This window comes from Streptomyces sp. NBC_00249, assembly GCF_026342355.1.
In the GTDB taxonomy this organism is placed as follows: domain Bacteria; phylum Actinomycetota; class Actinomycetes; order Streptomycetales; family Streptomycetaceae; genus Streptomyces.
On sequence record NZ_JAPEMV010000006.1, the window covers coordinates 1 to 56248 of the forward strand.

The 56248-nt window shown below is 73.1% G+C and carries 49 protein-coding genes and 4 pseudogenes (1 of these 53 cut by a window edge); 23 read left to right on the forward strand and 30 right to left on the reverse strand.

What is annotated here, in order from left to right; genetic code table 11:
- Window positions 1-104 precede the first annotated feature (104 nt).
- On the reverse strand, window positions 105-1565 hold the full coding sequence (locus OOK31_RS24715; protein ID WP_267089535.1) for a radical SAM protein: 1461 nt from the start codon (window positions 1563-1565) through the stop codon (window positions 105-107).
- A gap of 795 nt (window positions 1566-2360) precedes the next feature.
- Here OOK31_RS24715 and OOK31_RS24720 point away from each other — a divergent pair.
- On the forward strand, window positions 2361-2753 hold the full coding sequence (locus OOK31_RS24720) for a hypothetical protein (protein WP_267089536.1): 393 nt from the start codon (window positions 2361-2363) through the stop codon (window positions 2751-2753).
- A gap of 60 nt (window positions 2754-2813) precedes the next feature.
- On the opposite strand, the gene OOK31_RS24725 is transcribed toward OOK31_RS24720, so the two are convergent.
- A complete protein-coding gene (locus OOK31_RS24725) occupies window positions 2814-3281 on the reverse strand; it encodes a transposase (protein WP_267089537.1) in 468 nt (155 codons plus the stop codon).
- On the opposite strand from OOK31_RS24725, the gene OOK31_RS24730 reads away from it, so the two are divergent.
- The 3 genes from OOK31_RS24730 to OOK31_RS24740 all read left to right on the forward strand — a co-directional run bounded on the left by OOK31_RS24730 (window position 3270) and on the right by OOK31_RS24740 (window position 5382).
- Window positions 3270-3569, forward strand: a complete 300-nt coding sequence (locus OOK31_RS24730) for a hypothetical protein (RefSeq protein ID WP_267089538.1) — start codon at window positions 3270-3272, stop codon at window positions 3567-3569. The two genes, OOK31_RS24725 and OOK31_RS24730, sit on opposite strands and share 12 nt — an antisense overlap.
- Window positions 3569-4045, forward strand: coding sequence for a hypothetical protein (locus tag OOK31_RS24735; RefSeq protein WP_267089539.1), 477 nt, complete (start codon window positions 3569-3571; stop codon window positions 4043-4045). Before OOK31_RS24730 ends, OOK31_RS24735 begins: the two co-directional genes overlap by 1 nt.
- Window positions 4046-4263: 218 nt before the next feature.
- Window positions 4264-5382, forward strand: coding sequence for a DUF6183 family protein (locus OOK31_RS24740; RefSeq protein WP_267089540.1), 1119 nt, complete (start codon window positions 4264-4266; stop codon window positions 5380-5382).
- On the opposite strand, the gene OOK31_RS24745 is transcribed toward OOK31_RS24740, so the two are convergent.
- The 11 genes and pseudogenes from OOK31_RS24745 to OOK31_RS24790 form a co-directional block, all read right to left on the reverse strand.
- Complete coding sequence (locus OOK31_RS24745) at window positions 5379-7118, reverse strand: PAS domain S-box protein (protein ID WP_323188251.1); 1740 nt, start codon at window positions 7116-7118, stop codon at window positions 5379-5381. The genes OOK31_RS24740 and OOK31_RS24745 overlap by 4 nt on opposite strands.
- Window positions 7115-7519: a hypothetical protein gene (locus OOK31_RS24750; protein WP_323188252.1), complete on the reverse strand. Its 405-nt coding sequence runs from the start codon at window positions 7517-7519 to the stop codon at window positions 7115-7117. Before OOK31_RS24750 ends, OOK31_RS24745 begins: the two co-directional genes overlap by 4 nt.
- A gap of 373 nt (window positions 7520-7892) precedes the next feature.
- Window positions 7893-8033 (reverse strand): annotated as a pseudogene (locus OOK31_RS39560) (hypothetical protein); the annotation flags it as partial.
- Window positions 8034-8131: 98 nt separating this feature from the next.
- Window positions 8132-8866 (reverse strand): dienelactone hydrolase family protein, encoded by a 735-nt coding sequence (locus OOK31_RS24755; protein WP_267089541.1) that lies wholly within the window; start codon window positions 8864-8866, stop codon window positions 8132-8134.
- 397 nt (window positions 8867-9263) lie between these two features.
- The gene (locus tag OOK31_RS24760; protein ID WP_267089542.1) at window positions 9264-10454 is read right to left on the reverse strand and encodes an acyl-CoA dehydrogenase family protein; all 1191 of its coding nucleotides are present in this window, start codon (window positions 10452-10454) and stop codon (window positions 9264-9266) included.
- A 137-nt stretch (window positions 10455-10591) separates the two neighbouring features.
- Window positions 10592-12310 carry an Ig-like domain-containing protein gene (locus OOK31_RS24765; protein ID WP_267090004.1) on the reverse strand — a complete coding sequence of 573 codons (1719 nt, stop codon included), beginning with the start codon at window positions 12308-12310 and terminating at the stop codon, window positions 10592-10594.
- A gap of 43 nt (window positions 12311-12353) precedes the next feature.
- Window positions 12354-13433 (reverse strand): hypothetical protein, encoded by a 1080-nt coding sequence (locus tag OOK31_RS24770; RefSeq protein WP_267089543.1) that lies wholly within the window; start codon window positions 13431-13433, stop codon window positions 12354-12356.
- 402 nt (window positions 13434-13835) lie between these two features.
- The gene (locus OOK31_RS24775; RefSeq protein WP_267089544.1) at window positions 13836-14177 is read right to left on the reverse strand and encodes a hypothetical protein; all 342 of its coding nucleotides are present in this window, start codon (window positions 14175-14177) and stop codon (window positions 13836-13838) included.
- Window positions 14178-14227: 50 nt separating this feature from the next.
- Window positions 14228-14773 (reverse strand): hypothetical protein, encoded by a 546-nt coding sequence (locus OOK31_RS24780; protein ID WP_267089545.1) that lies wholly within the window; start codon window positions 14771-14773, stop codon window positions 14228-14230.
- Between the two features lie 65 nt (window positions 14774-14838).
- Complete coding sequence (locus tag OOK31_RS24785) at window positions 14839-15675, reverse strand: class II fructose-bisphosphate aldolase (RefSeq protein ID WP_267089546.1); 837 nt, start codon at window positions 15673-15675, stop codon at window positions 14839-14841.
- Entirely contained in the window at window positions 15672-16574 is a 903-nt protein-coding gene (locus OOK31_RS24790; protein ID WP_267089547.1) for an SIS domain-containing protein, read from the reverse strand. Before OOK31_RS24790 ends, OOK31_RS24785 begins: the two co-directional genes overlap by 4 nt.
- 153 nt (window positions 16575-16727) lie before the next feature.
- On the opposite strand from OOK31_RS24790, the gene OOK31_RS24795 reads away from it, so the two are divergent.
- A complete protein-coding gene (locus tag OOK31_RS24795) occupies window positions 16728-17507 on the forward strand; it encodes a DeoR/GlpR family DNA-binding transcription regulator (RefSeq protein ID WP_267089548.1) in 780 nt (259 codons plus the stop codon).
- 153 nt (window positions 17508-17660) lie between these two features.
- Entirely contained in the window at window positions 17661-18761 is a 1101-nt protein-coding gene (locus tag OOK31_RS24800; protein WP_267089549.1) for an LAETG motif-containing sortase-dependent surface protein, read from the forward strand.
- A gap of 34 nt (window positions 18762-18795) precedes the next feature.
- On the opposite strand, the gene OOK31_RS24805 is transcribed toward OOK31_RS24800, so the two are convergent.
- The 3 genes from OOK31_RS24805 to tdh all read right to left on the reverse strand — a co-directional run bounded on the left by OOK31_RS24805 (window position 18796) and on the right by tdh (window position 22098).
- Window positions 18796-19710 carry a LysR family transcriptional regulator gene (locus tag OOK31_RS24805; RefSeq protein ID WP_267089550.1) on the reverse strand — a complete coding sequence of 305 codons (915 nt, stop codon included), beginning with the start codon at window positions 19708-19710 and terminating at the stop codon, window positions 18796-18798.
- A gap of 12 nt (window positions 19711-19722) precedes the next feature.
- Window positions 19723-20931 carry a glycine C-acetyltransferase gene (locus OOK31_RS24810; RefSeq protein WP_267089551.1) on the reverse strand — a complete coding sequence of 403 codons (1209 nt, stop codon included), beginning with the start codon at window positions 20929-20931 and terminating at the stop codon, window positions 19723-19725.
- 138 nt (window positions 20932-21069) lie between these two features.
- Window positions 21070-22098, reverse strand: a complete 1029-nt coding sequence (gene tdh, locus OOK31_RS24815; RefSeq protein ID WP_267089552.1) for an L-threonine 3-dehydrogenase — start codon at window positions 22096-22098, stop codon at window positions 21070-21072.
- 214 nt (window positions 22099-22312) lie between these two features.
- Here tdh and OOK31_RS24820 point away from each other — a divergent pair, with 214 nt between their 5' ends.
- Entirely contained in the window at window positions 22313-23224 is a 912-nt protein-coding gene (locus OOK31_RS24820) for an alpha/beta hydrolase fold domain-containing protein (protein ID WP_267089553.1), read from the forward strand.
- A gap of 21 nt (window positions 23225-23245) precedes the next feature.
- Here OOK31_RS24820 and OOK31_RS24825 read toward each other — a convergent pair whose 3' ends face one another.
- A complete protein-coding gene (locus tag OOK31_RS24825) occupies window positions 23246-23968 on the reverse strand; it encodes a class I SAM-dependent methyltransferase (protein ID WP_267089554.1) in 723 nt (240 codons plus the stop codon).
- Window positions 23969-24046: 78 nt separating this feature from the next.
- A complete protein-coding gene (locus OOK31_RS24830; RefSeq protein WP_267089555.1) occupies window positions 24047-25045 on the reverse strand; it encodes a LysR family transcriptional regulator in 999 nt (332 codons plus the stop codon).
- A 212-nt stretch (window positions 25046-25257) separates the two neighbouring features.
- Here OOK31_RS24830 and OOK31_RS24835 point away from each other — a divergent pair, with 212 nt between their 5' ends.
- Together OOK31_RS24835 and OOK31_RS24840 are read left to right on the forward strand one after the other, a co-directional pair.
- Window positions 25258-26646 carry an MFS transporter gene (locus OOK31_RS24835; protein ID WP_267090005.1) on the forward strand — a complete coding sequence of 463 codons (1389 nt, stop codon included), beginning with the start codon at window positions 25258-25260 and terminating at the stop codon, window positions 26644-26646.
- Between the two features lie 94 nt (window positions 26647-26740).
- A complete protein-coding gene (locus OOK31_RS24840; protein ID WP_267089556.1) occupies window positions 26741-28915 on the forward strand; it encodes a PP2C family protein-serine/threonine phosphatase in 2175 nt (724 codons plus the stop codon).
- Here the strand turns inward: OOK31_RS24840 and OOK31_RS24845 are convergent.
- Window positions 28912-29202 (reverse strand): iron-containing alcohol dehydrogenase, encoded by a 291-nt coding sequence (locus tag OOK31_RS24845; protein ID WP_267089557.1) that lies wholly within the window; start codon window positions 29200-29202, stop codon window positions 28912-28914. The two genes, OOK31_RS24840 and OOK31_RS24845, sit on opposite strands and share 4 nt — an antisense overlap.
- 196 nt (window positions 29203-29398) lie before the next feature.
- Between OOK31_RS24845 and OOK31_RS24850 the strand changes: the two are divergent.
- The 3 genes and pseudogenes from OOK31_RS24850 (at window position 29399) to OOK31_RS24860 (ending at window position 32518) form a co-directional block, all read left to right on the forward strand.
- A pseudogene (locus OOK31_RS24850) lies at window positions 29399-29901 on the forward strand (dihydroxyacetone kinase subunit DhaK).
- A gap of 39 nt (window positions 29902-29940) precedes the next feature.
- A complete protein-coding gene (locus OOK31_RS24855) occupies window positions 29941-30840 on the forward strand; it encodes a DAK2 domain-containing protein (protein WP_267089558.1) in 900 nt (299 codons plus the stop codon).
- Window positions 30841-31117: 277 nt separating this feature from the next.
- Window positions 31118-32518: an APC family permease gene (locus tag OOK31_RS24860; protein WP_267089559.1), complete on the forward strand. Its 1401-nt coding sequence runs from the start codon at window positions 31118-31120 to the stop codon at window positions 32516-32518.
- Between the two features lie 62 nt (window positions 32519-32580).
- Here OOK31_RS24860 and OOK31_RS24865 read toward each other — a convergent pair whose 3' ends face one another.
- Entirely contained in the window at window positions 32581-34383 is a 1803-nt protein-coding gene (locus tag OOK31_RS24865) for a glycoside hydrolase family 15 protein (RefSeq protein ID WP_267089560.1), read from the reverse strand.
- A 53-nt stretch (window positions 34384-34436) separates the two neighbouring features.
- Window positions 34437-35003, reverse strand: coding sequence for a DoxX family protein (locus OOK31_RS24870; protein ID WP_267089561.1), 567 nt, complete (start codon window positions 35001-35003; stop codon window positions 34437-34439).
- A gap of 108 nt (window positions 35004-35111) precedes the next feature.
- On the opposite strand from OOK31_RS24870, the gene OOK31_RS24875 reads away from it, so the two are divergent.
- Window positions 35112-35576, forward strand: coding sequence for a MarR family winged helix-turn-helix transcriptional regulator (locus OOK31_RS24875; protein ID WP_267089562.1), 465 nt, complete (start codon window positions 35112-35114; stop codon window positions 35574-35576).
- Window positions 35577-35594: 18 nt separating this feature from the next.
- Window positions 35595-35891, forward strand: coding sequence for a DUF1232 domain-containing protein (locus tag OOK31_RS24880; RefSeq protein WP_267089563.1), 297 nt, complete (start codon window positions 35595-35597; stop codon window positions 35889-35891).
- Window positions 35892-35977: 86 nt separating this feature from the next.
- Here the strand turns inward: OOK31_RS24880 and OOK31_RS24885 are convergent, their stop codons facing one another.
- A complete protein-coding gene (locus OOK31_RS24885; protein ID WP_267089564.1) occupies window positions 35978-36622 on the reverse strand; it encodes a fasciclin domain-containing protein in 645 nt (214 codons plus the stop codon).
- Between the two features lie 113 nt (window positions 36623-36735).
- Window positions 36736-38376 (reverse strand): molybdopterin-dependent oxidoreductase, encoded by a 1641-nt coding sequence (locus OOK31_RS24890; protein ID WP_267089565.1) that lies wholly within the window; start codon window positions 38374-38376, stop codon window positions 36736-36738.
- 222 nt (window positions 38377-38598) lie between these two features.
- Between OOK31_RS24890 and OOK31_RS24895 the strand changes: the two genes are divergently transcribed.
- Complete coding sequence (locus OOK31_RS24895) at window positions 38599-39867, forward strand: SUKH-4 family immunity protein (RefSeq protein WP_267089566.1); 1269 nt, start codon at window positions 38599-38601, stop codon at window positions 39865-39867.
- A 17-nt stretch (window positions 39868-39884) separates the two neighbouring features.
- Here OOK31_RS24895 and OOK31_RS24900 read toward each other — a convergent pair whose 3' ends face one another.
- Entirely contained in the window at window positions 39885-40874 is a 990-nt protein-coding gene (locus OOK31_RS24900; RefSeq protein ID WP_267089567.1) for a DUF5937 family protein, read from the reverse strand.
- On the opposite strand from OOK31_RS24900, the gene OOK31_RS24905 reads away from it, so the two are divergent.
- Window positions 40855-41403, forward strand: a complete 549-nt coding sequence (locus OOK31_RS24905; protein ID WP_267089568.1) for an MFS transporter — start codon at window positions 40855-40857, stop codon at window positions 41401-41403. The genes OOK31_RS24900 and OOK31_RS24905 overlap by 20 nt on opposite strands.
- A 322-nt stretch (window positions 41404-41725) precedes the next feature.
- On the opposite strand, the pseudogene OOK31_RS24910 reads toward OOK31_RS24905, so the two are convergent.
- Window positions 41726-41884: pseudogene (locus OOK31_RS24910) on the reverse strand (Scr1 family TA system antitoxin-like transcriptional regulator); the annotation flags it as partial.
- 109 nt (window positions 41885-41993) lie between these two features.
- Window positions 41994-42683 carry a MerR family transcriptional regulator gene (locus OOK31_RS24915; protein WP_267089569.1) on the reverse strand — a complete coding sequence of 230 codons (690 nt, stop codon included), beginning with the start codon at window positions 42681-42683 and terminating at the stop codon, window positions 41994-41996.
- A 133-nt stretch (window positions 42684-42816) separates the two neighbouring features.
- Here OOK31_RS24915 and OOK31_RS24920 point away from each other — a divergent pair, with 133 nt between their 5' ends.
- Window positions 42817-44166 carry a YhgE/Pip domain-containing protein gene (locus tag OOK31_RS24920; protein WP_267089570.1) on the forward strand — a complete coding sequence of 450 codons (1350 nt, stop codon included), beginning with the start codon at window positions 42817-42819 and terminating at the stop codon, window positions 44164-44166.
- A 103-nt stretch (window positions 44167-44269) separates the two neighbouring features.
- Here OOK31_RS24920 and OOK31_RS24925 read toward each other — a convergent pair.
- Window positions 44270-44616: pseudogene (locus tag OOK31_RS24925) on the reverse strand (NAD(P)/FAD-dependent oxidoreductase); the annotation flags it as partial.
- Window positions 44617-45324: 708 nt separating this feature from the next.
- Here OOK31_RS24925 and dhaK point away from each other — a divergent pair.
- The 3 genes from dhaK (at window position 45325) to OOK31_RS24940 (ending at window position 47417) form a co-directional block, all read left to right on the forward strand.
- Window positions 45325-46329: a dihydroxyacetone kinase subunit DhaK gene (dhaK, locus tag OOK31_RS24930; RefSeq protein ID WP_267089571.1), complete on the forward strand. Its 1005-nt coding sequence runs from the start codon at window positions 45325-45327 to the stop codon at window positions 46327-46329.
- A gap of 66 nt (window positions 46330-46395) precedes the next feature.
- Complete coding sequence (gene dhaL, locus OOK31_RS24935; RefSeq protein WP_267089572.1) at window positions 46396-47013, forward strand: dihydroxyacetone kinase subunit DhaL; 618 nt, start codon at window positions 46396-46398, stop codon at window positions 47011-47013.
- Window positions 47010-47417 carry a PTS-dependent dihydroxyacetone kinase phosphotransferase subunit DhaM gene (locus tag OOK31_RS24940; RefSeq protein WP_267089573.1) on the forward strand — a complete coding sequence of 136 codons (408 nt, stop codon included), beginning with the start codon at window positions 47010-47012 and terminating at the stop codon, window positions 47415-47417. The genes dhaL and OOK31_RS24940 overlap by 4 nt, the downstream gene beginning before the upstream one ends.
- 49 nt (window positions 47418-47466) lie before the next feature.
- On the opposite strand, the gene OOK31_RS24945 is transcribed toward OOK31_RS24940, so the two are convergent.
- Window positions 47467-47868: an RNA-binding S4 domain-containing protein gene (locus tag OOK31_RS24945; protein WP_267089574.1), complete on the reverse strand. Its 402-nt coding sequence runs from the start codon at window positions 47866-47868 to the stop codon at window positions 47467-47469.
- Between the two features lie 134 nt (window positions 47869-48002).
- On the opposite strand from OOK31_RS24945, the gene OOK31_RS24950 reads away from it, so the two are divergent.
- From OOK31_RS24950 to OOK31_RS24960, 3 genes are all read left to right on the forward strand, one after another.
- On the forward strand, window positions 48003-48398 hold the full coding sequence (locus tag OOK31_RS24950) for a molybdopterin-binding protein (protein WP_267089575.1): 396 nt from the start codon (window positions 48003-48005) through the stop codon (window positions 48396-48398).
- Between the two features lie 151 nt (window positions 48399-48549).
- Complete coding sequence (gene modA, locus OOK31_RS24955; RefSeq protein ID WP_267089576.1) at window positions 48550-49368, forward strand: molybdate ABC transporter substrate-binding protein; 819 nt, start codon at window positions 48550-48552, stop codon at window positions 49366-49368.
- 262 nt (window positions 49369-49630) lie between these two features.
- Complete coding sequence (locus OOK31_RS24960; protein ID WP_267089577.1) at window positions 49631-51571, forward strand: ABC transporter permease; 1941 nt, start codon at window positions 49631-49633, stop codon at window positions 51569-51571.
- On the opposite strand, the gene OOK31_RS24965 is transcribed toward OOK31_RS24960, so the two are convergent.
- Window positions 51552-54194, reverse strand: coding sequence for a phosphodiester glycosidase family protein (locus tag OOK31_RS24965; protein WP_267089578.1), 2643 nt, complete (start codon window positions 54192-54194; stop codon window positions 51552-51554). The two genes, OOK31_RS24960 and OOK31_RS24965, sit on opposite strands and share 20 nt — an antisense overlap.
- Window positions 54195-54257: 63 nt before the next feature.
- Window positions 54258-56248, reverse strand: the 3' portion of a protein-coding gene (locus tag OOK31_RS24970) for a SpoIIE family protein phosphatase (protein WP_267089579.1). 124 nt of this gene lie beyond the right edge of the window; only the last 1991 of its 2115 coding nucleotides appear in the window; its start codon lies off the right edge, out of view; its stop codon occupies window positions 54258-54260.

Below are 56248 nucleotides of genomic sequence, written 5' to 3' on the forward strand. Positions count from 1 at the left end.
TGAGCGCGCTGGAAGCCTCGCTGAACCAGAAGAAACGAAAGATCTGATGCCAGAAGAGCCCACCGCGCCTCTTCCTCGGCATGGCTACAGAGGCCCTGCTCACGTCATCCATTTTGCACGGCAACAAAGGAAGTGAACGTCTCGCCATCAGAGTTCCGAGTCTGCCTCAGCGCAATGGTCTCGCGCTCCAGACCGATCAAGAACTCGCTGAGCGTCAGATTGTTTTGCGCGATGTACGATCGCGCTTGAGGAAGGACGCTTTCTTTGTTTCGCTGTATTCCACCGAGGAGCCGTGACAAACGGGAAGCCCGTTCGAAATCCTCGCCGGACATCGCCGAAGAGTACAAGGCGCGAAACATTCTGTCCGGATCCCACGCATAGCCAAATTCATGCCTGTGGTCCCAGATCTCAGTATTAGGAAGAACCTTGAGGCAGCCACTGGTGATTTCGGCAGTAGTTTCGGCATAACACTTGTCGATCGTCTGGAGCCACTCGTCGAACGTTTCACCAGGCAAGCCGTAGATGGTATTCACCACCACCTCGATCCCTGCATCGATCAACCGATTACAGTTTTCCAGTACAACGTCTACCTTCTCGCGACGCTTGATCAGTTTCTGAGATTTCACATGGATGGTTTGGAGGCCTGCTTCAACAAAGGAGCAGACCCCACTCAGCGCCTCGATATCTTCCGGTCGAAGCATGTCGACCTTGAGCTCCGCACTGAAGGTAGACCCAGGCAATTCATCACGCAAGAAATCAAGAAGACGATGCATCCGAGCACGGTCGAAGTTGAAGGTGGGGTCGAGGAAGATGAAATGCCTTGCCCCCAAGTCGTACAATTTCCCGAGCTCTTCTGCGAGTTCATCGAAGGACGCCAGGCGAGCCTTGCGCCAGCCTTGATCGCAGAAGGTGCACGAAAATGGGCAACCGCGCGCTCCCTCGATGATGGCCGTCTGCGTCCTCTTGAGTTCATCCCTCATGATCTCTTGCGTGATGTAGGGACTTTGAATCGAGGTAAACGCGGCATTCTGCCCCTCAAGGAACTGCGGAAGATCCTGCGGAGGCAAGCTGAACAGATACGCGAGCGCGGCTTCGCCCTCGCCACTCACACAAGTAGATACCTTCCCTTCCCGCAAGAGACGTTGCAGCTCCTCATCGTCCCGGCTTACGTGTGGACCTCCCACCACGATCGGGAACTCGGGGCTATGGGCCTGCAGTTCCTCGATCAACGCTATCGTCGAAACGTAGTTCCAAACGTAGAGACTGAGGCCGAGGAAATCAGGATTCTCCTGGAGGATATTCTGCGCAGCCACTTCAGCCGAGGTATCCGACTTCACCGCGACCACCCGCACGTCCACGTGATCGGAATCTTGGGCGTGGTCAGAATCCCCTTGGCCGTTGAACTCCTCCTCTATGGAACCGGCCAGCACAGCCGAGCCAAAGGGACCCAGCTGATACTGGTCAGCCAAATAGCTCGCAAGGACGAGTCGCTTATACAGAGGCACTCCCTGGCGGCCTTGGGGGGCGACGCCAGCTTGGACGCTGAGTAGCGGAAGGCTTGTCACCGTATCTCCTCAAACTTAATGTGAAACGTTCTGGGTTCGGTAGACACCAGGCACGCGACGGAACAGTCCGCTCATTTTGAGGCTCTGAAGAGGGGCGAGAATGCCGAGCTCCGAAAGGCCAAGAGATCCTGAAGGTGGCGTGGAGCCTTTTCGCGGCTGCCATCGCACTCTGGAGAAAAGGCCAGCGTTGTCCGACTGAAGGATCCAGTCGGACAACGCTGACGTGTGTCGTCCGTAACGAAACGACGAATGATTTTTCAGTTATGCACCCTGAGGTGCGGGACCTCTGACGGTCAGTCGAGTTCCGCCCACGGCAGGCTGCGCACAGTTCCCGCCGGCGCCTCGTCCGCGTTCATCGCGTCGAGGATCGCGTCGATCGAATCGATGCCCTTGATTTCCTTCTGCTCCATCTTCGCCCCTTTCAAGGGTGTTGACTTGTTCGCCGAGATAGGTCCCCGACTTTCTGCTGCAAATTGATCTTAAGTGCACCCGCTGCCGCCCCACAAGGTCCGACGTTGTTTATCCAGTGCTGACCTATTTCGCATAACGGGTTCTGTTCGCCCTGTTTGTCGTACGTGTTCGCGGCCAGAGAGTCGACGCGTGACGCTGCGGCACCGCGCATATTGAGCCGGAACTGATGGGTTGCCTACTGGATCGTGTAGCGGACGTGGCGGGCGGCGAAGTAACCGCAGACGATGTCACGGCCCCGACATGTTTTCCTCTTGAGTCGTTCTGCCCCGGTTTGATTCGGCTGTGGAGGCAGTTTGCCCGCTCATCTTGTCCCTGGAGGTGGTCATGCCGTCGGTGCTCGGGATGCTGGAGGCTCGGGAGAAGAAGGCCCGCGAGGAGGTCGCGCGGTTGCGGGAGGAAGCCGAGCGGGTGCAGACCGCGCTCGCGGCGGCGGAGAACACCGTGGCGAGGCTGGCCGATGCGCGGGAAACGGTGGCCGATGTCCTTCGTGAACAGCCCGTTCAGGATGGCGGGTTGACCCGCAGTGCGGTCGCCGGCTCGGTCGTTCCGCACCGGGCCAGGGACGCCGTCATAGAGGTGCTCGCGCCCGAGTATCAGCAGATCCTGCGGGTGCTCGCCGCTCCGGAGGCCGCCGACGGGATGCGGGTGAAGCAGATCTTGGCGGGCTTGGGGTGGGACTCGGCACCGGCCCGGATCGAGGGGGGCGCTCACGGGTGAAACGGCTGGCCGCCCGGTGCTGGGCCAGTGAAGTGCGGCCGAACGTGTTCGCCTGCACCATCACGACGGCATCGGCTGCCGCGGGATGAAGGCATCCCGGCAACGTCCCGCGAGCCGGCCCGTCATCAGCATGGTCATGGACCACAGCACCATCGCCTCGTGCATCACGGGCAGCATCTCGAAGTCCCGCACCAGACGACGCGAACGCATCAGCCAGCTCAGTGTTCGCTCCACCACCCGGCGTCTCGGCAGCACCACGAACTCCGTGGTGTCGTCAGTGCGGCGGACGATGTCGAGGGTGAGCCGGAGCTTTATACGAGCCCATGCGACCAGGCTGCCGGCATAGCCGCCGTCCGCCCAGACGAGCCGGACCGAGAAATACAGTTCCCGCAGCCGCGCGAGCAGCGGGACAGCAGCGTCGAGGTCCTGCACACTCGCCGCCGTCACCAGCACCGCGAGGACCAGGCCCAGGCAGTCCACCACCACCTGCTGACCGAACGCAACGCGGTCGCGGTCGTGGCCACCCACTCCCCAGTCGTCCTCCAGGAAGTACCCCGCTCCTGTGTCTGGAAGATCAGGCGTCGGGTCGAGCGCCCCGAGATCGAGACCTTCGGCGAGAACGTCGGCGTGCTCACCCACGAGATATTCGGGCTGGAGGTCAAAGACTCCGGCTTCCACGCAGAGATCCTCAAAGCCGTACGTGAACTGGACACATACCAGGAGGTCCTGGCCCGGTTCGGCGGGCAGCTCGGCGGGGAAGCCAAGGGGCTCGTCCGGATCCTCCTGGCGGACAAGGCCGCTGGAGAGGACATCTGATGTGGCCTCTGAGTCCTCCCCTTCACGGCGCCCGCGCCAGCTACGAGACCTGCATCTCCCTCACCAGGGGAATGGGGGCCCAGAAACGACGCAGCCGTCTGACCGCAGCCGCGGGTGCCATCGACACGGCCGGAGAGGACTTCCGAACCGCGGCCGCCGGCCAAACCCTTCACACCCTCGACCCTGAGAAGTTCCAGATCCCCGGCATCGGCGAGGAGGAGAAAGCCGACAAGAGAGCCAGCGCCATCGAGGAGCTCCCCCTCCACCCCTACCTGGACCACATCGACGGGCAAGCATGGCTCGCCGCCGAAGTCGTCCACGAGGACGGGTTCGTGCGCCTGGAGTTTTTCGTCTCCCCTCCACCCTGCTGGGACCAGGTCTTGACCGCTCGCGCCCGGAACCACTTCAAACTGTTCGGACTCCGGAGGACCTACGCCCTCCAAGCCAACAGATTCATCGGCGAAATCCGAGGCTAGCTCCCCGATCTCCTGACCACCGGCGGGGCAGACGCCGTCCGCGCCCACCTACTCACAGGCGCGACCAGCTCGCTCAGCATGCGCCCCAACAGCTGGATGGGCGTCACCTACCAAAGTCTGGCCAACGACGCACTGTTCTGCCACGGTGCGTTCGGCGGTTGAGCTCTCCGGACACGGCCCGGCGCCCCTCTGCAAGGGACGCTCTAGGCTGTCGCACCGTGAACGACGAGGCGAACGATCTGACGACTAGCAGCGAGCCCCAGTACATCTCACGTGACGATGCCCTCCAGCACGCCATGGCTGGCGACATCAACCATCTGCGGGGGCTGGGGTCGCACCTCACCACCCGCTACGCGGCCGCCGCCCGGGCCGCCCGAATCCACGGAACCGACCTCGCCTACCTCCGGCGGCTCCTCACCACAACCCCGGGCCGTGACAGCGTCGAGCTGCTGCTCCAGCTCCTGGGCGAACAGGAAGCCGCTGCCGGATCCATGGGACTCGAACTGCCGCTCATGGCGACGATGCTCGCCCAGCACCAGTCGGCCGCGGTCCTCGCGCGGACGGTCTTCGCCGACATCCCCGAGGGGGACCGGCTCCGCGAGCTGCGGACCTGCCTGTTCCACGAGTTGCTGCTGCGCGGGGTGGACCCGGACGAGTTCCCGGCCCTGCGCCCCGGCTGGCTGCCTCCCCTGGACTGGCTCCCCGACCGCCGCCGCGCCCTGGAGACCGAACCCGACTTCACGCGCCATTCCGTGAACGGCTCGTCCAGCGGCGTGAAGAGCGGCCTGCCCGGGCACGGCCGGCTGGATCCGCCGACCCCCCGGCCGACCGGAACGTCACCGCTGCGCAACTCCGTGACGGTGGACGAGCACGACCTCATCGTCACCGCCGCCGAAGAGAACTGGGGCTACGCCGAGGCCTGGGTCTTCCGCCCGGACCAGCCCATAGCCCCCGCCCAGGTGCCCGCTCTGCTCCCCACCCTGCCGATGGAGTGCGTCGCGGGCCTCGGCCCCGCCGGCCGCTACGAGATAGCCGCCCGTCCCGTGGGCGACATCTGGTCCCTGCTCTTCGCCACCGCCGCCATCGGGGGCTTCGGCAACTCCGGCAGGTACGGGGCCTGGGGCCGGCTGCAGGCATGGCGCTCACTCGCGGGACTGTGCGGTCTCCCGTTCCACGCGAGCGCGGCCGAGGTGGAACGCCTCGCCGAGCAGTACACCTGGTTCCACTTCCAGACCGACTCCGAGTTCTTCCACAACGACGGCGACGACTTCGGCATCGCGGCCCTCTCCCCAGACGGCCTGCGCCTCGCCGTCTTGGCGGCCACGGACACCGACTAGAAGAGGCCGGTGCGCCTGTGGTTCGTGAGGTTCTCGAGGATCTCGCGCAGCCAGGGGATGCGGACAGCAGGCAACCGGACCAGCGTCTGCTCGAAGGTTCCCGGGTCGGCCCGGAACAGGTGATGAGGTCGCGGTGCGGGCGGGTCGTCGCGGATTACACCGGCGGGCATGGTTCCCGAGGCGGGGAGGCGCAGGTCCAGTTCGGGGAAGGCCATCCACATCCACACCCCGAACGACAGGGGCACGGGGTACGCCGAGGCGGCCGGACCGGTCAGACTCCAGGGTTCCCCCGTCTGCGGGTGGATCGGCACGAGGATGACGTCGGCGTCCATTTCGGGGACGGACAGTCCCGGTCCGGCCAGGACGGCGCGCCGCGCGGGCTGGGCCGCGGGCAGCAGGGCGTCGAGGGTACGTTGGAAGACGTCCGCGATCAGGCCGTCCGGGACGGTCACTGGCCGGCCACCCGAGGCTGCCAGCAGGTGGGCGAGGGCCCGGCCGGCCGTCGCCTCCCACTGGGGGCTCCAGGACCACCAGTGGTCCAGCCCGACCAGCGACCCCCATCTTGTGATGGGCTCGATCGGGGGCGTTGCCTTCGCCCCCACCAGCACTTCCGTCCACGAGAGCCTTGCGTTGTCGGCACTGTCGGCGTTGTCTACGGGGAGGCAGCGCACGGCATTCGGTACGAGCCAGACCGCCTGCCAGAGTGAGCAGTCATCGATCCGGCTTGCCACGGGCAGACCACACGCCTCGCACGCCATGTTGGGGCCGTCACCCCAGTCGAGGCCGCAGCAGTAGCCGCCACCTCCCTCCGGGACGAGCACGGTGCCGCGAGCATCCCCGGGTGCGATGACAATCGTGCCGGACTCGGCATCGGACAAGGCGTAGACAGGAGCGTAAGAGTTCCGCAGCGATACCCAGACATAGGATCCGTCGCGGCGCCCCAGACGCAGTTCGGCACGTCCGCCCTCTGCGGAGGTGCCGAGGAGGATGGGGAGGTCTTCGGGGTGGATGAGGTCCAAGAAGGAGTAGCGGCGTAGCACCGAGGCGGGACGGCCGATTAGCCGGCATAGGGAGTCGTTGGTTCGCAGCATTCGCCCATGCATTTCACCGCCCATCTCTGAGATGGCCATTCCGGACGGCGAGTACTCGAAGGCTTGGCGAAATGACTGTTCGCTGTCTCTGAGGGCTTGCTGTTCACGCGACAGGCGCTCGAGAGCCCGCTGCATGTTGGCGCGCAACCGTGCGTTCGAGATTGCGATGGCAGCATGATAGGCGTACTTCCGCACGTCGCTTCGACTGCCGGTATCGGGTGCACGGCCGTCGCCAGGCCGGTCCAGAGAGATAACCCCGATCAGTTCGCCGCCAGTACCAGCGACATGCATTGAGGCGTATAGGCGGTCATCGGGGTGCCAACCATCTGGGTGGTCAGGTGTCGCCCCCTTGCTGATCCAGCAGGGAACACCTGCTGGTGACTCTGCAGAATGAGGAACGAAGCGCACGCCGTCCCAGTTCTCGCCCAAGGCAAGCTGGCGCTCCCAGGCGGCGCGGGACCCGACACGGCCAGTGATTCGGGTCTCGATTTCGGGGTCACCAGCGAAGGCTGCGACGGTCAGGTCTCCATCGGGACGCACAAGATTCACTGCGGCCACACCGAAGCCGAGGCCCACCAAGACGCCGTCGACGACGGCCTGCAGCGTGTCGGCAAGACTGCGCGCGGTGTAGAGCTCCGCGATCACTCGATCGACTTGGTCGGTGCGGGGCCCCGCGTGCTGCTGGTAGATGCCGGTGGGATCAGCGGGATGTAAGCGGCGTTGCGGACGAACGGAGCCTGTCCTAGCTGGTTACGGCACAGCCGGTGCGGTTCGGGGCGGTTGTTCGTCACCAGACGGGTGCGCAGCCGAGTGAAAATGGTGTCCAGGTCGAGGTACTCGCCTTCGCCGGGTACGCCCTGTTCCAAGAGCGTGAGCCATTCTCCGGTGAAGGCCGTCAGTGGTTCACCGGGCGGCGAGAGCGCCACCGCCGTCTCGGCTGCTGCGGCCAGCAGGTAGGTGCCGTCGACTTCCAGTGCCGCCGCGGCGGACTGCACGCCGAATGCGCGGGCGCTGTAGCAGCAGTCGAGTACGACGATCCGGCGCATGGCTCGACTCTTCTCGACGGGCCAGCGGACCCAGTCATACGAAGTCGCCGTGTCGTGAACGGATGACGGGTCCGTGGTCTCCACAGCGAGATGCAGTTTGCCTGTCCGCGGCTCGATCAAACCGTGGCCGGCGTAGTAGACAAGCAGCGGTCGGTCGCAGCGTCGACCGCTTCCTGGACCGCCCGTGACACGTCACGCGGCAGGGCCGGCTCCCTCAGAACCGTGCAGTGGGCAGCAGGAAGATTCCACACTCGGGTGAACAGATCACGCAACAGTGTGAGGTTGGCATTCATGGCCGGTAGGTCGTCCAGGGCAGTGAACGAACTGGCGCCTATGAGGAGAACACGCGTTCCTGCGGGATCGGGCAACCCCGTCAAGAGGAGGAGTCCGTCTGCTCGCCCTCCAAGAGCCTGCGCACCAGTGCTTCCGTCTCACTAGTGCCCGCCCCGCGGATCTCGATCCGTACGCCGTCGGCGCGCTCGACTGCGAGGGCAGGCGCCTGCGGTCTGGTGGCGCGCCAGGAGGCGGGCCACGGCCATGGAGACCTCGGTGTGGCCCGCCATGCCGCCTGCTGGTCTCGGCCGTTTCAGCCTTGGTTTCCGGGCTGGAGCCTCAGCTGCTGGCCAGGGTGCGGTCCAGGAGGGGGAGCAGACGATCCCAGTGGCGCTTCAGCCCGGCGGCGCTAAAAGCGTCGGTGTCGGACATGGTGAAGCCGTGGATGGTGCCGGGGTAGATCTCGGAGGTGTAGCCGACGCCTGCCGCATCCAGGGCCTGGTTGAGCTCGCCGAGGGCCTCAGGTGTCATGTCGCCTTCGGCGTGGCCGAGGTGGACCTGGGCGGTGAGCTTGGAGAAGAGGTTGGCCCCATCGACACCGACGGGGCCGTGGAACGCGGCGACCGCCGCCACACGGTCGGGGTGGGCCGCGGCGGTGCGCATCGCATAGAGGCCGCCTATGCAGTAGCCCGTCACCGCGACCGGTCCGGCGCCGACCTCGGGCTGGGTGGTGAGGAACCTGAGGTAGGCGTCGGCGTCGCTCAGGACACGCTCGGCGGTGTGCGCCTCGATCAGGGGCATCAGCTGGGCGAAGACCGCGGGCCGGACGTCTTCTCCGATGTACTCGGGAAGCTCAACCAACGGTGCCGGTCCGTGCCGGTAGAAGGAGTTGGGGACGAGCACGTAGTAGCCGTGCCCGGCCAGTTCGCGGGCCATCGCCCGCAACACGGGCCGGATGCCGAAGCCGTCCGCGTACATCAGCACCCCTGGGTGCCGCTCGCTGTGGTCGGGGAAGGCGGCGAAGGCGTCGGCCTGGCCGTCCGTGGTGGGAATCCGCAGCGTCTTGGTGCGCATGAATGCTCCTGTCGTGGTTGATGTGCAGAGCCTGTGATCAACACGACAGAGGCGGAGCCCGCGCAGCAGCGCAAGAGCCTCGATCAAACAGCGGGCCCGAACCAGCCCGTACGGCGCTCAGAAGAGCCCCGGGTCACCGATCCGTGTGTGGCGCAAGGCCGTCCCGGTATTCATAGCCGCACAGCGTAGCCCACCGGATATGAGCCGACGCCAGCACCCCAGCCCGAGCGGATGCCTCGATCGGATGAGAACCGACACGCGCCGCATGCGACACAGTGAGAACCCGACAGCTTCAGTGCGACAGGACAAACGCCTACCTCTGCCGCCACTCGTACACTCCGACGTTGGTGCCAACTATCGCGCCTAAGTGCCAACTAAAAGTCTTCGTCACGGGCGTTCAGCGGCGGACGCGCGGCATGCCCAGGCCGATCCACGAGATGATCTCGCGCTGGATCTCGTTGTTGCCGCCGCCGAAGGTGAAGATCACGGCGCTGCGGTAGCCGCGTTCGAGTTCGCCGTGCAGGACGGCGCCCGCCGAGCCGTCCTTCAGGGAGCCGGCCGCGCCGACCACCTCCATGAGCCAGGCGTACGCGTCCCTGCGCGCCTCGGAGCCGTAGACCTTGACGGCGGAGGCGTCCTGCGGGGTGAGGGTGCCGGACTGGACGGCGTTCACCATCTGCCAGTTGAGGAGCTTCATCGCGTCGAGGCGGGCGTGGGTGCGGGCCAGGCGGCCGCGGACCCAGGACAGGTCGATGACGCGGCGGCCGTCGGCGAGCTTGGTCGCGGCGGCCCAGCGCTGGACGTCGTGGAGGGCGCGGATGGCCATGGTGCCGTGGGCGGCGAGGGTGACGCGCTCGTGGTTGAGCTGGTTGGTGATCAGGCGCCAGCCCTTGTTCTCCTGACCGACGCGGCGGTTCGCGGGGACGCGGATGTCCTCGTAGTAGCTGGCGGTGGTGTCGTGCGAGGCGAGGGTGTTGATGAGGGTGCAGGAGTAGCCGGGGTCGGAGGTCGGCACCAGGAGCATGGTGATGCCCTTGTGCGCGGGGGCGTCCGGGTCGGTGCGGACGGCCAGCCACACCCAGTCGGCGGTGTCGCCGTTGGTGGTCCAGATCTTCTGGCCGTTCACGACGTAGGTGCCGGTGTCCTCGTCGCCCCCGCGGACGGCCTTGCACTTGAGGGCGGCGAGGTCGGTACCCGCGTCGGGCTCGCTGTAGCCGATGGCGAAGTCGATCTCACCCGCGAGGATCCGGGGCAGGAAGTAGGCCTTCTGCTCGTCGGTGCCGAACTGCATGAGGGTCGGGCCGACGGTGTTCAGCGCCATCAGCGGCAGCGGGACCACGGCCTGGGCGGCCTCGTCGAAGAAGATGAACTGGTCCATCGGTGACATGCCGCGCCCGCCGTACTCCTTCGGCCAGCCGACGCCGAGCCAGCCGTCGGCGCCGAGTCGGCGGATCGTCTCCCGGTAGAAGCGCTTCTGCTCGGCCGGGTCCTCGTAGCGGGCGTAGACGTCCTGCGGGACGAGCTCGGCGAAGTAGGCGCGCAGTTCGGTGCGCAACTGCTGCTGCTCAGGCGTGTATTCGAGGTGCACGGCCCCTCCGGGAGTCTCGCGGTCCAGCCGGTCGGTGTGGTGGCGGCGGCCAGAGTAGAACCCGTTGCAGTAATCCGGAAGGGGTGGGACCCCGGAGGGAGGAGGCCGGTGCCGCCTCCCTCCGGGGTCCTGGCGCGCTATCCGTTCCGGCCGCACTGCCCGGATCGGGGACCCGTCACCGTGTTGCCGCTCTGGAGGAACACCGGTGCGTTGCCCTCGCAGCGCAGGGGACCCACCACCGTGTTCGCCGACAGCTCCGTCCCGCCGGTGTTGGCGTCGACGGTCACCGGCCCCCGTACGGCGTTGCCGCCGCAGGACGCCGGCTCGCGGTCCGAGCCGATGAGCACCTGGCCGGTGCTCCGCCCGACGGTGACCGGGCCGGTGAGGTCCGACCGGCAGAGGGTGAGGGCGGCCGCGCCCTGCACCGACAGCGGTCCCGTGACGGTCGCGTCCGTGACGGCCAGGGCCCCGCCGGGGCGCACGGTGAGCGGGCCGGTCTGGCTGCCGCCGGCCGCGATGCACAGGGCCTCGCCGGAGGCCACGGTCAGCGGGCCGGTGTGCGCGGTGGTGAGGCACGGGCCGGTGAAGCCGACGGTGACCTCGGTGGGCGCCGCCGTCGCGCCCGGGGTGAAGGCCGCGTCGCCGCTGTAGCGGGCGGTGACGGGGTGGGCGGCGGGCTGGAGCGTGCCGGTACGGATGCTCGCGCGGCCCCCGTCGAGGGTCGCGGTGCCCAGCGGGGTCGTTCCGTCGAAGAAGGTGACCTGCCCGCCGGGGGTTCCGGCGTCCGGGTTGGCCGGGGCGACGGTCGCGGTGAGGGTGACGGGCCGCCCGAACAGCGGGGTGGCCGTGTCCGGGGTCACGGTGACCGAGGTCCCGTAGCGGAAGGTGACGACCGCCTTGCCGTCGCCGTGGTTGACGCCGCGGGTGAGGGTGGCGCCGGCGGCGGTGGGGGCCGCGAAGCCGCTGCCCCCGCCGCCGCCGGCCCCGTAGAGGTTGCCGGGGTTCCCGCCGCCGGAGCCGCCGCCGCCGGCGAAGTAGCCGCCGCCACCGCCACCGCCGCCGTTGCCGCCCCGGCCGCCGTTGCCGCCGGAGCCGCCGCTTCCGGGGTTGGGCTGGCTGCCGTACTGGTCGATGTCGCTGCCCGCGCCTCCCGGCGCGCCGACGGTGTTGTTGCGGGGTCCGCCCGCCCCGTGGGCGGACCGGGTTCCGCCGCCGCCCGCGAGGCCGGAGCCCTCCGGGCCGCCGCCCTGGCCGCCCGGCTCGGCTTCGGTTCCGCCGCCGTCGCCGCCGCGCAGCAGCGGCCCGCCGTTGCCGGCGCCGCCACCGCCGCCGGCCACCAGGACCCGGTCGGCCGCGCCGAAGGCGCCCGTACGCAGGTCGCTGGCGCCACCGCCGGAACCGCCTCCGCCGTGGGCGCCGCCACCGCCGGAGCCGTGGCCGCGGCCGCCGGGCCGGGCGTACTCGCCGTGCCGGGAGGTGCCCGGGCTGCCGACTCCGCCGACGGTGATCTGGAGGGTCTGGCCCGCCGTGACGGACAGGTCCGCGCGGGTCTCGCCGCCCAGACCGCCGCGTGCGCCGTCGTTCGGGGGGCTGGGGAGGACGAAGCCGGCCGCGCTGCCGCCCTCGGCGCCGAAGAGGTCGACCGTCACCGAGGTCACCCCGGCCGGGACGGTGAAGGTGTCCGTGCCGACGCTGGTGTAGGTGCAGGTGGGGGCCGGGGCGGTGAAGACGCCGCCCGTGCCGCAGGGGTTGACGACGGCCGGGGCCGCCGGATCGGCGGTCGCGGGGAGCGGCGCCATCGCGGCGGCCACCAGACCGGCCGCGCCGGCCGCCTTCAGGATCTTCGATCGGTACATGCTCAAGGGGCTTCCAAACGCCGGTACTCGGCCTAGGGGTGGGTCAGACGCCGTCGTCGGCGCACAGCGCCCAGACGTCGGAGTAGGTGTTCGGGGAGCTGGGGGCTCCGGTGTGGGTGAAGGCCGACCAGTACGCGGCCGTGGTGGTGCCGTCCGCGACCGGGCTGCCGCCGGAGTCGCTGGGGTAGCTGCCGTTGAGGTGGTCGCCCGGGGAGCCCGGCCCGGTGAAGTTCGTGGTCGTGACGCTGCCTCCGCTGATCGCGGCCCCGCCGCTGACCAGCTTGCCGTCGTTCTGGCCGCAGCCGACGGTCACGGTCGCGCCGCTGGTGCCGGCGGTGGGGCCGCTGACCTCGGAGAAGCGGACCTTGACGGTCGTCCCGCCGATGTTGATGTTGTTGCCGCTGCAGATGGCGTACGCGTACGTGGTGTTGCCGCTGTCGCCGCCGCCACCGTTCCAGCCGACGGCGGTCCAGGAGTCGGGGTTGGTCTCGCCGTCGGCCGCGGCCTTCTGGCCGTAGGAGTGGGCGGAGTCGTTGAAGGTGGGGAAGCTGGCGATCGGCTTCAGGCTGCCGACGGAGGCCGGGGTGATGCGCGCCCCGCCGCCGAGCAGCCGGGTGTTGGCCGGGCAGGTCGCGGTGACGAGGCCCACGGTCGAGCTGGTGGTGGGTCCGGCGACCTTGTTCATCACCACCTGGGTGTGGTTGATGAGGTTGCTCGTGAAGCACATCGCGTACGGGGTGCTGGAGAAGGAGGCGTTGACCGCGCCGCCGCTGCCGCCGATGCCGAGCCAGTACGTCACGTCGGTGGCGACGACCCCGGTGGAGCCGAGGTACTCGGTGCTGCCGTCGGGGCTGGGCGAGGTGCCGTTGATCTTGTTGCCGTTGGACGAACTGCCGGTGCCGATGGCCTGGTTGATGCCGCCGCCGGAGATGAGGCCGCTGGCGCAGTGGGCGTTGGTCGTGATCTCGGAGAAGGCGGAGCCGGGGCCGGAGGTGGCGCCGGGGGTCTTCACCGTCACGCCGACCGTGTTGGCGTAGGCGGTCGCGGGAACCGCCAGCGCCAGCAGGGCGCCCACGACCAGGGCCTTGCCGGCGACGGGGCGCCGCAGCAGGAACTTCCGCATGGATGTGTGCCTTTCGTACGTTCGGAGAGGAGGTCCGGGCGGCCGGAGGCCGCACGGAAGCAGCACCGTGCCCCGGAGCGGGTCCGGTTCGGCGCTGAGGAGGGGGAGGGGGGAGGGGTTCGTTCTGATCACGTGGTCGGCACGGCGCCGTGGCGGCGTGGCCCGGTGCCGGTGCCTGGGGCAGGGCGGGGCGGACCAGGTCGTGGCCTGCCCACCGCCCTGCCGGAGCGCGATGCACCTGCGGAATGTAGCAGTCAGATAAGGCCGCAAGTAAGCCAGGATTCTCATTTTTTCCTTGCACCTGCGGTACTGGTGAGTAGCTCCCGTCCGGGGCTGCCGGAGGTAGGGTCGGCGATCACGATCCGGCTGCCGGTTGCCGGCTACCGAGCCGTCGGCTGCCGCTCAGGCCCCGGGCCGGACGAGCCGCGTGCCCGGCAGCTCCGGGCGGATCAGCACCTTGATGTGCTCCTCCGGGCGGCGCAGCGAGGCGAAGGCCGCGTCCAGGGCGCCGAGTCCCGCCTCGGCGGTGATCAGGGCGGCCGCGTCGATCCGGCCGTCGGCGAGCCGGGCCAGGGTCGCCCCGAACTCCTGCGGCGGGTAGGTCAGGCACATCCGGTGCGCGCCGAGCCGGGCGGCGGCCGCGCGCCGCAGCGCCGAGGGGACGGAGGCGACCACCGGTCCGGCACCCCGCTCCAGCAGTGCCGCGACGGCTCCCAGGCCGACCGGGCCGCAGCCGATGACCACGGCGGGGGTGCCCGGTCCGGCCGGCGCGGCCCGCCCCCGTGTGGGCGGCCCTACATGTCGAGGTAGAGGAGGTCGAAGCAGACGAGGTCGTGGGCCTCGTCGAAGCGGAAGCGGCCCGTGGAACTCACCGAGGGTTCCTCGGTGTTCGCGGCGCTGTCGAACTCGGCGCTGCCCCGCCACACCGCCCCGGCCGGTACGTACGGCTCCAGGCGGGCCGGCAGGTCCGCGAGCGGGGCGGGTGTGGCGGTGCGGCCGGGGGCGGTGAGTATCCCGGCCGCGCGGCCCGGCCGGAGCCGGGCGAGGCCGACGAAGCGGATCCGGGAGTCCGGGGAGGGCGGGCCGAGCCGCGATTCCTGGGCCGCGTCGATGTCGTAGCCGATCCAGTGGGCGTCGGAGAGCGGGCCGAGGGCCGGCCCGAAGCGCCGTTCCAGTGGCTCCAGGTCGGTGCGGACCCGCAGCGGGTCCGGCTCGTCCTGCTCCTGCGACGACCTGAGCGCCGACACGGCGGCGGTGCCCGCGACCCCGGCGAGCAGGATCCCGCCGGTCAGGGTGAGGAACCTCCGCCGGCCCGTCCGCCCGCTCCGTCCGTCGTCCATGGAACCCCTCCCCCTCGCACCCCGGACCCGCCGGGCCCGGACCCGTCACGGCCCGGGCCCGCCGGTCAGTTCAGGGCGCCGATCATAGCCGCGGCCGTCGCCGCCATGGCCGTCCGGGCGGCGGTGAGGTACGGGCGGGGGTCGGCCGGGGTGAGGTGGGCGCGGATGGCTTCGGTCATGGCCACGTTGAGCGCCGTGCCGATGTTGACCTTGCGGATCCCGCCGGCCACCGCGGCGGCGAGTTCCGCGTCCGGGAGGCCGGAGGAGCCGTGCAGGACGAGCGGCACGTCCAGGGTCTTGGCGAGCCGCGCCAGGAGGGCGTGGTCGAGGGCGGCGGTCCGGCTGGTCATGGCGTGGCTGCTGCCGATGGCCACGGCGAGGGCGTCGACCCCGGAGTCGGCGACGAAGCGGCGCGCCTCGTCCGGGTCGGTACGGGCTCCCGGCGCGTGGGGGTCGAGCGGCGCGGCGCCGTTCTTGCCGCCGACCTCGCCGAGTTCCGCCTCGATCCACAGCCCGTTGGCGTGGGCCCAGTCGGCCGCGGAGCGGGTGGCTTCCAGGTTCTCGGCGTAGGGCAGGTGCGCGGCGTCGTACATGACGGACCCGAAGCCGGCGTCGGCGGCCTGCCGCAGCAGGTCGGGGCTCTTGACGTGGTCGAGGTGCAGCCCCACGGGCACCGCGGCGGCCTCGGCGCAGGCGGCGGCGGCCCGGGTGATGGGCAGCAGGGCGCCGGAGCGGAACTTCACGGCGTTCTCGCTGAGTTGCAGGATGACGGGCAGGCCGAGCCGTTCGGCACCCTCGACCACGGCCTCGGCGTGTTCCAGGGTGATGATGTTGAAGGCGGCGACGGCGCGGCCCGCGGCGGCGGCCTCCGCGACCAGGGTCCCGGCGGGGGCGAGGCTCATCGGACCGCCCCTTCCGGCGCGTCGAGGATCACGGAGCGGGTGAGGTTGCGGGGTGCGTCCGGGTCGAGTTGGCGGTGCGCGGCGACGGCGACGGCGAGGCGATGGACACGGACCAGTTCCGCGAGGGGGTCGAGCTCGCCGGCCACCCACTGCGCGCCGGTACCGAGGACCTGTTCGGCGATGCCGTCGGGGGCCGGGCCGAGCGACCAGGTGACGGAGCCGGGTCCGGTGACGCTGACCGGGCCGTGCCGGTACTCCATCGCCGGGTACGACTCGGCCCAGGAGAGGGAGGCCTCGCGCATCTTCAGGGCCGCCTCGTGCGCCAGGCCGACGCTCCAGCCCCGTCCGAGGAAGGTGAACTGGCGGCGGGTCTCCAGTCCGGCGGGCAGCGGCTCGGCCAGCGCGGTGCGGGCGTCGGCGACGGCAGCCGGGGTGTGTGCGCCGACGTGGGCCCGCAGCAGGGTGAGGGCGGTGGTGGCGAAGCGGGTCTGGACGACGGAGCGTTCGTCGGCGAAGTCGAGTACGACGAGCTCGTCGGCGAGTTCCCGCACGGGGGTGTCCGGGTTCCCGATGACGGCGGTGGTCGCGGTCCCGGCGTCCCGCAGCCGGGCCAGCAGGTCGAGCACCTCGGTGGTGGTCCCGGACCGGGTGAGCGCCACGATCCGGTCGTAGGGCCGGTGGTGCGGGAACTCCGAGGCGGGGAAGGCGTCGGTCTCGCCGTGGCCCGCCTCCTCGCGCAGGGCGGCGGCGGCCTGGGCCATGTAGTACGAGGTCCCGCAGCCGACGATCGCCGTACGCTCCCCCGGCCTCGGCAGCACCGCCCGCCGGGCCGGGGCCAGTTGGGCCGCCCGTTCCCAGCTCTCGGGCTGCGTGGCCAACTCGTACGCGACGTGGCTCATACGGGCTCCTTGCGCATCGGGTACACATCCCTGCGAATTCCTGCACGGTAGCGGGCTGTTTCACGCAACTTCAAGCATCGACCGGGTGATCGTCCGGGTTAATCTCGACGGCGGGCCGCAGCCGGGGTCCGGGGACCGCACGGGAGGGGCGCCATGACCCGCAAGGAACGCTGGCAGAGACTGCTGGACCTGCTGGTGGAGCGGGGCGGGCTGGAGGTGGAGCCCGCCGCCGAGGCCCTCGGGGTGTCGGCGGCGACGATCCGCCGCGACCTCGACCAGCTCGCCGAGCAGCAGCTCCTGGTCCGCACCCGTGGCGGCGCGGTGCCGCACGGGGTCTCGTACGAACTCCCCCTGCGCTACCGCACCTCGCGCCGGGCCGCCGAGAAGGGCCGGATCAGCGGAGCGGTGGCGGCGCTGATCGCCCCGGGCGAGGTCGTCGGCCTGACGGGCGGCACCACGACCACGGAGGTGGCCCGCGCCCTGGCGGCCCGCGCGGACCTCGCCACGGGCTCCCCCGCGCTCACGGTGGTCACCAACGCCCTGAACATCGCGGGCGAGTTGGTGATCCGGCCCCAGTTCAAGATCGTCCTGACGGGCGGTGTGGCCCGCCCCCAGTCGTACGAACTGACCGGCCCCCTGGCGCAGCAGGTGCTGGGCCAGCTCACCATGGACACGGCCGTCCTCGGTGTGGACGCCTTCGACCCGCGGGACGGCGCGGCCACCCGCCACGAGGACGAGGCCGCGATGAACCGTCTGCTGTGCGAGCGCGCCCGCCGGGTGGTCATCGCCGCCGACTCCAGCAAGCTGGGCGGCCGTGCGTTCGCGCGGATCTGCGCCACGTCCGAGGTGGACGTCCTGGTGACGGACACGGCCCTCCCGGAAGCGCAGGCACGGGCCTTCCGGGCGGCGGGCGTCGAGGTGGTCCGCGTCTGAGGGCTCCCGGCCGCCTGTGACCATGATCACGAACGCCGGGTGCGTTCATCATGCAACCTTCCGGCGGGGGCCCGGGTCACCTTGGTGACCACGGACAGCCGTGCCGGGTGGAACCTTCGCGCCGGCCGTCCGAGCCTCGACGAGAAGGACTCCATGAAGCTCCAGCGTTTCCTGGCCACCACCGCCGTCATGGCCGCAGTCGGCCCGGCCGCCCTGCTCGCGGCCCCGGCCGCCCACGCCGAAGGGGTCACCCCTTCGCCGAGCGTCGCGCCCTCGACGTCGGCCTCCGCCCCGGCGGGCGGCCACACCTCGCCGACCCCGAACCCGGGCCGGCCGAGCGGGGGCACGAACGGCGGCACGAGCGGCGGCTCGGACGGCGGCGCCCGCCCCAGCACCTCCGCACACCCGGGCACCGGCACCTCCGCCCAGCCCGGCGCCTCCGCCAACCCGGGCGCGTCCGCCTCCACGAAGCCGGGCCCCTCCGCGTCGGGCACCCCGGGGGCCACCCCGTCCCCGTCCTGGTCCCGTCCCACCTTCTGCTCCGGCATCCCGGACGAGGAGCGCGGCAAGACCTCGCTGCGCGGTCTGCCGGGGAAGATCGTCGCCGGTTCGGGCTGGCACGAGTTCACGTACCGCGTGTCGAACGTGTCGAAGACCACGGTGATGGAGACGGACGTCTCGATCTTCCTCGGCACCGCCGACCCGAAGCTGCACGACACCGCCCAACTCGCCGTCACCGTCGAGTGGTTCAACCCGAACACAGGCCAGTGGAAGGCCATCGAGGGCGGTGACGCCGGCGTCTTCGACAACTACGAGTTCGCCACGGCCAAGCAGCTGAAGCCCGGCGAGTACGCGGACGCGCGGATGCGCATCCGGATCGGCGACAAGGCCACCCCGGGCACCGGCTACTTCTTCACCATCGGCCACTCCTTCGGGACGGACGGCCAGTGCGGTTTCGACGACATCAGCGAGTTCGACTTCACCGTCCTGGCCCCGGGCAGCAAGCCGGGCAGTGTCGGCGACTCCAAGGGCAAGCCCGCCAAGCCCGGCACCCCGGGCCTGCCGGACCCCAAGGCTGACGCCGGCAACAAGCCCGCGCCGCAGGGCGGCCGCGCCGAGCTCCCGGTGAGCGGGCGCCTCGCCGAGACCGGCTCCTCGTCCACGCTGCCGACCGTCGCCGCCCTCGGTGGCGCGGCCGTGGTCGCCGGCGCCGGCGCCGTGTTCCTGGTGCGCCGCCGCAGGGCCACCGCGTAAGGACCCGCCGTACGGGGCGGAGCGGGGCGGGCGCTCAGTGCGCCGGGACCCGCTCCGCCTCGCGGGACAGGGCCGCCAGCACCGGGGCGATCAGCGGGTGCGACTCGGCTCCGCGCCGGGTGGCGGCGAAGACGCGGCGGGTGGCGGCCGGGCCGGTCACGGGGCGGACGCTGACCTCCTTGAGGTCCATCCCGCGCAGCGCCGAACGCGGTACCAGCGCCACCCCGGCGCCCGCGCCGACCAGCGCGGTGACGGCCCGGAAGTCGTCGGAGGAGTGCGCGAACCGGGGCTGGAAGCCCGCCAGTTCGCAGGCCAGCAGGGTCACGTCATGGCACGGGTTGCCCGGGTACTGACCCACCCAGTCGGTGTCGGAGAGGTCCGCCAGCGCCACCGCCGGGAGGTCGGCGAGGGGGTGCGCCAGCGGCAGGACCGCGTCGAAGGGCTCGGCGTAGAGCGGGAGCACCGACAGCCGGCCGTCGTCGGCGCCGGGGGCGCCCCGGTACTCCACCGCGAGGGCCACGTCCGCCTCGCCGTCGAGCACCAGCCGCAGGCTCTGGTCGCCCTCGGCGTCGCGCACCCGCAGCCTGATGCCCGGGTGCTCCATCGCCAGGCGGGCGACGGCCGGGGCCAGGACCTCGGCGATGCCCGTCGCGAAGGCGGCCACCGTGACCTCGCCCGCGGATCCGCCCGCGTACGCCGCGAGTTCGGCCTCGGCCCGCTCCAGCTGGGCGAACACCTCGTGGGCGTGGCCCAGCAGGATCTCCCCGGCGGCGGTGAGCCGTACGCCCCGCCCGCTGCGGGTCAGCAGCGCGTGGCCGGTCTCCTGCTCCAGGGCGGCGAGCTGCTGGGAGACGGCGGACGGGGTGAGGTACAGGGCCGCGGCCGCGGCGGTCACCGTACGGTGGTCCGCCACGGCCCGCAGGATGCGCAGCCGTCGGGGGTCGATCACCCCTCCATTGTCTCAGCCGGCGGACGCCGCGAGCGCCGCGCGGGCGTCGGCGAAGGCGGCCACCGCGCGCTCCACGTCGGCCGTCGAGTGGGCCGCCGACAGCTGGACGCGGATGCGCGCCGCGCCCATGGGGACGACCGGGTACGAGAAGCCGATCACGTACACGCCGCGCTCCAGCAGCAGCTCCGCCATCTTCGCGGCCTCGGCGGCGTCGCCGATCATGACGGGGGCGATGGCGTGGTCGCCGGGCAGGATCTCGAAGCCGGCCTCGGTCATCTTCGAGCGGAACAGCGCGGTGTTGGCGGCGAGGCGCTCGCGCAGGTCACCGGCCGACTCCAGCAGGTCGAGGACCTTGAGGGAGGCGGCGGCGATGACCGGGGCGAGGGAGTTGGAGAAGAGGTACGGGCGCGAGCGCTGGCGCAGCAGCTCGACGATCTCGGTGCGGGCCGCGACGTAGCCGCCGGAGGCGCCGCCCAGGGCCTTGCCGAGGGTGCCGGTGATGATGTCGACGCGGTCCATGACCCCGTGCAGCTCGGGGGTGCCGCGGCCGCCGGGGCCGACGAAGCCGACGGCGTGCGAGTCGTCGACCATGACCATGGCGTCGTAGCGGTCGGCCAGGTCGCAGATCTCGGCGAGCGGGGCGACGTAGCCGTCCATGGAGAAGACGCCGTCGGTGACGATCAGCTTGCGGCGGGCGCCGCCCTCGGTGGCTTCCTTCAGCCGGCTCTCCAGCTCCGCCATGTCGCGGTTGGCGTAGCGGAAGCGGCGGGCCTTGGAGAGGCGGATGCCGTCGATGATCGAGGCGTGGTTGAGGGCGTCGGAGATCACCGCGTCCTCGGCGCCGAGGAGGGTCTCGAAGACGCCGCCGTTGGCGTCGAAGCAGGAGGAGTAGAGGATCGTGTCCTCCTGGCCGAGGAAGGCCGACAGGCGCGCCTCCAGCTCCTTGTGCACCTCCTGGGTGCCGCAGATGAAGCGGACGGAGGCCATGCCGTAGCCCCAGCGGTCCAGCGCGTCCTTCGCGGCGGCGACGACCTCGGGGTGGTCGGCGAGCCCGAGGTAGTTGTTCGCGCAGAAGTTGAGGACCTCCCCGGGGGCGCCGCCCGCGGTCACCGCGACGGCGGCGTTCTGCGGGGTGCCGATGACGCGCTCGGGCTTGTGCAGGCCCGCGGCGCGGATCTCGTCGAGGGTGGTGCGGAGGTCTTCGCGTACGGACTCGAACATGGGCTTCGGATTCTCCTTGTGCGGTGTGCCGTCCGGCGGGACGGGAGGAGGGGGGCCGGGCCCCGCGGAGGGGGGAGGGTGGGCGGGGCCCGGCCGTAGGGAGATGGTCTCGTGCGGATCTGCGACGGCCGCCGGGGGCTACGCCGTCCAGTCCAGGATGATCTTGCCGCTGCGGGCGGTCGAGGCCTCGTCGAAGGCGGCCTGGAATTCGGTGTGCGAGTAGCGGCCGGTGATGACCGGGGACAGGTCGAGCCCGCCCTCCAGGAGCACCGTCATCGCGTACCAGGTCTCGAACATCTCGCGGCCGTAGATCCCCTTGATGGTGATCATCGAGGTGACGACCTTCGCCCAGTCGACCGCGAACTCCTGCGCCGGCAGGCCGAGCATCGCGATCCGGCCGCCGTGCGTCATGTTGTCGATCATGTCGCGCATGGCTTCGGCGCGGCCGGACATCTCCAGGCCGATGTCGAAGCCCTCGCGCAGGCCCAGCTGCGCCTGCGCGTCGGCGATGGAGGACTTCGCGACGTTCACGGCGAGGGTGGCGCCGGCCTTGCGGGCGATCTCCAGCCGCTCGGGGCTGACGTCGGTGATGACCACGTTGCGCGCCCCGGCGTGCCGGGCGACGGCCGCCGCCATGATGCCGATCGGGCCGGCGCCGGTGATCAGCACGTCCTCACCGACCAGCGGGAAGGACAGCGCGGTGTGCACGGCGTTGCCGAAGGGGTCGAAGATCGCCGCGACGTCGAGGTCGACGGCGGTGCGGTGCACCCACACGTTCTGCGCGGGCAGGACCACGTACTCGGCGAAGGCTCCGTCGCGGCCGACGCCCAGCCCGATCGTGCTGCGGCACAGGTGGCGGCGGCCGGCCAGGCAGTTGCGGCACTTCCCGCACACCAGGTGGCCCTCACCGCTGACCAGGGCGCCGATCTCGATGTCCTGGACGTCCGCGCCGAGCGCCGCGACCTCGCCGACGAACTCGTGGCCGAGGACCAGCGGGGTCTTGACGGCGCCCTGCGCCCAGCCGTCCCAGGCACGGATGTGCAGGTCGGTCCCGCAGATGCCGGTGCGCAGCACCTTGATCAGCACGTCGCCGGGGCCGTACTCGGGCTCGGGGACGTCCATGAGCCACAGCCCGGGCTCGGCCTTGTGCTTGACGAGTGCCTTCATGGGGGTGGCTCCAGGCATGCGGAAGGGGGCGCGGCGCACGCTGGCGCGTACGGCGTACTTGACGGGCACCAATCTGCCGATCGGCGTGGTGATCAGTCCATCGAGACTTTCTTAAGCGGGTCGACAGCGCAGCTTCACGCCTATGCTCCTCAGGTGACGGGGCAGGGGCGTCCGGGGAAGGGTCCGGGGCCGGGGAAAAGGGGAGGTGAGGGGCGTGCCGAGTCTGCGCAGCAGGGCGCTTTCGGCCGCACTGGTCGCGGTGGGACGGCGAAGACGGTTCGCCACCGCCGAGGCGGTCCGGGCCCGGGTGGCGGAGTCGGCCAGGCGGCCCGCGTCGCACTTGCCGCCGCGCTCGCTGGGGCGCGTCGCGGAGGTGTCGCGGACCTTCGTCGGGGCGTGGCCGGTGTACGACGTCTCGCCGCGCGGGCAGGAGCCCGTGGCGCGGGTGCTGTACGTGCACGGCGGCGCGTTCGTGAACGAGCTGGTCCGGCCGCACTGGTCCCTGGTCCGCACCCTGGTCACGCGGGCCCGCGCCCGGGTCGTCGTACCGGCGTACGTGCTGGCGCCGCGCGGGACCGCCGACCGTACGGTCCCGGTCGCCGCCGACCTGCTGAGCGGCCTGATCGAGAGCGGCGGCGCCGGCGGGACGGTCCTGATCGGGGATTCCGCCGGGGCGGGGCTGGCGCTGGCCGCCGCGCAGCGGCTGCGGGAGCGGACGGGGGCCCAGCCCTCGCGGATCGTGCTGATCTCCCCGTGGCTGGACGTGAGCATGAGCCACCCCGGGCAGGCGGCCATCGAGGCGGCCGACCCGATGCTGGCCCGGGCGGGCCTGGCCGAGGCGGGCCGGCTGTACGCGGGCACCCTGGCGGCGGACGATCCCCGGGTGAGCCCGCTGCACGGCTCCTTCGAGGGGCTGGCGCCGCTGACGGTGTTCACCGGGACCCGGGACGTGCTGAGCACCGACAGCCGGGAGCTGCTGCGCCGGGCGCGGGCGGCCGGTACCGAGGTGGAGTGGCACGAGGAGCCGGGCCTGCCGCACGCGTACCCGCTGATGCCGGTCCCGGAGGGCCGGGCGGCCCGGGACCGGATCGTGGAGCTGATCGGGGAGACCGCCGACGGCCGATGAGGTCCCGGTACCGGACACGGCCTACGCCGTGCAGGTCATCAGGGAGCTGACCGGCCAGGCGCGGTACGCCGTCCAGTACGCCTCGTCGCGCGCCGGGTCGGCGGGCGGGGTGCGGCTGGGCTGCCAGGCGACCGTGCTGAAGCCCGCGTCGACGGCGGCTTCGGCGAAGTCGGCGTGGGCCCATTCGCGGTACTCGAAGTGCTGCGGGGGCTCGGTCAGGAACTGCGCCCTGAGCAGCGGCGCGTCGCCCTCCGGCACCCGGTCGAGGATCCGCATCCCGTACGGGGACCAGTCCACGCGCGGGAAGGCACCCGGGTTGCGGACCAGCGCCAGCAGCCGTCCGCCGGGGCGCAGGTTGGCCCGGATGCCGCGGAACATGGCGTGCAGGGCCGTCCGGTCGGGGGCGTGGCTGAACAGGTAGACGGCGGTGGCCAGGTCGAAGGGGCCGAGCTGGGGCATGTCGGCGGCGTCGGCGAGGACGTACTCGACGGCCGGGTCGGCGCCCGCGTGCTGTTCGCGGGCCCGGCGGACGCGGTCCGGGCAGCTGTCGACGCCGACGGTGCGCCGGGCTCCGCCGCGTGCGAGCAGGGGGGCGGTGCCGCCGTGTCCGCAGGCCACGTCGAGGGTGTCGAGGTCGCGGACCCCGCCGAGGGCGTCCAGTGCGGTGCGCAGCGTGAAGGCGTCGGCCAGGGAGAAGGCGGCCCGGGGCGCCGGGTGCGTGGACGTGTCGTACGGCTGGTGCATGCCGGCATGCCTCCCCGGCGGGCGCCCGGGGGACGGCCCGGGCGCGGGCGCGTCCCCCTCACGGGGGAGGCGTTCGGGTCAGTCCGTACGGCGTACGGGGCTGCGGGCGGGGTCCGGGGCGGTTCCGGGCGTGGTTTCGGGGGCGGTTCCGGGGGCGGTCTCCGTGGCGGTCGCGACGACGAGTTCGCGGGCGCGTTCGCGCAGCCAGGCGTGCGCCGGGTCGGCGTCGTGGCGGGGGTGCCAGGCGATCCCGAACGGCAGCGTCGGCAGTTCGAGGGGGACGGGGAAGGTGACCAGGCCGACAGCTTCGGCCTGGGCGACGGTCCCGGTGGCGACCATGCCGATCAGGTCGGTCTCGCGCAGCACGAAGAGCGAGGCGGTGAAGGAGCCGATGCTGCCCACCACCCGCCGGGTCAGCCCCTGGGCGGCGAGGGCGGTGTCCACGGGCCCTTCCAGACGGCCGCGCCGCGAGACGGTCAGGTGCTCGCCGCCCGCGAAGCGGCGTGCGGTGAGCGGGCCGCGCAGCAGCGGGTGCCCGGCCCGGACGACGCCCACCATCCGCTCGTCGCGCAGGTGCTCCACCCGTACCTCGGGTGAACGGGTGTCGATGACGCCGAGTTCCAGGTCGGCGAGGCCCTCGCGCAGGACGGGCGCGTCCAGGTGGCTCTCCGACAGGAACCGCAGCCGTACCCCGGGCGCCTCCCGGGCCACCCGGGCGAAGAGGGCGGCCCCGAAGGTGGCGGCGAAGGCGTCGTGGCCGAGGACGGTGAAGGTCCGGGTGAGGTGGGCCAGGTCGACCCGGCCGCCCGTCAGGAACAGCGCCCTGGCCCGTTCGACGACGGCCCGGACCTCCCCCTGGACGGCGAGCGCGTGCGGGGTGGGCACCATGGTCCGCCCGGCCCGGACCAGCACCGGGTCGCCGAGGGCCTTGCGGATCCGGCCGAGGGTGCGGCTCATGGCGGGCTCGGAGAGGTGCAGGCGGGCGGCGGCCCGCGAGACGCTCGACTCCTCGATGAGGACGTCGAGGGCGACGAGCAGGTTGAGGTCCAGACCGGACCCGGATTGCGTCACACGCATTCATCCCTTGCGGAACTTGCACTGGAAAGCAGGTCACGCCAACCCTACGGTGGTTCCCGGGGACGACCTCGGGCCCGGCCACCGCGACCGCGCCGCCCTCCCCCGCACCCGTGAACCGCCACCGACTCCCAGGAGGAGCCGTGCTCCGCCATGCCCGCACACCGGCCCAGGCCGAACCCGCCCCCGGCGCGGGGAACACCTCCGCGCCCGCCCTGTCCCGGCCCGCCCTGCTCGCCCTGTGCGCCTGTGTCCTCGTCGCCCAGGGCATGGTCGCCGCCGTCAACCTGCTCGTCCCCCAGCTCGCCGCCTCCGCCCTGCGCCCGAGCCCCGGCCAGCTGCTGTGGGCCGTCGACGCCTACGTCATCGTCTTCGCCGCCCTGCTGATCCCGGCCGGGGCCCTGGGCGACCGGTACGGCCGCAAGGGCGCCCTGCTCGCCGGGCTCGCCCTGTTCGCGGCCGGCGGGGCCCTCAGCGCCCTCGCCCCGGACCCGGCCGCACTGATCGCCGGGCGCGGCCTGTGCGGCGCGGGAGCCGCGCTGATCATGCCGGCCACCATGTCCGTCCTGGTCCACCTGTCCCCGCCCGAGCGGCGCGGGCGGGCCCTGGCCACCTGGACGCTGGCCGCGGGCCTCGGGGGCCTGGCGGGCAACGTCGGAGGCGGCCTCGCCGGGGAGTTCCTCACCTGGCGGGCCCTGTTCTGGGCGGTGGTCCCGCTCGGCGCGCTGCTCGCCGCCGCGGTGGCCGTCCTGGTCCCCCGCACCCCGGCCCGCCCGGACGCCTCCGTGGACCCGGCCGGGGCGCTCCTCCTGGCCGGGGCGCTGCTCGCGGTGGTCTACGGGATCATCGAGGGGCCCTCGTACGGCTGGACCTCGGGCCGGGCACTGGCGGCGTTCGGCGCCGGAGCGGGGCTGCTGGCCGTGTTCACCGCGTACGGGCTGCGCGCGGCCCGTCCGCTGCTCGACCCCCGGATCTTCGCCTCGCGCAGGCTCCGCGCCGGGACGCTCGGCATCGGCGCCGCCTTCTTCGGCCTGTTCGCCCTGTTCTTCCTGAACTCCCAGTACCTCCAGTACGCGAAGGGCTTCTCCCCCGCCCTGACCGGCCTCGCGATCGTCCCGCTCACCGTCGGCATGGCCGTGGTGCCCCGCCTCGGCGCCCGGCTCCAGGAGCGGACCGGGCCCCGGCTGCCGGTGGGCGCCGGGCTCGGCCTCATCGGGGCGGGACTGCTGCTGGTGTCCACGGCGGACGCCGGCACCCCGTACGCCGTGTACGCGCTGTACCTGCTGGTGCTGTCCGTCGGGACCGGGCTCTGCGCGCCCTCGCTGACCCTGACGGTGGTCGCCGAGCTGCCCCCGCACCAGGCGGGCCTGGGTTCGGGGCTGAACACCGCCGCCCGGGAGATCGGCGCGGCCCTGGGCGTGGCGGTCGCCGGGACCGTACTGGCCTCCCGCTTCCACGGGAACCCGGCCGACCCGGCCCAGGCGGGCGCCTTCACCGACGCGATGGGGACCGCGCTGCGGACGGTGGCGGTGGTGCTGCTGCTCGCCGCGGTGGCCGCGGTGGCCGGCTACCGGGACCGGCGGGCATCCGCGCAGCGGAACTGACGGAGGCCGCTTGGGGCCGCCCGAGGCCCGGTCGGGGCCGACCAGGGTCGCCCCGGGCCCCGGCGGCCGCCCCGGCTCCCGCCCCGGTGCCGGGATGCACCGCGCGCCGCCGAGGGCGCATGCTGGCTGTGTGACGGCGAGACCGGACAGTGGCGGCCCCGCCCCCGACGCCACGGCCCGGGCACTCGCACGTGCCACGGCGAGCGCCGTGGAGGCCCTCGGCGGGCACGCGGGCGGGGTGTACCTGCGCACCGGAACCCGGGGGCTGCTGCTGTTGGCGACGGTCACCGGTCTGCCCGGGCCGCTGTTCCGGCCCTGGTGGCGGATGCACGCGAACCGGCCCTACCCGGTCGCCGAGGCCTACCGCTCGGGGCAGGCGGTGCACCTCCCCGACGGGGAGGCCGCGATGCGGCGCTTCCCGCAGCTGATGGCCGGGCTCCCCTTCCCCTTCGGCTCGCTGTTCGAGCCGGTCACCGCCGGGCCGGAGCGGTTCGGGGTGCTGATGGTGCTGCGCCCGGCGACGCCCGGGGTCGCGGTCGGAGCCGCCGACCGGCAGCGGATGCGCTCGGCCGCCGACGCGCTGGCCCGGGACCTGGCCGTGCTGTCGGCGGCCGGCGATCCGGTGCTGTGGGAGGGCGACCCGCTGACCGTTCCCTCCCCGACGGCGGCCGCCGGGGACGCCCGGGAGGCCGTCGACCGGCTGGAGGACGCCGTCCTGTCGGTGGACCGGCAGGGCAGGATCGGCTTCGTCAACGCCGCCGCCGGACCCCTCCTCGGCCTGAGCGCCGACCGGCTGCGGGGGCAGCTCCTGTGGCAGGCGCTGCCCTGGCTCGGCCACCCCGCCTACGAGGACCACTTCCGGGGCGTCTACCTGTCCGGGGAGCCCGTGCACTTCACCGCCCGGGGCACGGCGCACCCGTCCGGGGACTGGCTGGCGGTGGGCGTCTTCCCCGGCCCGGGCGGGCTGACGCTGACGATCAGCGCCGGTGAGAAACCCGCGTACGCGCCCGAGTCGGTGGGCCGCCCGGGCGCCGGTCTCGGCTCCCCCGCCGACCGGGCCTCCGCCCTGTACCGGCCGGTGGCCCTGGCCATCGCGCTGACGGAGGCGGTGACGGCCCGCCAGGTGTCGGCGGTGGTCACCGACGAGCTGCTGCCGGCCTTCGGCGGCCGCCAGCTGGCCATCTACCTGCTCGACGAACGCCACCTGCACCTGGCCTGGGAGACCGGCTTCCCGCAGGGCTTCCTGAACCGCTTCGACGGGGTCTCCCTCGACGTCCGGCTGCCGGGCGTGGAGACCCTGACCACGGGCAGGCCGATGTTCTTCGAGTCGATGCAGCACCTGGCGGCGGCCTACCCGGGGATCCCGCTCGACGCCGACGTGGGCGCCCGCGCCTTCCTGCCCCTGATCGCCTCCGGGCGCCCGGTGGGCTCCTGCATCCTCGGCTTCGACCAGCCGCGCGGCTTCAGTCCGGAGGAGCGTACGGTCCTCACGGCGCTGGCGGGTCTGATCGCGCAGGCCCTGGAGCGGGCCCGGCGCTACGACAGCGAGGCCGCGCTGGCCCGTGGGCTCCAGGCGGCCCTGCTGCCGCACCGGCTGCCGGTCCTTCAGGACGTGGACACCGTCGGCCGCTACCTGCCCGGGACGGTCGGCATGGACGTCGGCGGCGACTGGTACGACGTCATCCCGGCCGGCGGGGGACTGCTGGCCCTGGTCATCGGCGACGTCCAGGGCCACGGCGTGGCCGCCGCCGCGACCATGGGCCAACTGCGCAGCGCCGTACGGGCCTTCGCACTGAGCGGCAACACCCCGGCACAGGTCGTACGGGGCACGAACCAGCTGCTGATCGACCTGGACCCCGGCCAGTTCGCCAGCTGCTGCTACGTCCTCCTCGACCCGGCCACCGGCCACGCCCTCGCCGTCCGCGCCGGACACCCCCAGCCCCTGCTGCGCCACCCCGACGGCCGCACCGAGGTCCTGGACCTGCCGGGCGGGGTGGTCCTCGGCGTCGACGCGGGCGGGGACTATCCGGTGACGGAACTGGAGCTGGAGCCCGGTGCGGTCCTCGCCCTGTACACCGACGGCATGGTGGAGATCCCGGGGACGGACATCGACGAGGGCGTGGAGCGGCTGCGGGCGTCGCTGGCCGCCGCCCGGCCGTCCCCGCTGACGGAGACGGCCGACCGGCTGGTCAGCGAGGTGGGGACGATCGCGGACCGCCCCGACGACATCGCCCTGCTGCTGGCCTGCCGTACGGGAAGCCCGGCCTAGGCCTTTCCGGCGGTGGCGCGGGCGTAGGCGTCCCCGGCGAGCAGGGCGTCCGCGACCGTGCCGGGGGTGACCGTGAACGGCATGTTGTGCGTGGTCTCGCCCTCGGCGGTGGCGGCGCGGCCGATGGCGATGTCGCCGAGGGCGTGCCCGACGGCCTTGGCGGTGTCGATGGCGGTGCCGCCGCCTGTGCCGACGACCACGTCCGCGCCGGCGGCCCGGGCGGCCTCCGCGACCCGGTCGATCTCCTTGCGGGTGCACAGGGTGGATCCTCCTGCGTTCCGGGCCACTTCGGCAATTCGGGTTCCGGCGGCCTGCATTCATCCCTATCACGGCACGAGTTCCGGCAGGAGAAATACACAGACCCTTTCTGATCAGGCCTTTTAGCGGGCCGACAGAGGATCAAAGGCCCGGCTCGGGCCGCCTCCGCACGGACGTAGGTTTCACAGGACCGGCCCCCGATCTCGAATGCGAAATGAGGCCCACGTGAAGAAGCTCATCAATTCCCCGGAAAGCGTCGTCACCGACGCGCTGTACGGAATGGCCGCCGCACACCCGGGGCTTTCCGTCGAGCCGGAGGCGGGCCTCGTCACCCGGGCGGGCGGGCCGCGGCCCGGGAAGGTGGCCCTGCTGTCAGGCGGCGGCAGCGGGCACGAGCCACTGCACGCCGGCTGATGTCCGCCGCCCGGACGGCCGAGGCCATGCTCGAACCGATCCTCGCCGAACTCCCCGACTGCGCGGGCGCACCGGTGATCCTGCTGGTCAACGGCCTCGGCGGGACCCCGCCCCTGGAGCTGTACGTCATGCGCGCCGAAGCCGAACGGATCCTCGCGGGCCGGGGGGTCACCGTGGCCCGCTCGCTGGTCGGCACCTACGTGAGCAGCCTGGACATGGCCGGCTGCACCTTCACCCTGTGCCGCGCCGACGAGGAGCTGCTGCGGCTGTGGGACGCACCCGTCGACACCCCGTCCCTGCGCTGGACCTGCTGAACCGTCCACCGGCCCAACCCCTCCTGAGGAAGAAGATCCATGACGACACTTCGGACCGAAGAGACCCCGGTGCTCGACCTCGCCTACTTCCGGCGCTGGCTCGCCGAGGCCGTCCGGCTCGTACGCCGGGACAGCGCGCGCCTGACGGAGCTGGACGCGGTGATCGGCGACGGCGACCACGGCGCCAATCTCGTACGGGGCTTCGGCGCCGTCGGCGCGGCCGCCGCCGAGGCCCCGCCCGCGAACCCGGGCGAACTGCTCGCCCTGGCCGGGACCACCCTCACCAACACCGTCGGCGGCGCCTCCGGACCGCTGTTCGGCACCGCGCTGCGCCGCACGGGCAAGGTGCTCGGCGCGACCGAGGCGCCCACGCCCGCGGAGCTGGGCTCGGCGCTCGGGGCGGGGCTGCGTTCCGTGCAGAAGCTCGGCGGCGCCGAACCCGGCGACGCCACCCTGGTGGACGCCCTCGCCCCGGCGGTGGAGGCCCTCGCGGAGGCGGCCGAGCCCGGCCCCGCCTCCGCCGCGCGGACGGGCACCGGCCGGGTCGGTGTCGTCCTGGTCTCCCACAGCGGGGCGGTCGCCGCGTCCGTGGCGGCGCTGTGCGCGGAGCTGCTCGGCTCGGTCGAGCCGGGCCCGGTGGCCGTCGCGGGCGGCACCGCGGACGGCGGTACCGGCACCAGTGCGGGGCTGATCCTGGCGGGTGCCCGGGCGGTGGACGAGGGTGCGGGCGTGGCGGTGCTGTGCGACATGGGCAGTGCCGTGCTGACCGTCAGGGCGCTGCTGGGCGATCCGGCCTCGGGGCTCCCGGCCGGCACGCGGATCGTGGATGCGCCGTTCCTGGAGAGCGCGGTGGCCATCACCCTCACCTCCGCCCTCGGCAGCGGCCTCGACGAGGTGCTGGCCGCCGCCGAGGACGCGCGCGGCTACCGCAAGCGCTGAGCGGGAGCCACGGGCAAAGCGGAGGGAAATTCGCGGCGATCACGCTGCGGTTCCCGCACCCTCCACGGGTCAGTGTTTACGCGGTCTTAACGCGCGAACCGGGACCGGGAGGCGGTCCGGACGATGGAATCCGCAGGTGAACAGCTCTTGACCTGCGGATCTCGCGGAGCTTCCATATCGGCCACGGGAGCCACGCAGCGACTTGCCCACCACCGCCCCGGAGGCGATACCGCTCCCGCGCTCATTCACCGCATCTGCCGATCGGAACACCGCACCGATGACTGACACGATCAGCGCTCCTCAGGCCCTCGCCCCCGCCACCGGGCCCGTCCCGCAGAAGCTCAAGCGTTCCATCGGCGTCGTCGGCGGGACTCTGCTCACGCTCTCCTGCGTGACGCCCGCCTCGACCCTCTTCGTCGTCGTGCCCGATCTGTTCGCGAGCCTCGGCACCTGGACCGCCCTGACCATCGCCATCGGCTCGCTGCTCTGCATCGGCGTCGCGTTCTGCTACTCGGAGCTGGGCACCCTCATCCCCAGCGCGGGCGGTGAGTACGCCATGGTGTCGACGATGGCGGGCCGGCTCGCGGGGTGGCTCGTCTTCGTGCTGTCGCTGCTCGTGGTGATGATCGTGCCGCCCGTGATCGCGATGGGTACGGCCGACTACCTCGCCCCGGTGATCGACATACCGGCCCCGGTGGCCGGTGGCGGCGTGATGCTGCTCGCCACCCTCGCCGGTCTCCTCGACCTGCGGGCCAACGCCTGGATCACCGGCATCTTCCTGGTCCTGGAGGTCGTCGCGGCCGCGCTGGTGGCCGTACTGGGCTTCGCGCACAGCGAGCGCGGCGCGGACGCGCTGGTGCACGGCGCGGTGGCCGCCGAGGGCGGCGGTACCTCCACCGTGACCGCGATGATGGTGGTGTCCGGGCTGGCGATCGCCCTGTTCATCACCCAGGGGTTCTCGACGGCCGTCTACCTCTCGGAGGAGCTGGAGAAGCCGCGCCGCAACGTGCCGCGTACGGTGCTCGCCACGCTGGCCATCTCCACCGCCGTCATCCTGGTCCCGGTCATCGCGATCACCATGGGCGCCCCGGACCTCGACGCGCTGGCCGGCGGTGACCTGGGCGCGATGGTGACCGCCTGGTCGAACTCCGCCGTCGGTACCTTCGTCAGCCTGTGCGTGGCCCTGGCCATCGTGAACGCGGGCATCGTCATGGTCATCCAGAACTCGCGGGTGCTGTTCGCCTCGGCCCGTGACAAGGCCTGGCCCGAGCCGGTCAACCGGGGCCTGTCGCGCCTGGGCCGCTTCGGCTCGCCGTGGGTGGCGACCCTGCTGGTCGGCGTCCCCGGCGCGGCGATGTGCTTCGTCAACCTGGACACCCTGTACGGCGTGACCGGCGTGTCGGTGACCGGCATGTACCTGCTGGTCGCGGTGGCCGCGCTGTTCAGCCGGCGCGGGGCGCACCGCGAGGCCTCCGCGTGGCGGATGCCGCTGTGGCCGGCCGTCCCGGTCGCGCTGATCCTGGTCTTCGCGTACATCCTGACCCAGCAGGAGCCCCAGTACCTGCTGTGGACGGGCGGGATCACCGCCGTCGCCACCCTGTACTGGGCGCTGTACCTGCGGCCGCGCAGGGAGACCCGCTGGCTCGTGAGCATTCCGCAGGACGGCGACGAGGCGTAGCGGGACGGTGAGGTGGGGCGGGGCCGGCGCGGGGTGTGCCGGCCCCGTCCGCCGTTGCGGGGTCAGACCGAGACGTCGCCGCCGCTCATGAGCAGCGCGGTGTTGACCAGTCCGACGTGGCTGAACGCCTGCGGGAAGTTGCCGAGCTGGCGTCCGGCGACGGGGTCGTACTCCTCGGCGAGGAGTCCGACGTCGCTGCGTACCGCGAGCAGCCGCTCGAACAGCTCGCGCGCCTCCTTCTCCCGGCCGGTCAGGTGAAGGCCGTCCACCAGCCAGAAGGAGCAGGCGAGGAAGGCCCCTTCGCCGCCCGGCAGCCCGTCCACCGACGGGCCTTCGGTGCTGTAGCGGCGGACCAGTCCGCTGCTGCCGAGCTCGGCGCGTACGGCGTCGACGGTGCCGATCACGCGCGGGTCGTCGGGCGGCAGGAAGCCGACCCGGGGGATGAGCAGGGTCGCGGCGTCCAGTTCGCGGGAGCCGTAGTACTGGGTGAAGGTGCCGCGCTCCGGGTCGTAGCCGTGCTCGCAGACGTCCTGGTGGACGGCGTCGCGCATGGCCCGCCAGCGCTCCACGTCCCCCGGCATCGCGGGGTCGCGCTCCAGGGCCCGTACGGCGCGGTCGGCGGCGACCCAGGCCATCACCTTGGAGTGGATGAAGTGGCGGCGCGGCCCGCGCACCTCCCACAGCCCCTCGTCGGGCCGGTGCCAGTTCTGCTCCAGGAAGTCCAGCAGGGCGAGCTGGATCTTCCAGGCGTGGTGCTCGGTCGGCAGGCCGTTGGTCCGCGCGAGGTGGAGGGAGTCGAGGACTTCGCCGTACACGTCGAGCTGGAGCTGGTCCACGGCCGCGTTCCCGACGCGGACCGGCGCGGAGGCGGCGTACCCGCGCAGCCAGGGCAGGTCGAACTCGGGGATCCTGCGTTCGCCCGCGATGCCGTACATGATCTGGAGGTCGGCGGGGTCTCCGGCGACGGCGCGCAGCAGCCAGGCCCGCCAGGCGCGGGCCTCCTCGAGGTAGCCGGTGGACAGCAGCGCGCCGAGGGTGAGGGTGGAGTCGCGCAGCCAGCAGTAGCGGTAGTCCCAGTTGCGGACGCCGCCGATCTCCTCGGGCAGGGAGGTGGTGGCGGCGGCGACGATCCCGCCGGTCGGGGCGTACGTGAGGGCCTTGAGGGTGATCAGGGAGCGGGTCACGGCCTCCCGGTAGGGCCCGTCGTAGCGGCACTGGGCGGTCCACTCGCGCCAGTCGGCGAGGCTCTGCTCCAGTGCCGCGTACGGGTCCGTGCGCTTGGGACGCGGTTCGTGCGAGGGGTGCCAGGTGAGGACGAAGGCGACCTTCTCGCCGGGGCCGACGGAGCACTCCGAGCGGGTGCTGTTGTGCACCCCCCAGGTCCGCACCTCGGGCTCGCTGCGCAGCCACGCGGCATCGGGTCCGGCGACCGCCACCCGGTCGCCCGCGCTGCGCCGGACCCAGGGGACGACGTGGCCGTAGTCGAAGCGCAGGCGCAGGGTGCTGCGGACGGTGACCCGGCCGGAGATCCCCTCGACGATGCGCATGACCTCGGGCGCGGTGTCGCGCTGCGGCATGAAGTCGACGACCTTGACGGCGCCCTCGTCGGTGTCCCAGTAGGACTCCAGGACCAGGGTGCCGTCGACGTAGGCCCGGCGGGTGCAGCGCTCCCCGGCGGCGGCGCCGGCGGGGGCGATCCGCCAGTGGCCGTTCTCCTTGTCGCCGAGGAGGCCGGCGAAGCACGCCGCCGAGTCGAAGCGGGGCAGGCACAGCCAGTCGATGGACCCGTCGCGGCCGACCAGGGCGCTGGTCATGAGGTCGCCGATGAGTGCGTAGTCTTCGATCGCCTGTGTGGGGTGCGTCATTCATCCGCTGTTCCCCCAAATGCCCGGGGCCAATCAGCCCGCCGGGGCAGCCCTCAGTTCCGTACGAGGAGGGTGACGGCGGCGAGGACCACGCCGAGGGCGAGGGCCTGGACGCCGAGGGCCAGGCGGTGGGTGCGGAGCGCGGGGACGGGCAGGAGCCGGTCGAGGGCGAGGCGGCCCGGGCCGGTGAGGGTGAGGGCGGCGGCGGCCGTGGTGAGCAGGAGTTCGTACTCGATGCCCTTGGGGGCGAAGAAGGAGCCTGCCCCGTGGACGGCGATGGCGTTGATCATCGTGCCGACGACCGCGGCCCCGGCGAGCGGGGTGAGCAGGCCGGCCGCGAGGCCGAGGCCGCCCAGGATCTCGGTGAGGCCGGCGACGACGGCCATGGTGTCGCCCGCCGGGTAGCCGCTGGCGGTGAAGAACTGGCCGGTGCCGCTGATCCCGCCGCCGCCGAACCAGCCGAAGAGCTTCTGGACGCCGTGGCCGGCCATGGTCAGGCCGAGGACGACGCGCAGGAGCAGCAGGCCCGCGTCGTAGGGGGCGGTGGAGGGCGCGGTGGCGCCCTGGGCGGCCGGGGTGGTGGCCGGGGCCTTCGTCGTGGTGGCGGAGGCGCTGGTCATGGGGGGTTCCTTCCGGTCGGCACGGCCCGAGGGGATTAGTTCAAATTCGAACCGCGCTTCGACCCTAGCCACTCATTCAAATTCGAACAACCCGTGTAGGCTGGCGGCATGGCTGAAACGAGATGGCTCGACGAGCGCGAGATGCGCGCCTGGAGCGGCTTCCTGGCCGCCTCCGCCCTGGTGAACCGCCGTCTCGACCAGCAGCTCAAGGACGACTCCGGGCTCTCGCACCCGCAGTACGAGATCCTCGTACGCCTCGCCGCCGCGCCCGACAGCGAGCTGCGCATGACCGAGCTCGCCAACGGGCTGATCAACTCCAAGAGCGGGCTCACCTACCAGGTCACCCAGATGGAGAAGGCGGGCCTGGTCCGGCGCCGCAGCTGCCCCTCCGACGTGCGCGGGGTCTTCGCCGTGCTCACCGACGCGGGCCGCGCCCGGCTGGAGGGGGCCGCCCCCGGCCATGTGGCCGCCGTCCGGGAGGCCCTCGTCGACGTCCTCACCCCCGAGCAGCTCGACGCCCTCGCCGACGGCCTGGGCGAGGTCAGCCGCCGACTGCGGGATCAGGGCGCCTGACGGGGTAGAAAGTCCCTTATGGACGGAAAAGTCTGGCTGGTCATCGCCGCTGTCGTCGCCCTCGGGCTGGCGGCCGCGGCGGCCGTGCTGTTCGTACGGGTCCTCAGCGCGCGCAGGCTGCTGCTGGACGCGGGGATCCCGCTGCGGGACAAGGCCCTGTTCTGGGTGGCCGTCGTGTACACGCTCTCCCCGCTGGACCTGGTCCCGGACCCGGTGTACCTCGACGACATCGGCGTCCTGCTGCTCGCGCTGCGCTCCCTGCACGCCGCGGCCGCCGCCGCCGCGGCGGGACGGTCCGCCGACCGGACCGCCTGACGGCGGCGCCCGCCGCTACGGCCGAGGACGCCGCGCGGTCCATTCCCCGGGACCACGCGGCGTCCGCTCCGGGGGCGGCCGGCCGGCTACTTCGGCATCAGGACGGTGTCGACGATGTAGACGGTGGCGTTCGCGGTCGGGACGTTGCCGCAGACGACGGCGGAGGTCCCGTTGACCTTGTACGACTCACCGGAGCCGGCCGTGGTGACCTGGCCCTTCTCCAGTGTGGCGTAGGAGCCGTTCGCCAGCTGCTCGGGAGTGAGCTTCTGCCCGACCACGTGGTAGGTGAGGATCTTGGTGAGGGTGGCCTTGTCGGCCAGCACCTTGTCCAGGTCGGCCTTCGGGATCTTCGCGAAGGCGGCGTTGGTCGGCGCGAACACGGTGATGTCCTTCGCGTTGTTCAGGGTGTCGACCAGCCCGGCCTTCTTGACCGCCGTGACCAGGGTGGACAGTGCCGGGTTGTTGGAGGCGGCCGTGGCCACCGGGTCCTTGGCCATGCCGTCGAAGGAGCCCGCGCCCTCCTTGGGGACGCCGGCGCAGGCCGGGCCGAAGGGCTGGCCCATCGCCGTCGCGGGCACCGGGTCCGCGCCGCCCGGGGTGGCGGCCGCTGCCGGGGCGGCGCTGTCGGCGGCGGAGTACTCACCGGAGTCCGAACAGGCGGCGAGCGCGAAGGGCAGCACCGCGGCGGCGGCGACGGTGACGGCGGTACGGCGGAACCGGAGGGTGTTCATGACGGGGGTCTCCTAGAGGTGTCGGTGCGGTTGTCACGGGGGTCCGGACAGGTCGGAAAGGGTCTGGGGGGCGGCGCGGGGCGCCGGGCGGCGGGGCCGGGCGGGCGGGGGTGTCAGTCCACGCCGACCACGACCGAGTGGCGCCCGCTCGCGCCGTCGGGGATCGTCCGGGTGCGCTCCTCGGTCTGGGTGGTCCCGGTCCGGTCGGTGGCGCGGACGGTGAGGGTGTGGCCGCCGGGGTCCGCCTGCCAGCGCCAGGACCACTGCCGCCAGGTGTCGGCGGTGTCCTCGACGGCCAGGTCGGCGTCCCGCCAGGGGCCTTCGTCGACCCGCACCTCGACCCGGTCGATGCCCCGGTGCTGCGCCCAGGCCACCCCGGCGACCGTCACCGGGCCGGCGGTGAGGCGGGCGAAGGGCTTGGGCGTGTCGATCCGGGCCTGCGTCTTGACCGGGGCCCGGCGGGCCCAGTTCCGCTTCACCCAGTACGGGTCGTAGGAGTCGAAGGTGGTGAGCTCGATGTCCTGGATCCACTTGCAGGCCGAGACGTATCCGTAGAGGCCCGGGACGAGCATCCGTACGGGGAAGCCGTGCGCGAACGGCAGGGGTTCGCCGTTCATGCCGACGGCGAGCATCGCGTCGCGGCCGTCCATGACCTCCTCGACGGGGCTGCCCAGGGTCATGCCGTCCACGGAGCGGGCGACCAGCTGGTCCGCCGGGCCGCCCTGCGACGGGGGCCGCACCCCGGCCTCGCGCAGCAGGTCCGCGAGCCGGACGCCGAGCCAGCGGGCGTTGCCCGTGTAGGGGCCGCCGACCTCGTTGGAGACGCAGGTCAAGGTGATGTCCCGCTCGATCAGGTCCCGGCCGAGGAGTTCGGCGTAGGTGTAGGTGCGGGGCCCGCGGACGCCCTTGCCGTGCAGGCGCAGCCGCCAGGTGCCGGCGGACACCTTCGGGACCACGAGCGCGGTGTCGACGCGGTAGAAATCGGCGTTCGGGGTGGTGAAGGGGCTGATCCCGGGGACGCGCGGGGACGCGCCCCGGGGCACGGGGGCCGCGGGCGAGGCGGGCGCGGGGAGCCGTACGGCCTCGCGTCCCGCCGCGGCGTCCCGGCCGCGTCCGGAGTTCAGCCGGCGGCCCAGGGCCCCGCCCGCGGTGGAGACCAGCACCCCGGCCCCGGCGACGGCGAGGAAGCGCCGCCGGTCCCACCAGGGGGCCGGGGCGGCGGGGTCCGGTACGGGGGCGGGTTCGGCGGGGGCCGGTCCCTCGCCGGGGTCCCGTACGGCGGCACGCGCGGCCGGGGGCCGGCCCGCGCGCAGGGTCCCGATGAGCGCGTACAGCAGCCCGGCTCCGGCCAGCGCGCCCGCCAGGGAGGGCAGGGCGTCGGTCAGGCCGGTGGAGTCGGGCCGGGTCACGGCCGCCGCCCCGCCGACGGCCCCGAAGAGCAGCACCCCGGCGGAGCCGGTGCGCCGGTGGCGCAGGGCGAGCAGGCCGAGGGCGACGGCGAGGAGGCCGAGGGTGGCCACGATCCCGAGCTGGAGGACCAGTTTGTCGTCGGTGCCGAAGTGGCGGACCGCCCAGTCCTTCAGGGCGGCCGGCGTCCGGTCGACGGCCGCGCCGCCCACCGCGGTGACGGGCCCCGCCCCGGGTCGGACGGCGGCCGAGACCAGTTCGGCGACCGCCAGGGCCGCGTAGCCGGAGAGCAGGCCGCCGAGCGCCGCCGGGGCGGTGCGGGCGAAGGTGCTGCGGTTGATCCTCACACCGGGTCTTCGGGGCCGACGGCCCGGCGGATTGGCGCATCAGCCACCCGGGTGGCGACCGCCGCCCGCAGTGACGCCCGGGAGCACCGCTTCGCCGGCCTGGACGGCCTAGGGCCTGTCGTCAAACTCCCGTCTGCCCCGCGGGCGACGACGCGAGTTTGACGACAGGCCCTAGTCCACCGTGGCGGCGGGGATGTCGGTGGGCGGTGGCACCATGGGCCCATGGTTGCTGACGATCTTGATGTCCTGTTCTCCTCCCCCGCCCGGCTGTTGGAGGCCGGAGCGGCCCGCGCGCGGGCCCGCGCCGGGTCGGCCGGCGGGGTGGGGCGTGAGGTGTTCGCCCAGGCCGAGGCCATATTCGGGCAGGTGGACGTGGAGCGGGCCGAGTTCGCGTCCCTGCTGCACTTCGCCGCCACGGTGCTGGGCCGCGAGGCCTACGCGGAGCAGATCGCGGCGGCCGAACCGGGAATGCCCTGGCGGACGGTGTGGGCCTGGTGGCGCCCGGTCGGCGCCCACCGGAGCGCCCCGAACCTCACCGGCGACCGGACCGTCGAGATCCACGACGGCGTCGGGGAGACGGGCGCCGGGCCGCTCCTCAAGATCTGGTCGATCTGGACCGCCGACCGCTGGTGCGACCTGAACACCGGGGTGCCGTGCGCGGAGCCCGAGCCGGGCACGTACGCGGAGCGGGAGGACGAGGCCGAGGAGGAGGGGCCGCTCCTCTTCGACGCCGAGCCGGAGTCCTGGGCCCTGCGGTGCCCCGGCACGTGGGAGGAGCCCGTCGCGCTGGGCGGCGGCCGGTTCCTGATCTCCGAGGAGCGCGGCGTGCTCGTCGCCGAGCGGAACCCTTCGCTCGCGTCGGACGCCTGGCCCGCCGGCGGAGCCGACGCCTCCGCCTGGGCCGAGGAGTTCGGCGAGCCCTGGTTCCTCGACCCGGCCCCGGCCGAGGCCCCGCTCGACGCCGCCCGGCTGGATGCCGTCTTCGGCGCGGACGGCGTCGTACGGCTGACCCCCGCCGGGCTGCCGCAGTCCCTGACCCACGCCCCCAGCCGGGACCTGCTGTCGCAGGTGGGCCTGCCGCGCTGGTGGGCCGCGGGGGTGACCTCCTTCTCCCCGGACTACGACACGGAAGGGCCGCTGGAGGAATCCACGGAGTTCGCGGGCCTGTTGCGGCTGGGCACCTTCGACCTGGGCTACGAGGAGGGCCAGGTACTGCTCCGGCCGGAGACGGGTGAGGTACTCATGTCCCGCGACGGCGGCGCGCCGTTCCCCCTCGCGCGCGACGTCGAGACCTTCGTCCGGCTCATGGAGGCGGTCCGGCGTCACATGGGGGCCTGCTGGAGCCCGTACCCCGGCGAGGACGGCGTCGGCGACTTCCACCGCGAGGTCGAAGCCCTGGAACCGGCCGCCCTGGCCCCCGAGAGCCCGACGGAGGCCCTCTGGGGACACGTCTTCGCCTCGATCACCGAACTCAGCGTCTGGGGCTACTGACGCCTGACGGCGCGGTGTCAGCCGCGCCCGGGGGCGGCCAGCAGCACTTCGGCGGCTTCGGTCCGGGCGTAGAGCACGTAGCGGCCGGTGCGGTGGCCGGCGACCAGGCCGGCCGAGCGGAGCACGGCCAGGTGCTGGGAGACACCGCCTGCCGTGATGCCGGTGCGGCGGGCCAGCTCGGCCGTGGAGGCGGGGGCGTCGAGTTCGGCCAGCAGTCGGGCTCTGCCGCGGCCGACGAGGGCGGCGAGGGCGGCCAGCGGCTCGGCAGCTCCGGTCCGCCGCTCCCACAGCGTGGCGACACCGCGGGGTGGATAGCGCAGCGTCGGCTGCCAGCCGGGCGTAGTGATCGAGAACACCCGCGGCCAGGCGAACACGGACGGCACGAGCAGCAGGCCTCGCCCGTCCAGCTGTCGGGCGCCCCGGCCGTGGAGGTGCCGGACGCTCAGGGTGTCGGTGTCCCAGCCGACCGCGGGGTCCAGGTCGGCCAGCAGCCGGTCGGCGCCGCCCTCGGCCAGCATCCGGGCCCGGTGGAGCACCTCGCCCTCCAGCAGCGAGCGCATCCGCGGCCAGTACGGTGCGAGCGCGAGCTCCCAATAGGCCTCGATGACGTCGGCGAGCTCCGCGAGCCCGCGCCGCGGATCCTCGCGCAGTGCGTCCAGGCGTCCGGACCGGGGCGCCGACCTACCGCCCAGTCCTGAGCGGACCCGCTCGGCGGGGGTGGCGCGCAGCACGGCCAGCTCGACCCCGAGATCGGCCGGGGAAGTCGTCGGCGGGGGAGCGACGAACAGCGGGATCGCCCGGGGCGGGGTGGGGGCGAGATCGGCCAGCAGCCCCCAGTCCAGCCCGTCGGCCTCCAGCCGTTGCCCCGCCTGTTCGGTCCAGGGCCGGAAGAGGCCGTACTCCTGGGGATCCTTCAGCATCCGGACGCTGGCCACGACCTCCCACAACGGGGACAGGGCGAACCTGGTCCGTGCCAGGTCCCTGGCCGTGAACTCCAGCTCCAGCACGCCGCGCCTCCGCTTTCCCGTCCACGCCGTATCCATCAGGGATTTAGCACAGTCTAAATCCCTGCCAGGCCAGGTCGGCCTGCTGACGGCACTGAGCACCGTGGCCTTCCTGCTCATCGGGCTGCCCTGCGGAGCCTGGGTCGACCGGATGCGCCGGCGCCCCGTGATGATCGCCGCCGACCTGCTCCGCGCGGCACTCCTGCTCTCCGTGCCGGCCGCGTGGCTGCTGGGCGTGCTGACGATCGGCCAGCTGTACGGCGTCGTCCTGCTCACGGGAGCGGCCACGGTCTTCTACGACGTCTCCGCGCAGAGCCACCTGCCCCAGCTGGTCGGCCGGCACCACCTCGCCCGGGCCAACTCCCTGCTGGCAACCGTCGACGCCGCGGCTCAGATCGGCGGTCGGAGCGTGGCCGGACTCCTGATCACGCTGCTCCCCGCTGCGCCGACTGCGCGAGATCCGGGTTCTGTGAACGCCTCCCCGCCGCGTCGGGCCGTTGTGGCGAACAGGGCTTCCGGTCAACGGAATTGACCGGAAACCGGCCCGGTTCCGCCGCGCGTGACCACGGGTGGTGATTCACTTGCCCGGGACCCGACCCCAGGTCCGAAACGGCCCGACACGGCCCGACGGAGGAACCCGTGAAGATGCTGATCAACTTGCCCTAGTTCGGCGTGGCCGCAGGTCAGGCCCATCCTGGGGGCATCGAGGTCAGCAAACTCCCAGCAGGACGCCCTCGACCGCCTGACGAAGGTCTACCGGGAGAAGCAGGACACACTGCAAGGCCGACCGCATCCAGAAGTACGGCGCGATGCAGTTCCGCGAGTACACCGCGGAGTGGAAGGCCAGCCAGCGCGACCTCGCCGGTGATGTGCGGCTGCTCGCCGAGGCGGTTCAGGTGGTCGAGTCGTTCGCGCATGATCTCGGGGCTGCCGACCACACGGCGCAGTGCCGATTCGTCCAGCACGACCCATAAACGGAAAGGCCGGGCCGGGTGGTGGGCGCGAGACCGGCGACCTCCAGGCCGATGAAGACGGCGTGCGGGACTCCCCACAGGCGACCCACGCCACCTCGTTCACCATCGACTGGACCGACCACCCCACATCCGAGCCGCCGTACCGGCGCTAACGTGGCGCCGCGTACTCATCGCCGCCACCGCCGCCACCGCCGCCCCCCGCGACTCGGCGCCTGACCTGGTCCTCCTGGGCGAGACGCCGCAGCAGCTCGAACACCGGGGCGCAGATCGCGAGGACGACGACCGCCCGCTCGGCCAGCGACACCGGGTCGTCGATACCGGCCGCGCGCTCCAGGTCCAGCAGGGCCACCTGCTCTGCCAGCCGCGCGTAGGTGGCGAGCTCCCCCGGGGCGTACTGCGCGTCCAGCCTCCGCAATTCCTTCAGCGCCGTCGTCAGCGCCTTCACATGCGGTGACGTACCCGGCGCCTGCCAGTCCAGGGCCGCGAGCAGCTCCGCCACCTCGGCCCCGGCGGCCGCCTCGCCCTCGGCCTCCTCGGCAGGGTCTGCGTCGTGCAGGGACGCGACCGGCACCGGAAGGGCGTAGCTGACCGCACCGAGGGCGCCCTCGGCACTGTGGGCCTGGTCGACGGCCCCGAGCACGTCACGGGTAGCGGCGATGGACAGGCCGCCGAGCGTGGTCAGCGCCTTGATGAGCCGCAGCCGCTGCACGTGCTCCTCCCCGTACTCGGCCAGGGTCGCGGCCGTCGCCCGCCCTGCGGGCAGCAGACCCTGCCGCAGGAAGTACTTGATGCTGGCGACCGGCACGCCGGTCCGCCGGCTGAGCTCCGAGATCTTCATGCGGCCTCCCTCCCGGTCGTACGGCTTGGTACTCGGCATCGACGATTGGACACCACAACAAGATACTGCCACTATCCAGTACCTGGATACTTCAAGTATCCAGGTACTGGAATGCAGCCGCCCCGGAGAATCGATGCCTCAGCCCACGCCGCCCCCCTCCGTGCTCCGCCGACCTCAGCTGTGGATCGGAACGGGGCTCATCGCCGCAGTGGTCTCGATGCTGTTCGCCCTGCTCTACGTCGGCGGCAACGTCAACCCCAGGGGCAACCTGCGCGACCTGCCCGTGGCCGTGGTCAACGCCGACCGCGGCGCCGACGCGGGCGGCCGCCATGTCAACATCGGTGAGCAGGTCGTCTCCGGGATCCAGCGGGCGGCGAAGGGCGACAAGAGCATCGACTGGCAGTTCGTGAACCGCGAGGAAGCCGACAAGCGGTTGGGCAAGGGCAAGGTCTTCGGCGCCCTCGTCATCCCCGACGACTTCTCGGCCACGGTGACCGGGCTCGCCGCCCCGCAGCCCGCGCCCCAGGGCAAGGCAACCCTGCCGACCCTGACCGTGCTGACCAACCAGGCCGCTGGCAGCATCGGTTCCTCCATGGCATCGCAGGCCGCGCAGAAGGCCGCCCACGCTGCCTCCACCCAGCTCGGCCAGGAACTACTCAAGCAAGCCGGCGCCCAGAAGACCCCCCTCCCGACGGCCGCCCAGCTCAAGCTGGCCGACCCGTTGACCGTGACGGTCGCCGACGGCCACCCCGTCGGACCCCGCAGCGCCATGGGCCTGAGCGCCTTCTACTACGCGCTGGTCCTGGTCGTCTGCGGCATGCTCGGCGCCAACGTGGTCAACTCCCAGGTCGACACCGCGCTCGGCTACCTGCACACCGACTTCGGTCCCTTCCGCAAGCGCGAACCCGTCCAGCACACCAGTCGCGTCCGCACCCTGGCCATCGGCATGGCGCTCATGCTCGGTCTGTCACTGGTCATGGGCACCCTGGTCGAGGTCGCCACGGTCGGCATCCTCGACATGGACGCCTCCCACCTGGACCAGCTGTGGCTCTACTCGGTCGCCACCATCGCGGTCGTCGGCATCGGCAGCCTGGCCCTGTTCGCCGCCTTCGGCACCCCCGGCATGCTGCTCGCCACCATCGTCTTCGTCGCGATGGCCGTCCCCTCCTCCGGCGCCACCGTGCCCGTCCAGGCGCTGCCCGGGTTCTTCCGCGCCCTCGCCGAGTTCGAACCGCTGCGCCAGATCACCGAGGGGCTCCGCTCCCTGCTCTACTACGGGGCCCAGGCCGACGCGGGCCTGACCCGGGCGTGGGCCTCGATGGGCGTCGCCCTCGTCGCAGCGCTGATCTTCGGCTTCACCATCACCCACCTCTACGACCGCAGGGGGCTGCACCGCATCCCCCGTCCCGAGGCCGAGATCGAGGCCGAGATCCCCGCCCGGACCCCGGAGGCCCCCGAGAGCCCTGCGCCGGCCACAGCCTGAGCCCCCTCGGCACGCCCGGTCGCGACGGCTGTGGTGGCCGCGCACAACAGGCGTCGTCAGCACGGGAGGAAGCCGACACGCCCGCTGCAACGTCACGTGCCCGGTACAGGACCGGTGCCGAGGTATCGGCCAGTACGGCTCGCCGCGCGCTGACGGTTTCCCCGCCCGCGGTCCTGACCCCGACCGCCGTGCCACCCCGTACGATGACCGCCGCGACGCGCTCCCCGCAGCGCAGGACACCCCGCGGTGCCGTAGGCGGCTCACGAGCGCCGCGGTCAGGGCGCCGGCCCCGCCGACGGGGACCGGGAAGCTGTGGCTCTGTCCGAGCATCGACATCAGCCAGCCGAAGCCGCCGCTGCCCACGGCCTCGGGGGCCAGGTCGGCGTGCAGGGCGTTGCCGGCCAGCAGCAGCCTCCCGCCCTCGCCCCCGGAGTTGTCCTCCTCTTGGCCGCGCAGGAGCGGCCGTCCGGCCCTTCTGCGGTGCGCGACGATCAGCCCGGTACCCAGGTAGGCGCCGTCCGCGGCCGGCAGGTCCAGCTCCCGCCGGACATGGGCATCGGCCTTGTTCCCGGGCTCCGGCCGGGCCGAGGCGACGACCAAGCGGCTGTCCGCGTAGCCGGGGCCGGTGCCCCCACCCCAAACAGCCTCATACCCGGCACCACGTCCTTGACGAAGGACATAGAGACACCCCCCCCGCCGGACAGCGCCGAGCTGCCCCTCTACTGCGCGCTCCACAACCTCGACGCCCTCAACCCGTACAACGCCCTGACGGCCGGACAGGCAGGCCCACGCTCTCTCGCAGGTTCAGGAGCGCCTTACCTGCTCGTCCCCACGGCGCACTGCCGTACCTTCATTTCCGCGTTCGACCCGCGAAAGCGCCCCGTTGCCGCCGGCAACGCCGCCTGAGTCCTGTGCCACGCCCGAGCCCCCGCCTGCCTGTCACTGCGGGGCGGGCTCCCTTACCGTCACAGTGAGCGGCGTGATGTCAGCACGTCACCTGGCAGGTCGTCATTGAAGTCAGCAAGGGGTCAGCATCAGTACCGCCAGAACCCGCTTTCGGGCGCCGAGGACCGCCAAGATCGATCATCAGGGCCAGGCCTTCTGGCCTGCGAAAACACTGCTCATAGGGTCACCTGTCAACCTCACCGGGAGATACGCATGAAGATGCTGATCAACACCCCCGAGACCGTCGTCGCCGACGCGCTGCGCGGGATGGCGGCCGCGCACCCCGAGTTGGACGTGGACGTCGAGGCGCGGATCGTCGTACGGCGGGACGCGCGGGCCGGCGGGCGGGTGGGGGTGGTGTCCGGGGGCGGGTCGGGGCACGAGCCGCTGCACGCCGGGTTCGTGGGCCCCGGGATGCTGTCGGCGGCGTGTCCCGGGGAGGTGTTCACCTCGCCGGTGCCCGACCAGATGCTGCGGGCTGCGGGGGCCGTGGAGGCCGGGCAGGGCGTGCTGTTCGTCGTCAAGAACTACACCGGGGACGTACTGAACTTCCAGATGGCCGCCGAACTGGCGGAGGAGGACGGGCTGCGGATCGAGCGGGTGCTCGTCGACGACGACGTGGCCGTCACCGACAGCCTCTACACCGCCGGCCGGCGCGGTACCGGCGCCACGCTGTTCGTGGAGAAGACCGCCGGGGCGGCAGCCGAGGAGGGTGCGCCGCTGGACCGGGTGGCGGCGCTCGCCCGGCGGGTCGTGGAGTCCTCGCGCAGCTTCGGGGTGGCGCTCGGCGCCTGCAGCACGCCCGCGAAGGGCAGCCCGACCTTCGATCTCCCCGATGGGCAGCTGGAGTTGGGGGTGGGCATCCACGGAGAACCCGGTCGGGAGCGGCGCGCCATGATGAGCTCGCGGGAGATCGCGGAGCTGGCGGTGGAGGCCGTACTGGACGACCTGGCGCAGACCGGCCCGGCGGACGGGCCAGTGCTGGTCCTCACCAACGGGATGGGGGCGACCCCGCTGCTGGAGCTGTACGGGTTCCACGCGGAGGTGGCGCGGGTGCTGGCCGCGCGCGGGGTGCCGGTGGCGCGGGCGCTCGTCGGGAACTACGTCACCTCCCTGGACATGGCGGGCTGTTCGGTGACCGTGTGCCGGGCCGACGAGGAGCTGCTGCGCCTGTGGGACGCCCCGGTGCGGACGGCCGCGCTGCGGTGGGGGATGTGAGGCGGGTGCCGGTCGTAGGGTGGCGGCGGGACCGGCCGTACGGGTGCGAGGCGAGGAGACGACACGGTGCGTGACGCGGAATTCTTCCGGCGCTGGATGGAGGCCGTCGCGACGGCGGTGGAGCGGGAGGCGGACCGGCTGACCGAGCTCGACTCCCCCATCGGGGACGCCGACCACGGGAGCAACCTGCTGCGCGGGTTCACGGCCGTACGGGCGGCCCTGGCGTCGGCCGATCCGGCCGCTCCCCCGGGCGCGCTGCTCCAGCTCGCCGGACGGACCCTGATCTCCACGGTCGGCGGCGCGTCCGGGCCGCTGTACGGGACGCTGCTGCGGCGTACGGGCAAGGAGCTGGGGGAGGCCGCCGAGCTCTCCGACGACGAGCTGCGCACGGCCCTGTACGCGGGGGTCGGCGCGGTGGCCCAGCTGGGCGGGGCGGCGCCCGGGGACGCGACGATGCTGGACGCGCTGGTGCCGGGGGTGGCGGCGCTGGGTACGTCGTACCGTGCCGCCGGGGACGCGGCGCGCGACGGGGCCCTGGCGACGGTTCCCCTCAGGGCCCGCAAGGGCCGCGCCAGTTACCTCGGGGAGCGCAGCATCGGGCACCAGGACCCGGGAGCCACCTCGGCGGCGCTGCTGCTGGGCGCGCTGGCCGACGCGGCCGACGGCTCGGAGGGGGCCGCGTGAGCGCCGGGCCGGTGGTGGGGATCGTGCTGGTGTCGCACAGCGCCCGGGTCGCGGAGTCCGTGGCGGAGCTGGCGCGGGGTCTGGCGGCGGGCGGGGCGGTGGCTCCGGTCGCCGCGGCGGGCGGTGACGCCGACGGCGGTCTGGGGACGAGCGCGGAGCGGATCCTCGCAGCCGCGGCGGCCGTGGACCGGGGGGCCGGGGTGGCGCTCCTCGCGGACCTGGGCAGCTCGGTACTGACGGTGAAGGCGCTGCTGGCGGACGGGGACCTCCCGGCCGGGAGCCGCCTGCTGGACGCGCCGTTCCTGGAGGGCGCGGTGGCGGCGCTGGTCGCCGCCTCGGCGGGCGCACCGCTGGACGCGGTCAGCGCAGCCGCCACCGAGGCCTACGAGTACCGCAAGTCCTGACCCCCCGGCGGGAGCCGCAGCCCGGACCCGGGCAGCGGCTCCCGTGGGGTCAGTCGCGGCCGCGGAGGGATTCGATCTCGCGGCGTTCGCGCTTCGTGGGGCGGCCCGCGCCCCGGTCGCGGATGCCGACCACCGCGGCCTCCACGGGCGTGGGCGGCGGCGGGCTCTTGTCGATGAGGCATTCCGCGGCGACGGGCGCGCCGACCCGCTTCGTCACGGGCCGCCGGACCACCACGATCCGCTCCCGCCCAGCATGGAAGAGGCGTACCTCGTCACCCGCCTTCACCGGCTGCGCCGGCTTGGCCCGCTCCCCGTTGACCTTCACGTGGCCCGCCCGGCAGGCGGTCGCGGCCACGGAGCGGGTCTTCGTCAGGCGGACCGACCACAGCCAGGCGTCCACCCGCGCGGTTCCCGTCTCCGTCGACGGCTTTTCCGTATCTGCATCAGCCATGCCCAGACTTTAGCGATCCGGACGCCCTGAAGCGGAACGGATTTTGGCAGATAACACAACACCCATGGCATCTGCGATGGAGATCGCCCCAAACGAATTGCAAATGCCGGATGCCTCCCCCTACCTTGTCGCACATGCAGTCCTACACCATCGGACAGGCGGCGCGTCTGCTGGGCGTCAGCCCGGACACGGCACGCCGCTGGGCCGACGCCGGCCGGGTCGTGACCCATCGCGACGAAGGCGGCCGTCGCCTGATCAACGGCCGCGATCTGGCCGCCTTCTCCGTCGAGGTGGGACAGGGCGCCCACGCCGAGGACGGAGAGCCGTACACCTCGGCGCGCAACGCCTTCCCCGGCATCGTCACGGCCGTCAAGCTCGGCGACGTGGCCGCCCAGGTCGAGATCCAGGCCGGTCCCCACCGGCTGGTCTCGCTGCTCACCCGTGAGGCCGTCGAGGAGCTCGGCCTGGAGGTCGGCATGCAGGCCACCGCCCGCGTGAAGTCCACCAGCGTGCACATCGACCGCACCTGACCGGATCAGTGACCTGACCGGTCGGACGCCGCCCGCCCGCCCCCGCAGTCCCCCGCTCGTCCCCACCCGCTCCGCCCGTCACCGGCGCGGGTCACCACCGCGCGGTCCCGGCACCCTGCCGGCCGCCGACCCGACCGAGGAGCACCCACCCATGTACGCGTTCCGGAACCGCCGCCGCGCCGCGGCCGCCGCCCTCACCGCCGCCCTGCTCGTACCGCTGTCGGCCTGTGGCAGCGGCGACGAGAAGAAGACCGACGCCGGCACCTCTGCCTCGGCCCCCGCTTCCGCCTCCGCGCCGGCCGCCGCCTCGGAGCTCGTCGTCCTGGCGGCGTCCTCCCTCACCGACGTGTTCAAGACCGCGGGCGCCGAGTACGAGAAGTCCCACCCGGGCACCAAGGTCAAGTTCTCCTTCGCCGGTTCGCAGGAGCTCGCCGCCCAGGTCAAGCAGGGCGCCCCGGCCGACGCGCTGGTCACCGCCGACACCAAGACCATGGACGGCCTGAAGGCCGAGACGAACGACGCGTCGGTCATCGCGAAGAACCGTCTCGTCATCGCCGCCGGCAAGGGCAACCCCTTCAAGATCGACGAGCTCAAGGACCTCGCCGACACGAAGCTCAAGGTCGTCCTCGCGGCGCCCGAGGTGCCGGTCGGCCGCTACAGCAAGCAGATCCTCGACGCGCAGAAGATCGAGGTGAAGCCGGTCTCCCAGGAGCCGAACGTCCGCGCCGTCCTCTCCAAGGTCGAGCTGGGCGAGGCCGACGCCGGTCTCGTCTACAAGACCGACTCCGCCAAGTCCGGCGACAAGGTCGTCACGGTCGACATCCCGGACGACCAGAACGCCGTCGCCTCCTACCCGGCCGCCACGCTCAAGGCGTCCAAGAACGCCGATGCCGCCGCCAAGTTCGTGGCGTGGCTGAGCACGCCCGAGGCCCAGAAGATCCTCCAGGACGCCGGTTTCCAGAAGGCGTGACGCGGGCCGCACGGCCAGGACGTGGAGGGGGACTGCCCGGTCCGGGGGGACGGGCAGTCCCCCTCCGCACGTCCAGGGCAGTCCCCCTCCGCACGTCCGGGGCAGTCCCCCTCCGCACCTCCGGGGCCGGCCGCCCGGAGCCCGGACGCGCCGTCAGCCCCGTACGCTCCAGGCCGGGGAGGCCCCGCCCACCGGACGCGGCGCCCCAACACCCCCAGCAGTACCTGTAGTCCCAGCAGCCCCCAGCCAGGAACCGGACCCCATGAGCAGACTCCGCACCCGCACCCGGACCCCCGTGACCCTGGCGCTCCCCGCGCTGCTCGCCGTCGCGTTCCTGTTGCTGCCCCTCGTCGGCATCCTCACCCGCACGCGGTGGAGCGAGCTCGGAGCCCACCTGACGAGCCCCGGTGTGGTCGAGGCCCTGAAGCTCTCGCTGGTGGTCTCCCTCTGGGCGCTGGGCCTCTCGCTCCTCCTGGGCGTACCGCTGGCCTGGCTGCTCGCCCGGGTCGAGTTCAAGGGCAAGGCCTTCGTCCGCTCCCTGGTGCTGCTGCCGATGGTGCTGCCGCCGACCGTGGGCGGTGTCGCCCTGCTGCTCGGGTTCGGGCGGCGCGGGCTGCTCGGGCCCTGGCTGGAGGACACCTTCGGCGTCACCCTGCCCTTCCACACCTCCGGGGCCGTGGTCGCGGCCACCTTCGTGGCGATGCCCTTCCTCGTCATCAGCCTGGAGGGCGCGCTCGGCGGACTCAAGCAGAGCTACGAGGAGACCGCCGCCTCCCTCGGGGCCTCGCCGGTCCGCGTGTTCTTCACCGTGACCATGCCCATGGTGGCCCCCGGCCTGATCGCCGGCGCGGCCCTCACCTGGGCCCGCGCGCTGGGCGAGTTCGGCGCGACCATCACCTTCGCCGGGAACCTGCCGGGCACCACCCAGACCCTGCCCCTCCACGTGTACCTGCTGCTCCAGGACAAGCCGGAGGCGGCCACCTCGGTGTCCCTGCTGCTGCTCGCCATCGCCATGGCCGTCCTCATCGCCCTGCGCGGCCGCTGGACCGGAACCCCCGTGGCCCCGAAGGGCGCCGAGGCCCCGCCCGTGCCCGAGGAGAACCCGACGGCGCTCCCGGCGACGGCAGCGACCCCGGCAGCGCGGGCGGCCCGCCCCGAGGACGGGGCCCGCTGGCCCCTGCACGCCGAGGTGACCGGCTTCAACGAGCTGACCCTCGCCGCCGAACCCGGCACCACCATCGCCGTGGTCGGCGAGAACGGCGCGGGCAAGACCACCCTGCTGCGCGCCCTGCTCGGCCTGACCCCCCGCGCCCACGCCCGGCTGACCCTCGGGGACACCGAGGTCACCGCGCTGCCCCCGCACAGACGGCAGGTCGCCTGGGTCCCGCAGGACGGGGCGCTGTTCCCGCACCTGAGCGCCCTCGCGAACACCGCGTACGGGCTGCGGGCCCGCCGGGTGCCGCGCGCCGAGGCCCGCCGCGAGGCGCAGACCTGGCTGGACCGGCTCGGCGTGGGGCACCTCGCCCAGCGGCGGCCCGCCCAGCTGTCGGGCGGCCAGGCACAGCGCGTGGCCCTGGCCCGGGCGCTGGCCGCCCGCCCCCGGCTGCTGCTGCTCGACGAACCCCTCGCCGCCCTCGACCAGACGACGCGGGCGCACGTACGGCACACCCTGCGCACGCACCTGGCGGGCTTCGGCGGGGTGTGCCTGATCGTCACGCACGATCCCGTCGAGGCGGTGTCGCTGGCCGACCGGGTCCTCGTACTCGCCGACGGGCGCACCCTCCAGGACGCCCCGCCCGCCGAGGTCACCCGGCATCCCCGCTCGCCGTGGGTGGCCCGGATGCTCGGCCGCAACGCCTGGCCGGGCACGGCTTCCGCCGACGGCCTCGCGCTCGCCGGGGGCGGCCGGCTGGTGGTGGCCGAGGCCCTGCCGGAGGGGGCCCCGGCGCTGGCGATCATCGCGCCGGAGGCGGTGTCGGTGCACCGGGACCGCCCGGGCGGCAGCCCCCGCAACGTCTGGTCGGGGACCGTCCAGGAGATCACCTCCGTCGGCAGCAGGCTCCGCGTCCTGATCAGCTCGGGCGAGGCCCCCGACCTGGTCGCGGAGATCACCCCGGAAGCGGCGGCGGAACTCGGCGTGGCCGACGGCGCACCGGTGTGGACGAGCGTGAAGGCCACCGAGGTCACCCTGGTCCAGCTGTAGCGGACCAGGGCCTGAGCCAGGCGCGGCCGTGGGGGGCGAAGGCGTCGACTCCGAAGACGGTGCGGGCGCCCTCGGGGACGGCCACGGACTGGACGCCCTCGGAACGGGTCGCCGCGAAGCGGGGTGCGCCGAGGGTGAGGAGCGCCGCGCCCTTGCCGGTGGCGCGGCGGAACTCCGCGAGGCGCAGCGCCAGCAGGGCCGCCTCCTTGTGGTCCACGGTGCCGGGCGCGTACCGCTGTACGACGGCCAGCGCGCCGGTGCCCGGCTCCCGGGCGGCGGCCTCCAGAGCTTGGCGCAGCGCCCGCATCCGGTCGCGTCCGGCTCCGCCGTCGAGGGTCGGGCGGGCGGTGTCGAGCGGCAGGAACCGGACGCCGCGGCGCGTGAACGGCTCCCGTTCGGCGCCGGTCAGGAGCAGCTCGGCCCCGTCGGCCGGGCCCGCTCCCACCGCGAGCCGCCAGAGCCCGCGTACGGTCAGCGCGGCCCCGTCGGCGTCGGCCGGCTCCACGGTGGGCCGGGTCCCGGAACCGTCGCCGCGCACCCACAGCGACCGCGACCGGGCGAGCTGCGGTACGGGGAGCGGCCGGGGCGGGGTCGCGGAGGCCGCCTGCGGGCCGGCTTCGAGGGCGGTTCCGGTTCCGGTGCGGCCTTCGGCGGGGGCCGCGCCGCCTCCCGTCCCGTCGGCGGCGTCGTCGAAGCCGGTCAGCGGCCGGTCCACCGTTCCGACGCCGAGGGCCAGTTCGGCGGTGGGGGCGGGCGCCGCGGGGGCCGGAGCCCGGACGGGGGGCGGAGCGGTCGCGGGAGCCGGGACGGCGGCGGGGGCGGGTGCGCCGGGAACCGGGGCCGTGGCAGCCGCGGCGCCGGTCCGGAGGGTGGCGGTGAGCCGCCCGGTGGCCCGGGGGACGAGGGCGGTGACGGTGAAGCCGCCGCGGCCGTCCTCGGTCACCCGCCAGTGGTCGTGGTCGTAGCTCAGGGTCACGTCCCGGGGTTCGACGGGGGCGGCCGCACCCCGGGCGTCGTGGCCGGTCAGGGTGAAGCGGGCGCTCTCCCCGTCCGCGGCGAGGCCGATCCCGTCCGGTACGGGCCGCAGGCGGGCCGGCGGGCCGAGCACCTCCAGGCGGAGCGTGCCCCGCGCGGCGCCGCGGCGGGCCTCGACGGAGGCCGTGCCGGGGCCGGGGCCGGTGGCCCGGAAGACCCCGTCGGATCCGATCCGGCCCCCGGCCGCCGACCACCGCGGGATGCCCGGGGCCGGGCCGAGGGCCTCGTCCTGGCCGGTGGCGGTGAGGGTGCGGGTCAGGCCGGGGAAGACCCGGCCGGCGTCGCCGAGGGGTTCGACGCGGAATCCGGTGAGCCGTCCGGAACCGGCGGGGCCGGTCAGGACGAGGCCGTTGGGCACGGGGCGGAGCTGTCCGTCGGAGGGGGCGTTCTCCACGGTCAGGCCCTTCGCCCCGGCGCGGGCGACGAGCAGGGTGGAGGAGCCGCCGCCGTCGAGGTTGAGGGCCTCGTAGGAGCCGAGCCGGTGCATGAGGGCGCCGAGCCGGGTCAGGGTGAGGCCGCCGCTGTCGCGCTGGCGGCCGTCCACGGTGAGCAGGCGCAGCCGGCGCCCGTCGCGGGAGAGGCCGACGGCGGTGCGCGGGGCGGAGACGTTGTTCGGCTTGCCGTCGTGGTTCACCGGGGTCCCGGCCGTGACCAGGGGTTCCCGTCCACCGACCGCCGTGACCGGGGCCGGGCCGGACGCGGGGAGCGGCCGGGCGGTGACGGTCACCCGGTCCCCGGGGCGCAGCGCGGCGAGCGCGGCCGTCTGCGCGGACCCCCGGGGCACCAGCAGGACGCGGCCGGGGGCCGGGCGGCGCTGCGGGGCGGCGGTGTCGGTGACGATGCCGTCGCGCAGTTCCACCGCCGGGCCGGGCCCGAGGGCGGGGAGCTCGGCGCCGGACCAGTCGGCGGTGTAGGCGGCGAGGCCGCTGTCCGGGGGCCGGGCGGCGTTGTACCCGGTGAGGGCGTGGACGGCGCCGCCGGGCAGGGTGACGCTCCCGGCGAGCCCGAGGCGTACGAGGCGCCCGGCGCCGTCCGGCCCGAAGCCGACGGCGGTGCCGCCGGGCCCGCGCGAGGCGGAGTGCAGCAGGCGCCCGGCGCCGATGCCGGGGCCGAGGGGGGCTCCGGTGGCCCGGATGTCGAAGAAGTCCCCGTTGACGGCGGCGAGGACCCGCCGCCCGGGCCCGGCGGGATGCGCGGCGGCGGCCGCGGCGACGGTGGCCGCGGCGGGGCCGGCGAGGTACTCGGCGCGCACCCCGCCGCCCGCGCCCAGGTCGGCCACCAACTCGTCGACGCGCAGCCAGCGGTCCTCCTCCAGCCGCTCGTACGACTCCAGCCGCACACCGGGTGCGATCTGCCGCGTGGTACGAGCCGTCTCGATCCCGTCCTCGTCACCGGAGGCGGACACGGACGCGGCGGCGGCAGCTGTGGACGCGGGGACGGCGGCCTGCCCGGCAGTGGCGGCGGCAGGACCGGCTGCGGGAGCCGGCGCGGACGCGGACGCGGTCCCGGCAGCGGGGCCGGAGGAGGACGCGGGGGCGGCGAGGAGTGCGGTGAGCAGGGCGGGCAGCAGCGGGCGGAGGGTCTGCACCCCCGCAGGATCGGCCAGACCATATGACGTACGGATCAACGACCCGCTACGGCCCGCCCACGTTCAGCCGTTCGCCGCCCCGCCGTCCGACCCGGTCCCGGGCGCGGCGGCCCCGGTCCCCGTACCGCCCGGCGCGGCGAACTCGCACCAGACGTTCTTGCCGCTGCCCCTGGGTTCCACCCCCCAGGCGTCCGCGAGGCGGTCCACCAGGAACAGCCCGCGCCCCGAGACCGCCCAGTCCCCCGCCTCGCGGGGGCGCGGGAGGGCGCTGCTGGAGTCCTCGACCTCGATCCGGATCCGGCCCTCGGCGGTCAGCCGCATGCTGACGTGGCCGCCGCCGTCGGTGTGCACGAGGGCGTTGGTCATCAGCTCGTCGGCGGCGAGTTCGATCTCGTCCGCCCGGTCCTCGGCGCCCCACGCCGCCACCGCCGCCCGGATCAGGTGGCGGGCCAGCGCCGGGCCGTCGGGGTCGCCCGGGGTCAGGCGCTGGCGCAGCGGTCCGCCGCCGCGCGGGGCGGGGGTGCCGCGGCGGCGCAGCAGGAGCAGGGCCATGTCGTCCCCGCCGCCCGCGTCGCCGACGAGGTCGCACAGCACGTCGGCGAGTTCCTCGACGTCGGCCGGGCCGGCGCGGGTCGCGTCCAGGAGTTCGCGCATGCCGGTCTCGGGGTCGCCGCCAGGGCGCTCGATCAGGCCGTCGGTGCAGAGCAGCAGGGTGTCCCCGGGGTGCAGTTCGAGGGTGGCGACGGGGTATCCGGACCCGGTGCCCGACCGCTCGCGCGGCGGCAGCCCCAGCGGCAGTCCGCCCGCGACCCGGATGCGGTGGCAGCTGCCGTCGCCGCGCCGTACGACGGGGTCGAGGTGGCCGGCCCGGACGAGGAGCAGCGTCCCGGTGGTCAGGTCCAGTTCGGCGTAGACGCAGGTGGCGAAGCGTTCCGTGGCGAGTTCGCGCAGGAAGGCGGAGGCCCGCTCCATCGCCGTGCCGGGGGTGTGGCCTTCGAGGACGTACGCGCGGAGCACGATCCGCAGCTGGCCCATGACGGCGGCCGCGTCCGTGTCGTGCCCCTCGACGTCGCCGATCATGACGCCGACCCGGCCCTCGCCGAGCGGGATCACGTCGTACCAGTCGCCGCCGATGTCCCGTCCCATGCGGGCGGCCCGGTACCGTACGGCGATCCGCGCGCCGGGCACGTCCGGGATGCGGCGGGGCAGCATGGCCCGCTGGAGGCCTTCGGCGAGATCGTGCTCCTGTTCGAAGAGGATCGCCCGCTGGAGGCTCTGCGCGATGCCGCTGCCGAGCGCGACGAGGACGTTGCGTTCCTCGGCGGTGAAGTCCCCATCGCGGGTGTAGAGCAGCCCGAGCGCGCCGACGGCGCGGCCCTGGGCGATGAGCGGCAGGTAGACGCCGCTGCGCACGGACAGGGGTTCGATGTAGGGCCACAGCTGCGGGTAGCTCCGCTGGAAGCCCTCGCGCGAGGCGATGAAGACCGGCTGGAGCGTGCGTACGGCCTCGCTCATGGGCAGCTGGGCGTCGATGCGGGTGTACTCGATCTCGGGTACGTACGAACCGAGCTGCCCTTCGGCGACCAGGTGGATGCGGGCGCCGTCGACGATGCCGAGCATGACGCTGACGGCGCCGAGGTGGCCGAGCGCCTCCGGGTCCTTGAGGACGTCGGTCACGTCGTTGACGGTGCGGGCGTGGGCGAGGATCGCGGTGGTGCGTTCCACGACGCCCGTCATCCGGCGCCGCCCCTCGTCCCGCTCCCCGGCCGCGCCGGGCTCGCCCGGGTCGTGGTCGGCGTCGCGGAGGATCCCGATGATCCGGTACGGGCGGTCGTGCGGGTCCCGCAGGATGTGGCCCTGGACGTGGGTCCAGGCGGTGCCGCCATCGCGGCGGCGGGTGCGGAAGTAGGCCCCGTAGTGGCTGCGCCCGTCCTTGAGCGCCTGCTCGACGCGGCGGTCCAGCCGGGCCTCCTCGCCCGGCAGGATGCGGGCGCGCAGCCCGGCGGGGGTTCCGGCGAACTCCTCCGGGAGCAGGCCGAGGACCTCGAGGGCGG

Coding starts and splice junctions, on each gene's coding strand:
- OOK31_RS24810 (WP_267089551.1), bottom strand. CDS start 20,931: ATGTTCGAGTCCGTACGCGAAGACCTCCGCACCACCCTCGACGAGATC.
- OOK31_RS24915 (WP_267089569.1), bottom strand. CDS start 42,683: ATGAAGATCTCGGAGCTCAGCCGGCGGACCGGCGTGCCGGTCGCCAGC.
- OOK31_RS24870 (WP_267089561.1), bottom strand. CDS start 35,003: ATGACCAGCGCCTCCGCCACCACGACGAAGGCCCCGGCCACCACCCCG.
- OOK31_RS24865 (WP_267089560.1), bottom strand. CDS start 34,383: ATGACGCACCCCACACAGGCGATCGAAGACTACGCACTCATCGGCGAC.
- OOK31_RS24795 (WP_267089548.1), top strand. CDS start 16,728: ATGACCCGCAAGGAACGCTGGCAGAGACTGCTGGACCTGCTGGTGGAG.
- OOK31_RS24780 (WP_267089545.1), bottom strand. CDS start 14,773: ATGGACGACGGACGGAGCGGGCGGACGGGCCGGCGGAGGTTCCTCACC.
- OOK31_RS24790 (WP_267089547.1), bottom strand. CDS start 16,574: ATGAGCCACGTCGCGTACGAGTTGGCCACGCAGCCCGAGAGCTGGGAA.
- OOK31_RS24755 (WP_267089541.1), bottom strand. CDS start 8,866: ATGCGCACCAAGACGCTGCGGATTCCCACCACGGACGGCCAGGCCGAC.
- OOK31_RS24945 (WP_267089574.1), bottom strand. CDS start 47,868: ATGGCTGATGCAGATACGGAAAAGCCGTCGACGGAGACGGGAACCGCG.
- OOK31_RS24860 (WP_267089559.1), top strand. CDS start 31,118: ATGACTGACACGATCAGCGCTCCTCAGGCCCTCGCCCCCGCCACCGGG.
- OOK31_RS24735 (WP_267089539.1), top strand. CDS start 3,569: ATGTGGCCTCTGAGTCCTCCCCTTCACGGCGCCCGCGCCAGCTACGAG.
- dhaK (WP_267089571.1), top strand. CDS start 45,325: ATGAAGATGCTGATCAACACCCCCGAGACCGTCGTCGCCGACGCGCTG.
- OOK31_RS24750 (WP_323188252.1), bottom strand. CDS start 7,519: ATGCGCCGGATCGTCGTACTCGACTGCTGCTACAGCGCCCGCGCATTC.
- OOK31_RS24960 (WP_267089577.1), top strand. CDS start 49,631: ATGAGCAGACTCCGCACCCGCACCCGGACCCCCGTGACCCTGGCGCTC.
- OOK31_RS24770 (WP_267089543.1), bottom strand. CDS start 13,433: ATGCGGAAGTTCCTGCTGCGGCGCCCCGTCGCCGGCAAGGCCCTGGTC.
- OOK31_RS24825 (WP_267089554.1), bottom strand. CDS start 23,968: ATGCACCAGCCGTACGACACGTCCACGCACCCGGCGCCCCGGGCCGCC.
- OOK31_RS24855 (WP_267089558.1), top strand. CDS start 29,941: ATGACGACACTTCGGACCGAAGAGACCCCGGTGCTCGACCTCGCCTAC.
- OOK31_RS24765 (WP_267090004.1), bottom strand. CDS start 12,310: ATGTACCGATCGAAGATCCTGAAGGCGGCCGGCGCGGCCGGTCTGGTG.
- tdh (WP_267089552.1), bottom strand. CDS start 22,098: ATGAAGGCACTCGTCAAGCACAAGGCCGAGCCCGGGCTGTGGCTCATG.
- modA (WP_267089576.1), top strand. CDS start 48,550: ATGTACGCGTTCCGGAACCGCCGCCGCGCCGCGGCCGCCGCCCTCACC.
- OOK31_RS24885 (WP_267089564.1), bottom strand. CDS start 36,622: ATGAACACCCTCCGGTTCCGCCGTACCGCCGTCACCGTCGCCGCCGCC.
- OOK31_RS24880 (WP_267089563.1), top strand. CDS start 35,595: ATGGACGGAAAAGTCTGGCTGGTCATCGCCGCTGTCGTCGCCCTCGGG.
- OOK31_RS24950 (WP_267089575.1), top strand. CDS start 48,003: ATGCAGTCCTACACCATCGGACAGGCGGCGCGTCTGCTGGGCGTCAGC.
- OOK31_RS24875 (WP_267089562.1), top strand. CDS start 35,112: ATGGCTGAAACGAGATGGCTCGACGAGCGCGAGATGCGCGCCTGGAGC.
- OOK31_RS24720 (WP_267089536.1), top strand. CDS start 2,361: ATGCCGTCGGTGCTCGGGATGCTGGAGGCTCGGGAGAAGAAGGCCCGC.
- OOK31_RS24830 (WP_267089555.1), bottom strand. CDS start 25,045: ATGCGTGTGACGCAATCCGGGTCCGGTCTGGACCTCAACCTGCTCGTC.
- OOK31_RS24840 (WP_267089556.1), top strand. CDS start 26,741: ATGCACCGCGCGCCGCCGAGGGCGCATGCTGGCTGTGTGACGGCGAGA.
- OOK31_RS24785 (WP_267089546.1), bottom strand. CDS start 15,675: ATGAGCCTCGCCCCCGCCGGGACCCTGGTCGCGGAGGCCGCCGCCGCG.
- OOK31_RS24895 (WP_267089566.1), top strand. CDS start 38,599: ATGGTTGCTGACGATCTTGATGTCCTGTTCTCCTCCCCCGCCCGGCTG.
- OOK31_RS24920 (WP_267089570.1), top strand. CDS start 42,817: ATGCCTCAGCCCACGCCGCCCCCCTCCGTGCTCCGCCGACCTCAGCTG.
- OOK31_RS24800 (WP_267089549.1), top strand. CDS start 17,661: ATGAAGCTCCAGCGTTTCCTGGCCACCACCGCCGTCATGGCCGCAGTC.